Source organism: Rathayibacter sp. AY2B5 (assembly GCF_002931645.1).
Taxonomy (GTDB): Bacteria; Actinomycetota; Actinomycetes; order Actinomycetales; family Microbacteriaceae; genus Rathayibacter.
This window is the reverse complement of sequence record NZ_PSUE01000012.1, coordinates 55,339-96,143: the sequence shown is the minus strand read 5'-3', so window position 1 is coordinate 96,143 and position 40,805 is coordinate 55,339. Positions and strand designations below refer to the sequence as shown.

The window sequence follows — 40,805 nt, the reverse complement described above, 5'->3', positions numbered from 1 at the left end:
CGGCTGGCCAAGCAGCTCGAGCGCGCGCGCGGCAGCGCCTTCGGCCGGTCCGAGCTCGAGACGTGGGAGTTCGACGTGCTCTCGGCCCTGCGGCGCGCGGGAGCGCCCTACCGGATGAGCCCCAAGCAGCTCCTCCAGGCGACCATGGTCACCAGCGGCACCATGACCAACCGCATCGACCGGCTGGTCGAGCGCGACCTGGTCGAGCGCCTCGACGACCCGAACGACGGGCGCGGCGTGCTGGTGCAGATGACGCCGTCGGGACTCGCCCGGGTCGACGCGGCGATCACCCGCCTGGTCGACGCGGAGCAGGAGCTGCTCGGCGCGCTCACCCACGCCCAGCAGGAGCGGCTGGCGCAGCTCCTCCGCAAGCTCTCCCTCGACTTCGGCTGAGCCGGTCGCCCCGGGCCCGGGACCGCGTCCCGCACACGCGGTACGGGACAGCTGCCGGAGCGGCGGAGGAGACCGGCGTCAGCCCTCGAGCTGCTCCGAGAGCTCCAGCCAGCGCATCTCGAGCTCTGCCGCCTCGTCCTCGTAGGCGCGGAGCGAGGCGTTCAGCGCCAGGATCCCGTCGTAGTCGTCCTGGTCGTGCGTCGCCATCTTCTCGTGCACGGTCTTCGTCAGCTGCGTGAGCTTGTGCAGGCGCCGGTCGATCGCCGACACCTCCTTCTCCGCGGTGCGGCGCTCGGCCCCCGCGAGTCCGCTCGACGCCGGCGCGCCGGAGGAGGAGCCCGACGAGGCCGCCGCGGGCGCGCCCTTCTCGAGCGCGCGGCGCAGGTCGAGGTACTGCTCGACGCCGCCGGGCAGGTGGCGGAACGCGCCGTCCATCACGGCGTACTGCTGGTCGGTGACGCGCTCGAGCAGGTACCGGTCGTGCGAGACGACGAGCAGGGTGCCCGGCCAGGAGTCGAGCAGGTCCTCGATCGCGGCGAGCATGTCGGTGTCGAGGTCGTTGGTCGGCTCGTCGAGGATCAGCACGTTGGGCTCGCTGAGCAGGATGAGCAGGAGCTGGAGCCTCCGGCGCTGACCGCCCGAGAGGTCCTTCACCGGCGTCGAGAGCTGCGCGCTCGAGAAGCCGAGCCGCTCGAGCAGCTGGCCCGGGGTCATCTCCTTGCCGCCGATGGAGTAGCTGGTGCGCTGCTCCGCGATGATCTCGCGGACGGGCCGGTGCTGGACCCCGGTCAGCTCGCGCAGCTGCTGGTCGAGGATCGCGACGCGCACGGTGGTGCCGCGCTTCACCCGGCCACTCGTCGGCTCCACGCTGCCCGCGACCAGGCCGAGGAGGGTCGACTTGCCGGCGCCGTTCACGCCGAGGATGCCGGTGCGCTCGCCGGGTGCGATCCGCCACTCGATGCGGTTGAGGACGGTCCGCTCGCCGTAGCGGACCGTGACGTCCAGCAGGTCGACGACGTCCTTGCCCAGGCGGGAGACGGCGAGCTGCGAGAGCGAGACCGAGTCGCGCACCGGGGGCTCGTCCTCGATCAGCTGGTTCGCGGCGTCGATCCGGAACTTGGGCTTGGCCGTGCGGGCGGGGGCGCCGCGGCGGAGCCAGGCGAGCTCCTTCTTCATCAGGTTCTGGCGCTTGGCCTCCATGGTCGAGGCCATCCGGTCGCGCTCGACGCGCTGCAGGATGTACGCAGCGTACCCGCCCTCGAACGGCTCGACGAGGCGGTCGTGCACCTCCCAGGTGGCGGTGCAGATCTCGTCGAGGAACCACCGGTCGTGGGTGACGACCGCGAGCCCGCCCGACGACGCCGCCCAGCGGCGCTTGAGGTGCTCGGCGAGCCAGGCGATGCCCTCGACGTCGAGGTGGTTGGTGGGCTCGTCGAGGAAGACGACGTCCCAGTCGCCGACGAGCAGCTTCGCGAGGGCGACCCGGCGCCGCTGCCCGCCCGAGAGGGAGCCGACCACTCCGTCCCAGGGGACGTCGCGCAGCAGGCCCGCGATCACGTCTCGGGTGCGCGCGTCGCCCGCCCACTCGTGCTCCTGGAGCCCGCCGACGACGGCCTGGGCGACGGTGAGGTCCTCATCGACCGTGTCGGCCTGGTCGAGCATCCCGAGCGTGACGCCGCGGCGGTGCGTGACGCGGCCGCTGTCCGGCTCGATGCGCTGCGCGAGCAGGCGCAGGAGGGTCGACTTGCCGTCGCCGTTGCGTCCGACGATCCCGATGCGGTCGCCCTCCTCGATCCCCAGGGAGACGTCGTCGAAGATCACGCGTGTGGGGTACTCGAGTCGCAGCGCCTCGGCGCCCAGCAGATGTGCCATAGGGATCCAGCCTAGGCGGTGCCGCCTGAGCGGTCCGCCGCGGGTCGATCACAGTGCGGCCGGGTCGCGGCCCCCGGACCTCAGCCCGCGGCTGCCGGCTCCGAGACGGACACCGAGCGGCGGTGCAGTCCCGTGGCACCGTCGGGAGCGGGCGGGCGCTCGACCGTGGTCTGCACCGTGCCGTCCGCGTCGGTGGCGCGCACGGTCACGACGTGGTCGCCGACCGTCGCGTCCCACTCGAGGACCCACTGGATCCACGTGTCCGCGGTGACCTGCTCGGCGAGGCGCGCCTCCTGCCAGGCGCCGCCGTCGATCTGCACCTCCACCTTCGCGATGCCGGTGTGCGGCGCCCAGGCGACTCCCGCCACGGCGACCGTCCCCGCCTCGACGGGCTGGCCCTGGCGCGGCACATCGATCCGCGACTCGATCTTGATCGGACCGCGCTCGGTCCAGCCGCGCGTCGACCAGTACGCCAGGTCCTCCGCGAAGGTCGTGACCTTCAGCTCGACGACCCACTTCGTCGCCGAGACGTAGCCGTACAGGCCGGGGACGACCATCCGGACGGGGAAGCCGTGCTCGACCGGGAGCGGCTCGCCGTTCATCCCGACGGCGAGCAGGCTCGCGCGGTCCTCGTCCTGCAGCACGTCGAGCGGGCTGGAGGCGGTGAAGCCGTCGATGCTCCGCGAGAGCACCATGTCGGCGCCGGCGGTCGGCCGGGCCCGGGCCAGCAGCTCGCGGATCGGGTATCCCAGCCAGAGGGCGGTGCCGATCAGGTCGCCGCCGACCTCGTTGGACACGCAGGACAGGGTGACCAGGTGCTCCTCGAGCGGCAGCGCGAGCAGCTCGTCCCAGGTGATCTCGATCTCCTCCTCCACCATGCCGGTGATCTTCAGCGACCAGTCGGCGGGCTCGACCGACGGCACCGAGAGCGCGGTGTCGATCCGGTAGAACGAGGAGTTGGGAGTGACGTAGGAGCTGATGCCGTCGATGTCGTCGAGCACGGCGCCCGCCGGGACGGGCGCGGCGGCCGAGGCGGGAGCCGGCAGGGACACGGCCTCGCGCACGGCGGTGACGGCGGCGGAGGCGGACGTGAGGAAGCGGGCGCCGATGCCGGCGGCGACCGCGGCGACTCCGGCGATCCCGACCAGGCGGAGGAACGACCGGCGGTCCGGGGAGTCGCTCTCGCGCTCCTCCTGCCAGCCGCGGAGGCGGACGGAGGCCGAGCGCAGCACCGCGGCACCGGCCACCATGCCCACGACGCTCGGCGCCGCGTCGATCCCGGACGCGCCCTCGCGGCTGACGGCGGCGAGCGCACCGGCGCCCGCGACGACGGCCAGCAGCAGCACGCCGAACGGCGGGCGGCGGTACTCGAGGACCCCGGCGCCGACGGCCAGCAGCGCGATCGCGAGGCCGATCGAGACCAGCAGCACGAGCTTGTCGCCGGTGCCGAAGAGCGCGATGACCGTGTCCTTCACGCCCGGGGGCACGATGTCGATGACGAAGCCGCCGACCGCGACCAGCGGACTGCCGCCCGCTCCGGTGAAGACCGCGACGACCTCGGCGGCCGCGAGGGCGACGACGGCGGCCACGATCCCGGAGAGGATCGCGAAGAGGGTGGCTCGGCGGGACATGAGCGGCACTCTAAGCCACGAGGTCGGAACTTCTCTGCGGACCGTCTGTGGAGGGCGCCGGGCGCGAGGCTCGCGAGCCCCGCTCCGGAGGCACCGCCCCCGCGACTAGGTCGACAGCAGGCGCGCCCCGTGGACCGGGCCGGACACCCGCACGGCGCTCAGCCGCGCGGAGCTCAGCTCGCGCTGCAGGTCGGCCGCCGCATCGGCGTCCGGAGCGAGGAACGCGACGGTCGGGCCGGACCCCGAGACGAGGCCGCCGAGCGCTCCGCGGCCCTCGCCGAGCTCGAGGATGCGGGCGAGCCCGGGCTGCAGGTGCAGCGCCGGCGCCTGCAGGTCGTTGTGCATCGCGTCGGCGAGCATGGCGGCGTCGCCGGCGCGGAGGGCCTGCAGCACGTTGGGATCGATGGCGGGGGTCGCCGAGATCGGGCGGAAGTCGTGCAGGTGGCGCTCGCGGTGCCGGTCGAGCTCGCTGTAGACCTCGGGGGTCGACAGGCCCTCCTCCGAGAGGACCAGCACCCACTCGAAGCGGCCCTTGGCGAGCGCCGGGCTCAGCTCGTCGCCTCGGCCGACTCCGATCGCGGTGCCGCCGGTGAAGGAGAAGGGGACGTCGGCGCCGAGGCTCGCGGCGATGCCCAGCAGCTGCTCCCTCGTGCAGGCCGTGCCCCAGAGCGCGTCGCAGGCGAGCAGGGTCGCCGCCGCGTCGGCCGAGCCGCCGCCCATGCCGCCGGCGATGGGGACGTTCTTCTCGATCTCGAGGTGCACGCCGCCGCGGTAGCCGGTCGCCCGGGCGAGCGCCCGAGCCGCCTTGATCGCGAGGTTGGAGCCGTCGACGGCCAGGCGGGAGGTGTCGATCGAGCCCGAGAAGGAGACCGAGAAGTCGGCCGCCTCCTCCGCGAACACGTCCTCGTAGAGGGAGAGCGACTGGAACGCGGTGGCCAGCTCGTGGTACCCGTCGTCGCGCACGGCGCCGACCTTGAGGAACACGTTGATCTTGCCGGGCGCCCGCGCGTGGACCCGGTTCGACGTCGCGCGGTGGGCCATGCATCCACGCTACAGGGTGGCGGAGGCGCCCTCGTCCGCACCCGGGGCGGGCTCCCCGTCGCCGTCCGCGTCGTCCCCGTCGGTCTCCGCCAGCGACCCGTCGGGCACCGCCGCGCCGCGCACGGGGACCCGCGCCGGATCGAGCTCGCGGCCCAGGCGGACGAAGGCGGCGACGTCCAGCTCCTCGCCGCGCGCGGTCTGCGGGACGCCGGCGCGCTCGAGCGCGACGATCGCCGCGGCGCTGTCGCCGAAGAGGGTCGCGAGCGACTGGCGGAGCATCTTCCTCCGCTGCGCGAACGCCGCGTCGACGACCGCGAAGACGGCGCGGCGCAGGGTCTCGTCGCCCGGCTCCTCGCCGCGGTCGAACGCGACGAGCACGCTGTCGACGTTCGGCACCGGCCAGAAGATCTGACGCGAGACCGCGCCGCCCGTCGTCCAGGAGCCGAACCACGCCGCCTTGACGCTCGGGCCGCCGTAGACCTTGGAGCCGGGACCGGCGGCGAGCCGGTGCCCGACCTCGGACTGCACCATCACCACTCCGGACCGGATGCTGGCGAAGTGCTCGAGGAAGTGCAGGAGCACCGGCACCGAGATGTTGTACGGGAGGTTGGCGACGAGCCGGACCGGCTCCCCCGGCAGGTCGAGCACCTTCATCGCGTCGGCGTGCACGACCGCGAGATCGGCGCCCGGCGCCATCAGCTCGACGGTGCGCGGCAGCTGCTCGGCGAGGCGCCCGTCGATCTCGACGGCCACGACCTGCGCGCCCGCCTCGAGCAGGCCGAGGGTCAGCGATCCGAGGCCGGGGCCGATCTCGACGACGGTCTCCCCCGGGCGCACCCGAGCGAGCTTGACGATGCGGCGGACCGTGTTGGCGTCGTGCACGAAGTTCTGGCCGAGCTTCTTGGTCGGCGTGACGTCGAGGAGGCCCGCGAGGTCGCGGATCTCGGCCGGGCCCAGCAGGCGCGGGATCGCGGCGCCCGTCGGCTCGGCGGCGTGGCGGCCGCTCATGCGAGGGGTCCGACCGGCTCCGTCGGCTCGGAGCCGACCTCGCCGCCCCACTCGCCGTACACGGCCTCCGTGTTCGAGGCGATCGTCGCGGCCAGGTGGCCGACGTCGGTCTCGAGGGTCGCGGCCATCGAGCGCAGGGTGTGCGGGAGGAGGTAGGGCGCGTTCGGGCGGCCGCGGAAGGGCGACGGAGTGAGGTACGGCGCGTCGGTCTCGACCAGGATGAGGTGCCGAGGAGTCGCGACGAGCGCCTCCCGCAGCGGCTCGGCGTTCTTGAACGTCACGGTGCCGGCGAAGGAGAGGTACCAGCCCTCGTCCGTGCACATCCGCGCCATCTCCGCGTCCCCGGAGAAGCAGTGGAAGACGGTGCGCTCGGGGGCGCCGACGCGGCGCAGGGTCTCGATGACCTCGCGGTGCGCGTCGCGGTCGTGGATCTGCAGCGCGAGGTCGTGCTCCTTCGCGATGCGGATGTGCTCCTCGAAGGAGCGGAACTGCGCGGCGCGGCCGCTCTCGCCGGTGCGGAAGAAGTCGAGCCCGGTCTCGCCGATGGCGCGCACCCGCGGCTGCTCCGCCAGCTCGGCGATCACGGCGAGGGCGGCGTCGAGCTCGCCGCGCTGCTCCAGCTCGGGCGCCTCGTTGGGGTGGATCGCGACGGCGGCCAGCATGCGCGGCTCGCTCGCCGCCTGCTCGGCCGACCAGCGGCTCGTCTCGACGTCCGTGCCGACCTGGACGACGCCGCGGACCCCGACGGTGGAGGCCCGGTCGAGCTGCTCGCGGTGGTCGAGCGGCTCGAGGCCGTCGGCGATCTCGAGGTGCGTGTGGTTGTCGTAGACGGGGACGACGAGCGCCTCGGGCAGCGGCGGGTACGTCAGGTCGCGGCCGGACGAGGCCTCGCGGGAGCGGACGTGCTGGCTGTCGGTCATGCGCTCCAGGCTACCGGGAGGGCTCGCGGGGGTCGGAGTCCTGGGCGGACGAGGGCCGAGAGCGGCCGCCGAGGCGCCCTGAGCGGATCGGGTCAGCACCCGATCGGATCGGGACAGCCCGCCTCCCGCGCCGCCGGGAGGCTGGAGCCATGACAGACACCGAGCTCCTCGCCCCTTCCGCATCCGGCTCCCTCGCCGGACGCCACGCCCTCGTCACCGGATCCTCGAGCGGGATCGGCGCGGCCATCGCCCGCCGCCTCGCCGGGGCCGGCGCTCACGTCCTCGTGCACGGACGCGACCCCGAGCGGGTCGGGTCCGTCGTCCGCGGCATCCGCGCCGACGGGGGCACCGCCTCCGCGCTCGTCGCCGACCTCGCGGGCACGCCGGAGGAGACCCGCGCCGTCGCCGAGCGGGCGCTGACCCTCCTCGACGGGCGGATCGACTTCATCGTCAACAACGCCGGAGTGTTCCCGGTGGGGCCGACCGCCGACCTCAGCGACGCCGACGTCGAGTCCCTCCTCACCACGAACATCCGCGTGCCGCACCAGCTCGTCGCGGCGATCGCCCCGGCCATGGCCGAGCGCGGGAGCGGAGTAGTCGTCAACATCACCTCGTGGATGGGACGGGTGGGAACGCCCGGGACCGCGCTCTACCCCGCGACCAAGGCGGCGCTGGAGCACCTCACGCGGGCGTGGGCGGCCGAGTACGGCCCGAGCGGCGTGCGCGTGGTCGCCGTCGCGCCCGGCGCGACTCTCACGCCCGGCAACGAGCACGCCGCGGCGATCCTGGAGCAGATGACCGCGTCCGCCCCCGCCGGCCGGCCCGGACGTCCGGACGAGATCGCCCTGGCCGTGCGCTGGCTCGTCTCGGACGAGGCCTCGTACGTCCACGGCACGACGCTCGACGTCGACGGAGGCATCGTCGGCGCCCGCGTCTGACGCCGCGGCACGCGCCGCTCGAAGTCCCCGCGACAGCGCCCGCCGCTCAGTGGATCTGGACGAGCGGCCCGGGGTGGAGCGCGGCGTCGGCCGCGGGGGTCGTCTCGTAGGCGCGGCGGTAGTCGCGCCCGAAGTGCGACGCGCTCGCGTAGCCGACCGCGGCCGCGGCCTGCGCGGCGGTGTCGCCCCGGACCAGGAGCAGCCTCCTGGCCTCCCCGAGGCGGAGCCGCCGCAGGTAGCCCAGCGGCGACATCCCGGTCAGCTCGCGGAAGCGGCGGGTGAGTGTGGGCACGCTGGTGCCCGCCTCCGCGGCGAGCGCGCCGAGGGTCCATCCGCGCGACAGCGACGCGCTCATCGCCTCGACCGCGCGGGAGACGGCCTCCGAGCGGACGGTGCTGGACGCGGCCAGCAGCCGGGGCGCCTGGTCCGTCTGCAGCAGCCGCAGCACGAGCTCGCGCGTGATCGCGTGGGCGAGCACCGGGATGTCGGCGGGGGCGTCGAGCAGACGGAAGAGTCGGCGCAGCGAGTCGGCCATCTCCTCCGTGACCGTGCCGATCCGCGGGGCGGGAGCCCGCGGGGCCGTCCGGGGGGCGAGCGCCGCGATCTCGGCCACCACGAGCGGGTCGAGACGCCAGTTGGCCGACAGGAAGTCGCCGCGGTCGCCGGTCTCCACGACGGCCGCGACCACCGGCAGATCGACGGGGGTGATCAGGAAGCGGCCGGCGCCCCACCGCTCGTCGGAGTCGCCGACCACCGAGCGCTTCCGGCCGGCCAGCACCAGGCTGAGGGTCGGCGGGAACCGGGTGTAGACGAGCTCGGTCGGAGCGGTCACCCGGTGCAGGCGCAGGGCGAGCGCGGCGGCGCGCTCGGGGTGCCCGACGTGGCGCCGGGTGAGCTCGGCCGCCTGCTCGAGAGCGTCGAGCACCTCGCGCGTCATCAGCGCCCCGCCGTCCACGGAGCGGAGGGCCGCTCGCACCCGGCCCCCCGCGTTCGGATCACGGCCGTCGGGCACTCCCCTGCGGATCCTCCGCCGGCGAGTCCGCACCGCTCGGCTGCTCGGTCCACGGGTCGAGGCGCGGCCGTCAGGACGCGGGAGCCTCGATGCGCGGGAAGAGCGCGGCGAGCGTGCCGACGGTGGTGCCGACGGGGAGGACTCCCCACCGGCCCGCCTCGCGGATCGGCTGCGCGGTGAGGGCGCCCAGCGACTCCGTCACGCCGAGCGCCTCCCAGAGGGACGCCGTCGCGCGCGGCACGACCGGCGAGAGCAGCACGGCCAGGGCGCGGAGCCCCTCCGTCGCGGTGTAGAGCACCGTGCCGAGGCGCTCGCGCTCCTCGCGCTTGGCGAGTGCCCACGGCTCCTGCTCGGTGATGTAGCCGTTGAGCTCCTCGACGATGCTCCACACGGCGGTGATCGCGTCGTGGATCGCGAGCGCGTCGATCGACCGGTCGGCCGACGCGGCGGCCTCGGCGACGATGCGCTGCACGCGCTCCTCCGCCTCAGTCGGCTCCCCCGGCGCGGGCACGACGCCGTCGTAGTAGCGGTGCAGCATCGCGACGACCCGCGAGGCGAGGTTGCCGAAGCCGTTCGCGAGCTCGGACTGGTAGCGCGCAGACAGGTCCTCCCACGAGAACGAGCCGTCCTGGCCGAAGGTGATGGCCCGGAGGAAGTAGTAGCGGAAGGCGTCGGAGCCGAAGGTGTCGGTGATCTGCTCGGGCGCGATGCCGGTGAGCTTCGACTTCGACATCTTCTCGCCGCCGACCAGCAGCCAGCCGTGGCCGAACACCTGCCGGGGGACCTCGAGGCCCGCGGCCATGAGCATGGCGGGCCAGATCACCGCGTGGAAGCGCAGGATGTCCTTGCCGACGATGTGGGTCGCGGGCCAGCGGCGCTCGAACTCCGCCTCGTCCTGACCGTAGCCGACCGCGGTGATGTAGTTGAGCAGCGCGTCGAACCAGACGTAGACCACGTGCGAGTCGTCCCACGGGACCTTCACGCCCCAGTCGAAGCTGGAGCGGGAGATCGACAGGTCGGCCAGGCCCTGGCGGACGAAGCTCACGACCTCGTTGCGCGCCGACTCGGGCTGGACGAAGTCGGGACGCTCCTCGTAGAGCGCGAGCAGCCGCTCGGTGTACTCGCTCATCTTGAAGAAGTAGTTCTTCTCCTTCAGCAGCTCGACCGGCTTCGAGTGGATCTTGCAGACGTACTGGCCGGCGTAGTCGCCGGTGCCCTCCTCGAGGTCGGACAGCTGCTTGTACTCCTCGCAGCCCACGCAGTAGTAGCCCTCGTACTCGCCGGTGTAGATCGCGTCCTCGTCGTACAGCTTCTGCAGGAACTTCTGGACGTTGACCTCGTGCCGCGCGTCCGTGGTGCGGATGAAGTCGTCGTTGGCGATGTCGATGGTCTCGAGCAGCGGCTGCCAGGCGGTCCTCACGAGGCGGTCGGCCCACTCCTGGGGGGTCGTGCCGTTGGCGGTGGCGGTGCGGAGGATCTTCTGGCCGTGCTCGTCGGTGCCGGTCAGCAGCCAGGTGTCGTCGCCCGCCTGGCGGTGCCAGCGGGTGAGCACGTCGGCGGCGACCTCGGTGTACGCGTGCCCGATGTGCGGGACGTCGTTCACGTAGAAGATCGGGGTCGTGAGGTAGAAGGAGGCGCCGTCGGACATGGCGACCATCCTATTCACCGCGCGGCACCGCTCCCGGCGTGTGACGGAGGCCGTGGACGACCGGCCGCGGGCGCCGTCTGGGAGGGAGCTCTCAGCCGCGGCGGGAGGCGAGCGCCGCCTCGTAGAGAGCGCGGCGCGAGAGCCCCGTGATCTCGGCGACCTCGGCCGACGCCTCCTTGAGCCGCGATCCGGCCTCGACGCGGGCCAGCACGTCGGCCAGCGCGTCCTCGAGCGACGCCTCCCTCGCGGGGGCTCCCTCGACGACCAGGCAGATCTCGCCGCGCAGGCCGTCGGCCGCCCACTCGGCCAGCTCGGCCGCCGTGCCGCGCCGGACCTCCTCGAACATCTTGGTGAGCTCGCGGCAGACGACGACGCGCCGCTCCGGGCCCATCGCCTCGACCAGGTCGGCGAGCGCGTCGCCGATCCGGTGCGGGGACTCGAAGAAGACCATGGTGCGCCGCTCGTCGACGAGCGCCCGGAAGGTCGAGACCCGCTCGCCGTGCCGGCGGGGCAGGAACCCCTCGAAGCTGAAGCGGTCCGTCGGGAGCCCGGACACGGCGAGCGCCATGAGCACCGCCGAGGGACCGGGCAGCGCGGTGACCGCGACTCCCGCCGCCACCGCCGCCTCGACCAGGTGGTAGCCCGGGTCCGAGACCGTGGGCATGCCCGCGTCGCTCAGCACGAGCAGGTCCTCCTCGCGGGCCAGCTCCACCAGCTCGGCGGCGCGCTCGCGCTCGTTGTGGTCGTGCAGGGCGTAGAGGGCGGGCCGGTTCTCGACGCCCAGGGCGCGCATCAGCTGGATGGTCACGCGCGTGTCCTCGGCGGCGACGTGGCGGGCGGAGCCCAGCGCCTCCACGAGCCGGCGGGAGGCGTCGCCGAGGTTTCCGATGGGAGTGCCGGCGAGGATGATCATGCCGCCAGTCTCCCAGGCCGGGTCCGGGGCCTCCCGCCGCGGATCGCCGCCGTCCCGGGAGGAGGCGCCCCGTTAGCATGGCCGGGTGACGGACCGACCGCAGCGCGACTTCGACGACCTGCTCCTGGACGCGGCGGGATCGGCGCGCTCGGTCCCGGTGGAGCCCGCCGAGGCGTCCGCACCGCGGGAGCGCACCCCGCTCCCGGACGTGCCGCGCGGCTCCTGGTTCGACGACCTGCGCGCCCGGCTCGTCGCCTCCCCCGCGCGCCGCCGGCTGTACGAGCTCGGACTGCCGCTGCTGGTGGTCGCCCTGGCCGCGGTGCTGCGGCTGTGGAACCTCGGCCACCCGCGCTCGCTCGTGTTCGACGAGACCTTCTACGTGAAGGACGCCTGGACCCTCTGGAACCTCGGGTTCGAGGGCGCCTGGCCCGAGAACCCGGACCCCGGCTTCGCGGCCGGCGACGTGGACACCTTCACGGGGGCGCCGTCCTTCGTGGTGCATCCGCCGCTGGGCAAGTGGATCATCGGGCTCGGGATGGGCGTGTTCGGCGCGGACGACAGCGTCGGCTGGCGCGTCGCGACCGCCGTCGTGGGGATCCTCGCCGTCGCGCTGGTGATCGTGATCGGCCGCCTCCTGTTCCGCTCCACCCTCCTCTCCTCCTTCGCGGGGCTGATGCTCGCGCTCGACGGCCACGCGATCGTGATGTCGCGGGTGTCGCTCCTGGACGGGATCCTGATGTTCGTCGCGCTCTGCGGGGTCGCGGCGGTGCTGCTGGACCGGCGCTGGGCCGACCTGCAGCTGGCGCGGAAGGTGGCGGCGGGAGCGCTGCCGAGCTGGGGGCCGGTCCTGTGGTGGCGGCCCTGGCTGCTCGCGGCCGGCGTGCTCTTCGGCCTGGCCGCGGGCGTGAAGTGGACGGGCGTCTACTTCCTCGCGGCGTACGGCGTGTACGCGGTGGTCGTCGACGCGCTGATGCGGCGCCGCGCGGGCGTGCCGTTCTGGGGCAGCGGCGCGATCCTCAAGCAGGGTCCGGTCACCTTCCTCCTGGTCGTGCCGATCGCCCTGATCGCCTACCTCGTGACCTGGACGGGCTGGCTGCGCACCTCCGGCGGATGGGCCCGGCAGTGGGCGTCGGAGGCCCCCGGCAACGCCTGGACCGGGGCTCTGGCGTGGGTGCCGGACTGGGCGCAGAGCCTCTGGCACTACCACGTGCAGATGTACGACTACTCGATCAACCTGCGGGCCTCGCACCCCTACGAGGCGAACCCGCTCACCTGGCTGCTCATGCTCCGGCCGACCAGCATGTACTTCGTCGACCAGGCGACGGGCGTCGACGGCTGCACCGCCGCACGCTGCGACGAGGCGATCACCTCGGTCGCCAATCCGCTCATCTGGTACGCCGGGGTCCTGGCGCTGGTGTACCTCCTCTACCGGCTCGCGCGGTACCGGGAGTGGCGCGCCGGCTTCGTGCTGATGGGGATCGTCGCGGGCTACCTGCCGTGGCTCCTCTACCTCGACCGCACGGTGTTCCAGTTCTACTGCGTCGTCTTCGAGCCCTACATGATGCTGGCGCTGGCGCTGACGGCCGGGATCGTGATCGGGAGTCCGGGCGACGAGCGGAGGCAACGCACCCGGGGCGTCCTCGTGGTGCTCGTCTTCGCAGTGGCGGCGGCCGCGCTGACGGCCTACTTCCTGCCGCTCTGGATCGGCGCGCAGACGTCCTTCACCTTCTGGCAGGCCCACATGTGGCTGCCCTCGTGGGTATGATCCGGCGGCTGGGCCCGGGAGTCGCGGCCTGCGCCGTCGCGGCGGTGATCGCGGCCCTGCTGCACGCGACGGTGCCGGCAGTGCCGATGCTGACCGCGGCGGTCGCGCTCGGGATCCTCGTGGCGCAGCTGCCCGCGGCGCGCCCCCTGCTGAGCGGGGCGCTGGCGCCGGGCCTGAAGTTCTCGTCCCGCTCGCTGATGCGCGCCGGCATCGTCCTGCTCGGGCTGAAGCTCTCTCTGATCGACATCGCTGCGCTGGGCTGGGGCGCGATCCTGGTCGTCGTCGGGATCGTCCTGGCCACCTTCGGCCTGACCTGGGCGCTGGGCCGGGCGCTCCGGCTGCCCGGGCAGGAGCCGCTGCTGCTCGCGGCGGGCTTCTCGATCTGCGGGGCCTCGGCGATCGGCGCGATGGCCGGAGCGACCCGGGCGAAGGAGCAGGAGCAGGCGACGCCGGTCGCGCTGGTGACGCTCTGCGGCACGCTCGCGATCGCAGTGCTCCCCGCCCTGCAGCAGCCGCTCGGGCTCTCCGACGTGCAGTTCGGGCACTGGGTCGGCGCCTCGGTCCACGACGTGGGCCAGGTCGTGGCGACGGCCCAGGTGGCCGGAGCGTCGGCGCTGGCCGTGGCGGTCGTGGTGAAGCTCACCCGAGTGGTCATGCTGGCGCCGATGGTCGCGGTGGCGGCGGCGGTCACGAGGCGCCGAGGCGGGACCGGCGGGACGCGCCCGGCGATCGTGCCGCTGTTCGTGGTCGGGTTCCTCGCCGCGGTGCTGCTGCGCACGCTCCTCCCCCTGCCGGAGGGACTGCTCGCCGCCGCCGACACCGCGCAGACCTGGCTCCTCGCCGCGGCCCTCTTCGCGCTCGGCAGCGCCGTCCGGGTGCGCGCGCTCGTGACGACGGGGTGGCGTGCTCTCCTCGTCGCCCTGGTGTCGTGGGCGGCGATCGCGGCGATGGGACTGGCCGCGGTGCAGCTGGCGCTCTGATCGGCGCTCCGATCCGCTCGGCCGCTCTGTCGCGCACGGTCGCTCTGCACTGCGGGACCGCTCTGTTACGCGATGCGTCGCTCCGGCGCGGCGGTGTCGGCGGCTCCCGCTAGCGTCGATCGCATGGCAGATCGTGAGTACGGCTTCAAGACGCGTGCGATCCACGCGGGCAACATCCCCGACGCGGTGACGGGCGCCCGCGCTCTGCCGATCTACCAGACCAGCGCCTTCGTCTTCGACGACACCTCCGACGCCGCGGCCCGCTTCGCGCTGCAGAAGTACGGCAACGTCTACTCGCGCCTGTCGAACCCCACGGTCGCCTCCTTCGAGGAGCGCGTCGCGAGCCTCGAGGGCGGCCTCGGCGCCGTCGCCACGGCCTCCGGGCTCTCGGCGCAGTTCATCACCTTCGCGGCGCTCGTCGGCGCGGGCGACCACGTGGTGTCCTCCGCCAACCTCTACGGCGGATCGATCACCCAGCTCGACGTCACGCTCCGCCGTTTCGGAGTGGACACCACCTTCGTCCGCTCGAGCGACCCGGCCGACTACGCGGCGGCGATCACCGAGAAGACCAAGGTGCTCTACGCCGAGACGATCGCGAACCCCTCCGGCGAGATCGCCGACATCGAGGGCCTCGCCGCGGTCGCGCACGCCGCCGGCATCCCGCTGATCATCGACTCCACGGTCGCCACGCCCTACCTCGTCCGCCCGATCGAGTGGGGCGCCGACATCGTCATCCACTCGGCCACCAAGTTCCTCGGCGGACACGGCACCACGCTCGGCGGCGTCGTCGTCGAGTCGGGGCGCTTCCACTACTCCCCCGAGAAGTTCCCGCTGCTGCACGACCCGGTGGCCTCCTACGGGGACCTGTCGTGGGACGGCAACTTCGGGGAGTACGGCTTCCTCACGCGCCTGCGCGCGGAGCAGCTGCGCGACATCGGGCCGGTCCTCGCTCCGCACTCCGCGTTCCTGCTCGCCCAGGGCGTCGAGACGCTGCCGTACCGGATCCAGGCGCACGTCGACAACGCGCGCCGCGTCGCCGAGTGGCTCGACGCCGACCCCCGGATCGAGGCCGTCTACTGGGCCGGGCTGCCCGCGCACCCGCACCACGACCGCGCGCAGAAGTACCTGCCGAAGGGACCGGGCTCGGTCTTCAGCTTCGTGGTCAAGGGCGGCCGCGCCGTCGGCCAGACCTTCATCGAATCGGTCGACCTCGCCAGCCACCTCGCCAACATCGGCGACGCGAAGACGCTGGTGATCCACCCCGCCTCGACCACCCACGCCCAGCTCACCGAGGACCAGCTCCTCCACGCGGGCGTCCTCCCCGGACTCGTCCGCCTCTCCGTCGGCATCGAGGACGCGGACGACATCATCTACGATCTCGACCAGGCGCTCGCCCGCGCGGTCGAGGAGCACGGCACCCCCGACGCTCCGACCGCGCTCCCCGAGGACACGACCGCCACCCTGCACACCCCGGCCGTGGAGGTCTGAGCATGAGCACCACCGACACCGCCGACACGGTCGTCCAGCTGTCCAACGGGCTGAGCTGCTCGGTCCCGGCGAACTCGCCGCTGGCGAAGATGCTGCGCTCGCAGCGCACCTGGGTGGGCCCCGACGCCCGCAGGCGACTCGACATCCTCCGCCGCGCGAAGACCGTGGCGATCGTCGGCGTCTCGCCGAACCCGGCCCGCTCCTCCTACTTCGTCGCCACCTACCTGCAGCAGTCGAGCGACTACGAGCTCTACTTCGTGAACCCGAACGCCACCGAGATCCTGGGGCAGCCGGTCTACCGCAGTCTCGCCGAGCTCCCGGTCGTGCCCGACATCGTCGACGTGTTCCGCAAGGCGAGCGACATCCCCGCCGTGATCGACGACGTCCTCGCCGTCGGCGCGCCCACGGTCTGGGTGCAGCTGGGGATCTGGAACCAGGAGGCGGCCGAGTACGGCGAGTCGAAGGGCCTGACCGTCGTGATGGACCGCTGCATCAAGGTCGAGCACGCCCGCTTCCACGGCGGCCTGCACCTGCTCGGCTTCGACACCGGCCAGATCTCGGCGCGCAAGACGCTGCGCTGACCCGCCGCAGACCCTCGTCGACGCCGGATCTCCGTGGCTCCTCGACGCGGGCGCGGCTCGGGCGGCGCACTCCGCCGGCCCCGGCGTAGTCTCGGTGGATGAGCGCCTACGTCTCCGTCCTCGACCTGTTCAGCGTGGGGATCGGCCCGTCCAGCTCGCACACCGTCGGGCCGATGCGCGCCGCCCTCGCCCTCGCCGAGCGGATCCGCGACGCCGGGCTCCTCGGCCGTGTGAGCCGGGTGGGCTGCACCCTCTACGGCTCGCTCGGCTCCACCGGGATCGGCCACGGCACCCCCGACGCGGTGGTCGCCGGTCTCGCCGGCCTCGACCCCGAGACGTGCGACCCGGCGCTGGTGCGCGGGGCCTGGCAGCGCCTCGACGCGGAGGGGACGATCCTCCTGGCCGGCGAGCAGCGCCTCGCGATGACGCGCGACGACGTCGTCTTCGAGCCGCGCACGAGGCTGCCGGAGCACCCGAACGCCCTCACCTTCAGCGTCTGGGTCGGAGACGACCCGCTGCCGGTGTGGGAGGAGACCTACTACTCGATCGGCGGCGGCTTCATCCGGCGCGCGGGCGAGCGCGCCGAGCTGGCTGCGCTGGCCCCGCACCCCTACCCCTTCGTCTCCGGGCTCGACCTGCTGGCGACCTGCGATCGGACCCGCTCCGGCATCGCCGAGATCGCCGCCGCGAACGAGCGCGCTCTGCACCCCGGGGTCGACATCGACGCCCGCCTCGACGCGATCTGGGACGCCATGGCCGCCTGCGTCGAGCACGGCCTGGCGACCGACGGCGTGCTGCCGGGCGGCCTGGGCGTCCGCCGCCGGGCCTCGGTGCTCCGCGAGCGGCTCGAGGCCTTCGAGGAGGATCCGCTCGACCGCGCCCGCGCGACCTCGGTGGAGTGGCTCCACGCCTTCGCCCTCGCGGTGAACGAGGAGAACGCCGCAGGCGGGCGCGTCGTGACGGCTCCGACGAACGGAGCGGCGGGCATCATCCCCGCCGTCGGGCACTACTACCTCCGCTTCGTCCCGGGCGCCGACCGCGCGGGGCTGCGCCGCTTCCTCCTCACCGCCACCGCGATCGGCTCGCTCTGCAAGACGAACGCCTCGATCTCCGGTGCGGAGGCGGGCTGCCAGGGCGAGGTCGGCTCGGCCTGCGCGATGGCCGCCGGAGCGCTCTGCGCGGTGCTCGGCGGCAGTCCGCGCCAGGTCGAGAACGCGGCCGAGATCGCGATGGAGCACCACCTCGGACTGACCTGCGACCCGGTCGGCGGGCTCGTGCAGATCCCCTGCATCGAGCGGAACGCGATCGCCTCCTCCACCGCCGTGAGCGCGGCCCGCCTCGCGCTGCACGGCGACGGCGACCACCGCGTCTCGCTCGACGCGGTCATCGAGACGATGCGCCAGACCGGCATCGACATGTCGTCGAAGTACAAGGAGACGAGCGAGGGCGGCCTCGCGGTCAACGTCATCGAGTGCTGAGCGCCCGGCGGCGTCCGTGACCGTGCGTGACGCACGGGGGCGCGCCTGTCGGCGGTCGCGCCTACCGTGGGGCGGGTGAGCACCTCCTCCGCCCCGTACCTCGCCCGGCCGATCGTCTCGACCCAGTGGCTCGCCGACCAGCTCGGCCGCGAGCACCTCGTCGTCGTCGACGCCAGCGTGCTGCTCGTGCCCGGCTTCGACGGGCGGCCCGGCTACCTCAGCGGCGACGAGCAGTACCTCCTCGAGGGGCATGTCCCCGGCGCCGTGTTCGGCGACCTGCTCGAGCAGCTGTCGGATCCGGCGGCTCCCCTGCCCTTCACCCGGCTCGACCCGGAGCGCTTCGCCGCCGCGACCGCCGCGCTCGGCATCGACGACGACTCGGTGGTCGTCGTGTACGACTCCGCGGTCGGCCAGTGGGCCTCGCGCCTGTGGTGGCTGCTGCGCTCGGCCGGGCACGACGCCGTCGCGGTGCTCGACGGCGGGCTCCCGGCCTGGCGGCGGGAGGAGCGCCCGATCGAGACGGGGCATGTCGAGCCCGCCGTGAGCGGTGGCATCAGCGTGCGCGAGGAGCGGCCGCTCTGGATCGACAAGGCCGGCGTCGAGAGCGTCGTGCGCGGCGAGGCTCCCGGGGCGCTGGTCTGCGCGGTCCCGCCGAAGGAGTTCACCGGGGAGGAGGGGCGCCGACCCCGCCTCGGACACCTGCCGGGCTCGCGGAGCGTCCCCGCCGGGAGGCTCGTCGACCGCGCCGACAACACGCTCCTGCCGCCGGAGCGGCTGCGGTCGCTGTTCGGAGACGCTCTCCAGGCCGAGCGGATCGTCCTCTACTGCGGGGGCGGGATCGCCGCGACGGCCGATGCACTCGCACTGGCGGTGCTCGGAGTCCACACGGCGGTCGTCTACGACGGCTCGCTCAACGAGTGGGCCGCCGACCCCGCGGCGCCACTGGTGGTCACGGCCGCGTGAGCAGCTCCTCCGGGAGGCGGGTCGTCGGAAGGGCGCAGACGAAGGCCTCGCAGGAGTAGGCGGTCGGCAGCCCCTCCCGCGAGATCCGCCCCTCGAACAGCTCGAAGCCCGCGTCCGCCCAGTCCCGGGCGCCCTCGTCGGACACGCCGACCAGCACGCCGATCCCGGCGGACCGCGCGCCCTGCACCGCCTCCGCCGCGCCGGGGCCCACGACGACCAGCTGCCGCACCGGGCGAGCCAGCCGCGAAGCGAGCCCGAGCACGGCGCCGAAGCCCATCGGCCGGCGGACCGCGCCCGGAGCGATCGAGGCGACGACCGCCTCGGCCGCCTCCCGGTAGCGCTGCGATCCGGTGAGCAGGTACAGCTCGTGCGCCGCGTCCGCCGTCGCCGACAGGCCGGAGGGGTAGGCGCCCTCGGAGGCATCGGCCGCGAGCAGGAGTCCCCGCGCGGTCAGCGCCGGGTCCCCTCCCCCGGGCAGCGCGAACGGCAGCGGGCCATCGGCCGCGTCGAGCGCGCCGTCGATCAGGGTGCGCGCCGCGACCGCGTAGCGCGGGCGGCCCTCCGCCAGGGCGAGCTCGAGGAGCCCGCCGGCCAGCATCCCGAGGTCCTCCAGCGCCGGGCGGGCCGCGGAGACGGCACCGTCGAGGGAGGCGCGCACCGCGACGCGGCCGTCGACGAGGTGCCGCTGCAGCACCGCGTCCGCCGCGCGCCGGGCGGCGTCGATCCACTCCTCCCGTCCGAGCACGCGTCCGGCGCGGGCGAGCGCGCGGATCGCCAGGCCGTTCCAGCCGGTGACGACCTTCTCGTCGAGAGCGGGTGGCGCGAGGCGGGACCGGTCCTCGGCGAGGTAGTAGCCGCCCTCCGAGCGCTGACCGTCGACGATGCTCTCCGAGTCCTGCGCCGACGCGAAGCCGCCGCCCGGCCGCTCGAGAGTGATCAGGAGGAACGCGGCGACGCCCTCCGCGATCCCGGTCAGCTCCTCCACCCGGGCGCCGTCGTGCCCGAGCAGGACGGCCGCGACGTCCAGCAGCTGCGCGTTGTCGTACAGCATCCGCTCGTAGTGCGGATCGCTCCAGTCGGCCTGCGTCGCGTAGCGGAAGAAGCCCCCGTCGCGGTCGCGGAGAGGGGACGCGGCCAGCGCGAGCAGCGTGCGCTCGGCGAGCGCCGCTCCCGAGGGCCGCGAGGCCAGGAACCCGAGCACGGGGGCCACCGGGAACTTCGGGGCGCCGCCGAAGCCGCCGTGCACCCGGTCCTCCTCGTCCGCGAGTGCGCGGACGGCGCCGTCGAGCTCGGCGTCGCCGGGCAGTGCGGCATCGGCGGGCAGCGCCGCGGTCGCCTCGCGCAGGGCCGCGGCGAGGCCGCCCGCCGTCGCCTGCACCTCGTCGCGCCGCAGCCGCCACGCCTCCGAGACCGCGTCGAGGACGTCGGAGAAGGCGGGCACGCCGCCGACGGCGCGCGGCGGGAAGTAGGTGCCGGCGAAGAAGGTCTCGCCGGCGGGGGTGGCGAAGGCCGTCAGCGGCCAGCCGAGCTGCCGGGTGAACGCGCTCGCGGCCGTCAGGTAGGCCGTGTCGACGTCCGGGTGCTCCTCGCGGTCGACCTTCACCGCGACGAAGTCCGCGTTCAGCCGCGCGGCGAGCACCGGATCCGAGAACGACTCCCGCGCCATCACGTGGCACCAGTGGCAGGTGGAGTAGCCGATGGACACCATCACCGGGACGTCGCGGCGCACCGCCTCGGCGAACGCCTCCTCGCCCCAGGGGAACCAGTCGACCGGATTGTCCGCGTGCGAGCGGAGGTAGGGGCTGACACTGGAGCGCAGACGATCGGCCATGCGCTCCACGCTAGACGCGGGCGGAGCCTGCGGTGAGGGGGTTGCCGCGGGTCGGAGGGTCAGGAGGTCCGCGGAGCGCCGACGTCCGCGGGTCTCCCCCGCCGTAGGGCCACCCGACCGCTCAGCGCTCGAAGAACCAGCCCGACGGCCGCTCCGTGCCGCGCACGACCGTGCCGCTTCCGCCGCTCCCGCCGCGACGGCCCACCGCCAGGTAGGCGAGGCTGCCGATGAACGGCGCGATCACGATGAACGCCACCCAGGAGACCTTCGCGACCTTCGAGAGCCTCGGGTTCGACAGCACGCCCCGGATCGCGAAGAGCAGCAGCACGATGTTCAGCACGACCAGCAGGGACTGCGGATTCATCGGGGTGCTCCACGGGATCGTGCGCCGCGGTCGACCGGCGCCGGAGCGCCCGACCGGGCAGGGTGGCCCGCGATGATTCACGAGACAGGGCATTGTCGCACGCGGCGTAGGATGGAGGGCTCATGTCAGACGTGCTCAGCATCCGCTACCCGCCCGAACTCCCCGTGTCGGCGCGGCGCGAGGACATCGCCGCCGCGATCCGCGACCACCAGGTGGTCATCGTCGCCGGCGCGACCGGATCGGGCAAGACGACCCAGCTGCCGAAGATCTGCCTGGAGCTCGGCCGCGAGAGCATCGCGCACACGCAGCCCCGGCGCATCGCCGCGCGCACCATCGCCGAGCGCATCGCGGAGGAGCTCGACGACGAGGTCGGCGGGCTGGTCGGCTACCAGGTCCGGTTCACCGACAAGGCGTCCGCCTCGACGCGGATCAAGCTGATGACCGACGGCATCCTGCTCAACGAGATGAACCACGACCGGATGCTCAGCCGGTACGACACGATCATCATCGACGAGGCGCACGAGCGCAGCCTCAACATCGACTTCCTCCTGGGCTACCTGCACCGCCTGCTGCCGCAGCGCCCCGACCTGAAGGTGATCATCACCTCGGCGACGATCGACCCGCAGAGCTTCGCGGCCCACTTCGCCGACGCCGCCGGCGAGCCCGCGCCGATCATCGAGGTCTCCGGCCGCACCTACCCGGTCGAGATCCGCTACCGCCCGCTGGTCGCCGAGGAGCCGGAGGAGGACGACGACACCGACGTCCCCGACGCGACGAGCGGCAGCCGCGACCTGATGACCGGCATCGCCGACGCCCTGGGCGAGCTGGCGCGCGAGGATCCGGGCGACGTCCTGGTGTTCCTCTCGGGCGAGAACGAGATCCGCGACGCCGAGGACGCCATCCGGGGCCGGAATCTGCCGGGCACCGAGGTGCTCCCCCTCTACGGGCGCCTGTCGGCGGCCGATCAGCACCGCGTCTTCGAGAAGGGGCGCACCCCCGGCGTCCGCCGCCGCGTCGTGCTCGCGACCAACGTGGCGGAGACGAGCCTCACCGTCCCCGGGATCCGCTACGTGATCGACGGCGGCACGGCCCGCATCTCGCGCTACAGCGCGCGCTCGAAGGTGCAGCGGCTGCCGATCGAGGCGGTGTCGCAGGCCTCCGCGAACCAGCGCTCCGGCCGCTCGGGACGCACCAGCGCGGGCATCGCGATCCGCCTCTACTCCGAGGAGGACTACCTCCGCCGCCCCGAGTACACCGATCCCGAGATCCTGCGCACGGGCCTGGCCGCGGTCATCCTGCAGATGATCTCGCTCGGACTGGGCGACATCGCCTCGTTCCCGTTCCTCACTCCGCCCGACTCCCGCGGCATCAAGGACGGCCTCGACCTGCTCACGGAGCTCGGCGCCCTCCGCGTCCCCGGCTCCCCCTCCGCCGCCTCCGCCGCGCCGCGAGACGCCGCTCCGGTGCGCGGCACGCCGCCGAGCGCGCACTCGAGCGGCGTCCCGCGCAAGGGGGCGGAGGCCGCGCCGCAGCTCACGCGCATCGGGCGCGACCTCGCGCGGCTCCCCATCGATCCGCGCTTCGGCCGGATGGTGATCGAGTCGCGCCGCCACGGCGTCAGCCGCGAGGTGATGGCGATCGTCGCGGGCCTCACGATCCAGGACGTCCGCGAGCGCCCTCTCGAGCGCCGCGCCCAGGCCGACCAGCAGCACGCGCGCTTCGTCGATCCCACCAGCGACTTCCTCACCCTGCTGAACCTCTGGAACTACGTCGAGGAGAAGCAGGAGGAGCTCTCCTCGAGCGCCTTCCGGCGCCTGTGCAAGGCCGAGTACCTCAACTACCTGCGCGTGCGCGAGTGGCAGGACGTGTTCCGCCAGCTGCGCCAGCTCGCTCGCCCCCTCAAGCTCGAGCTGGGCGAGCCGAAGGTCGACCCCGACGGGATCCACCGGAGCCTCCTGGCCGGCCTGCTCTCGCACCTGGGCATCAAGGACACCACCTCGCAGCAGGCGCAGCGCGCGGCGAAGAGCCGCGAGCGCCAGAACGTGCAGTACATCGGCGCCCGCAACGCGAAGTTCTCGATCTTCCCCGGCAGCGCCCTGGCCAAGAAGCTCCCCGACGCGGTGATGAGCGCCGAGCTGGTCGAGACCAGCCGCCTCTTCGCCCGCTCGAACGCCGCGATCGATCCGGCCTGGGCCGAGGCGATCGCGGGCGACCTCGTGAAGCGGCAGTTCAGCGAGCCGCACTGGGAGAAGTCGCAGGGCGCGGCCGTCGCCTACGAGAAGGTCACGCTCTACGGCGTGCCGATCATCGCCCGCCGCCGCGTCCAGTTCTCGCGGATCGACGCCTCGTACGCCCGCGAGCTGTTCATCCGGCACGCCCTCGTCGAGGGCGAGTGGGAGTCGCGCCACGCCTTCGACCGCAAGAACCGGGCCCTGCGGGCCGAGCTCGAGCGGCTGGAGGAGCGCACGCGCCGCCGCGACCTGCTCGTCGACGACGAGGCCGTGTTCGACTTCTACGACCGCCGGCTCCCCCGCGACATCACCTCGGTGCGCTCGTTCGACTCCTGGTGGCGGACGACCCAGCACGACGAGCCCGATCTGCTGACGATGACGCAGGAGACGCTCCTCCCCGAGGACGCGGAGCAGATCGACGAGACCGCGTTCCCCACGCAGTGGCGCCAGGCCGACCAGCGCTTCCGCCTCTCGTACCGGTTCGAGCCGGGGACGGAGGAGGACGGAGTGACGGTGCACGTGCCGCTCGCGCTCCTGCCCCGCGTGACGCCCCTCGGCTTCGACTGGCTGGTGCCGGGACTCCGGGCCGAGCTGGTCACCGCGATGATCAAGGCGCTGCCCAAGCACCTGCGCCGGAACGTGGTGCCCGCGAACGACTGGGCGCGCAAGCTCACCGCGTTCCTGCCGCACGACGTGCCGAACCCGCCGACGGAGTCGTTCGCGGCGACCCTGGCCGGAGCGATCCGCCGCGAGGCCGGCGTGGTGGTGCAGCCCGAGGACTTCGACCTCGAGCGCATCCCCTCGCACCTGCGGGTCACCTTCGCCGTCGCCGACGAGCGGGGGCGCACGGTCGCCGCCGGCAAGGAGCTCGCCCCGCTGGCCGAGCGCCTGCGCGGCCGGGTCCGCGACGAGGTCGCCCGCGTGGTCGAGGCCCGGGTCCCCGACGCGCTCGAGCGCCGGGGCCTGAAGACCTGGGACATGCCGGAGCTGCCCCGCGTCACCGACACCCGGCAGGGCGGGAACACCATCCGCGCCTACCCCGCCCTGATCGACGACGGCGACTCGGTCTCGATCCGCCTGCTCGCCACGGCCGAGGACCAGGCGCGCGAGCACCCGAGAGGCGTCCGCCGCCTCCTCCTGCTCGCGACGCCGAGCCCCGTCGCCTACGTGCAGCAGCACCTCACCTCGAACGAGAAGCTCGTGCTCGCGCAGAGCCCGTACCAGAACACGACCGCGCTCTTCACCGACTGCCTGCTCGCCTGCGTCGACGCGGTCCTCTGGCGGATGAAGCCCGACGGGATGCTCTTCCTCCGCGCCGAGTTCGACGCCGTGCGCGACCGGGTCTCGGCGAGCGTCATGGACGCGATGTTCGAGACCGTGAAGACGGTCACGACGATCCTCACCACCGCCCGGGGCGTCGAGAAGGCGCTCAAGGCCTCGACGAGCATGGCGCTCCTGCCCGCCCTCACGGATGCGCGGGAGCAGCTCTCGGGCCTGGTCTACCCGGGCTTCGTCTCGGCGACCGGAGTGGAGCGGCTGCGGCACCTCCCGCGCTACCTCGGCGGGATCACCGAGCGCTTCGGCAAGATCGCCGAGAACGTCGGGCGCGACCGCGTCTGGCTGAACGAGGTGCAGGCGGCCCAGGAGCTCTACCGGTCGGCAGGCGGCGTCGTGCCGCTGCCCGCGCACGCCCCGGAGCGGATCGCGCGCGCCCGCTGGATGATCGAGGAGCTGCGGGTGAGCTTCTTCGCGCAGTCGCTCGGCACCGCCGAGAGCGTGTCTCTGCAGCGGATCCGCAAGGTGCTGGCCGGCTGACGCGCCCCTCCGCCGAGGGAACCGCGACCCGTCGAGGGACCCTCGGGCAGCGGTCTCCCTCGACGAACCGCAGTCCCCTCCGGAGCGCTAGTGTCGTCCGGTGGGCAGCTACACCGATCTCCTGAAGACCCCCGGGGTGGGGCGCATCATCCTCGCGCAGCTGACCGCGCGCTTCCCGTTCGGGATGCTCTCGCTGGCGTTCCTCCTGCACGTGGAGCGGGTGCACCACTCCTACGCCGCCGCCGGCCTGGTGCTCGGCTCGATGTCGATCGGGCAGGCCATCGCCGGGCCGCTGACCAGCCGCCTGATGGGGCGGCTCGGGATGCGCCGCGTGCTGACGATCACCCTCGTGGTCTGCGCGGGCGCGATCATCGCGATGGCCGTGCTCCCGCTCGAGGTGTGGCAGTTCGTCGTGATCGGGTTCATCGCCGGCCTGAGCATGCCGCCGGTGCAGCCGGCTGTGCGGACCATTTACCCCAAGATGGTCACCAGCTCGCAGCTGACCCCGCTCTTCTCGCTCGACGCCTCCGCTCAGGAGATCATCTGGGTGCTCGGCCCGGTGCTGGCGACGCTCGTGTCGATCCAGGTGTCGACGGTCGCGGGCATCCTGACGGCCGCCGCGTTCCTGATCGGCGGCGGGATCTGGTTCATCGCCTCGCCCGAGGTGGGCCGCGTCCGCATCCCGCGCTCGAAGCGCCGCCTCGGCGTGGTGCTCACGAAGCCCCCGGTGCTGCTGGCCACGGTCGTCGGCTTCCTCCTGATCGGCGCCTGCTCGGCGGTCGAGGCGGGCGTCGTCGCGGTGTTCGGCGAGGGCGGAGTCGAGTCGGGCGTCGTGCTCGCCGTGTTCGCGGCGGGCTCCCTGGTCGGCGGCCTCGCCCTCGGCCACATCCCGATCAGCCGGTGGGCGACCGCGCGGCGGATGCTGATCGTCACGGTCGGCATGGGTCTGGCGGCGGTCTCGACCGACTTCTGGTGGCTGTGCGTCACGCTGTTCCTCGCCGGCATCGGCATCGCCCCCGCTCTCGCGGCTCTGTTCGCGATCACCGCCTCGAGCGTGCGCTTCTCGGACACGGCGGAGGCCTACGGCTGGGTCGGCACCGGTCAGCTGATCGGCGCGGCGCTGGGCTCCGCGATCGCCGGCGTGCAGATCGACCAGGCCGGGCCGACCGCCGCCATCGTCGTCGCCGCTGCCTTCGCCCTGGTCGGCTTCCTGGTGCCCCTGCTCGGCCGCCGGTACCACCCGGATCTCCGCGGGCGCGACGCCAGCCCGCTGCCCGACACCGAGCCGGTCACGCTGCCCTCCTAGGCCGCCACCCCGGTTGTCCGGCGCCTGTCGGACACCCTAGGGTGAAGGCCCACGACGACGAGGGGACGGCATGGGACTGCGGGAGGACGCGGAGGAGCTGGTGCGCGAGCACCGGCGCGCCGCCGCCCGGACCGACCTCCTCGACCCCTGGTCCGATCCGGAGACCCCGGAGTGGTGCACGGAGCTCGCCGCCGCGCTCTGGCAGGGGTCCTTCCGCCCGAGTCCCGTCTACTTCCGCCGCGAGGAGTCCTCGCACGCCTGGCGCGGCCCGCACTCGACCCGCCTGCACCACCTCGGCTACGGGTGGCAGCTCACCGCGCACCGCGAGCAGCACGGGGTCGTCGCCTCCGAGACGGCGGTGGTCCTCGAGACGGGCTCCCTCTGGCGCGGACTCGGCATCGGCCGGCGCCCCGTGCGCGCGCTCCGCGGCCGGCTCGGCGTCGAGGGCCTGCAGGCGGGCCACGACGTGCACTTCGCCGCGCGCGGCATCGACGAGCGCAGCGACGCGGAGCGCGCCGAGCGGCGCCTCCTCTTCGGGGTGGCAGGTCTCGCGGCGCTGATCGAGGACGACGTGCACGTGGGACCGCACGGCGAGCTCGACTGGAGCGTCTGAGGCGCGTGCCAGCATGGGAGGCATGAGCGTCCCCCTGATCCCCCTCAACGACGGCCGCGCGATCCCCCAGCTCGGGCTCGGCGTCTACAAGATCGGCGACGAGGAGGCGGCCCGCACGGTCGCCGTCGCCCTGGAGGCCGGCTACCGGCACGTCGACACCGCCACCCTCTACGGCAACGAGCGCGGAGTCGGCGAGGGGATCCGCGCGAGCGGCCTCCCCCGCGAGCAGGTCTTCGTGACGACCAAGGTCTGGAACGACGACCACGGCTTCGACGAGACGCTCGCCGCCTTCGACCGGAGCCTCGAGCTGCTCGGCACCGACTACGTCGACCTCTACCTCGTGCACTGGCCGATCCCCTCGCGCGACCGCTACGTCGACACCTACCGCGCCCTCGAGCGCCTGCAGAGCGAGGGGCGGGCCCGCTCGATCGGCGTCTCGAACTTCGCCGAGGAGCACGTGCAGCGCCTGCTCGACGAGACGGGAGTGGTGCCGGCGATCAACCAGGTCGAGCTGCACCCGCGGCTGCCCCAGGAGGAGCTGCGCACCTTCGACGCCGCCCACGAGATCGTCACCGAAGCGTGGTCGCCGCTGGCCCGCGGGCGCCTCCTCGACGAGCCGGCCCTGGCCCGCGTCGCCGCGAAGCACGGCGTCTCGCCGGCGCAGGCGGTGCTGCGCTGGCACGTGCAGCTCGGCGTCGTCGTGATCCCGAAGTCGGTGACGCCGGAGCGGATCCGCGAGAACCTGGACGTCTTCGGCTTCGCCCTCGACGACGAGGACCTCGCCGCGATCGCCGGGCTCGCGACCGGTGAGCGCACCGGGCGCGACCCGCGCTTCGACTGAGGCTCCGGCGATGACGGCGGGCAGGGTCCTGCTCCTGCACGGCCTGGGCGGTTCGGGCCGCACCTGGTGGCGGCTGAGCCGCGAGCTGACCGCGGCGGGCTGGAGCGTCTCCGCTCCCGACCTGCGCGGACACGGCGACGGGCCGCGCGGCGGCTCCTCCCGCCACGACGCCTACGCCGACGACGCCCTCGCGCGGGGACCGTTCGACCTCGTCGTCGGGCACTCGCTCGGCGGAGCGGTCGCGGTGCGCGCCGCCGCCCGCGACTCCGGCTGGGCGGGGCGCCTGGCGCTGCTGGACCCGGTGCTCCGGCTCGCCCCGGAGCAGCGGGCCGCCGTCCGCGCGGGCGAGCTCGCCGGTCTCGCGGTCTCGGCCGAGGAGCTCGCTGACGCGCAGCCGCTCTGGGACGAGCGGGACCGGGCCGAGAAGCTCGCCGCGGTGCGGGCCGCCGATCCGGCCGCGGTCGCCGCGACGATCGACGACAACGACCCGTGGGACCTGCTGGCGGACCTGCCGGGCCTCCGCCCGCCGGTCCTCGTGCTGGCCGGCGACCCGCAGGTCGAGACGCTGCTCCCTCCCTCCCTCGCCGCCCTGGTGCTGCGCGCGAATCCGCGCATCCGGTACGCGGTCGTGGCGGGCGCAGGTCACAGCCCCCACCGCGACCGTCCGGAGGAGACGCTCGCGATGCTCCGCGAGTGGGCCGAGAGCCCGGCGACGGCCTGACCGACCCGCCGGCCCGGTCCGTGTTTCGTCCGGATGAAATCTGGCAGGGGGGACTGGGCCGCACCGTTTCCTGTGAATACCCTCGCAGAGGACGCGATCCCCTCCCAGTCTTCGGGAGGTGCGCGTCGGGGCCGCCGACGCGGCGGCCCGTTCTCGAGGAGAGGGAGCCCCAGTGGCGCGAACCACCACGAACACCCCGAGCGGCCGCCGACGCCGCTCGCTGATCGGCTCGAGCGCGATGATCGGAGCGGGCGCCCTCGTCGCCGGCTTCGCCTTCGCGCCGACGGCGAGCGCCGTCGAGCCGGTCGACTTCGCCGACACCGTCACGGTCGACGGCATCATGACCCACCTGGAGGCGCTTCAGGCGATCGCGGACGCCAACGGCGGCACCCGCGCGATCGGCACTCCGGGCTACGAGCTGAGCGGCGCGTACGTCGAGAAGGTCCTCGCGGACGCCGGCTACACGACGGAGCGCCAGGACTTCACCACCGCGACGCAGACGATCGACGCGTTCACGCTGACCACCGGCACCGGCGCCGTCGGCACGCCGATGGAGTTCACTCCGTCGACGCCCGAGGGCGGCGTGACCGGCGAGCTCATCGCCCCCGTCGATCCGCTCGGCTGCACCACGGACGCCTGGACCGGCCTCGACGCCACCGGGAAGGTCGCGCTCGTCAGCCGCGGCTCCTGCAGCTTCCTCGAGAAGTCGGTCGCCGCCGGTGCCGCCGGCGCCGCCGCGATCATCATCTACGACAACGCGCCGAGCGACGCCCTCAACGGGACGTTCGGCGGACAGGACGCGGCCGCCGTCCCCGGCGTCGGCGTCACGCAGGCCGAGGGGCAGGCGCTGCTGGCGTCGCTCCCCGCGAGCGTCTCGGTCCTCATCGACCAGACGACGACCGAGGTGGAGACCTTCAACATCGTCACGGAGACGCCGGGCGGCGACCACGACAACGTGGTCATGCTCGGCGCGCACCTCGACAGCGTGCCCGCCGGCCCCGGCATCAACGACAACGGCTCCGGATCCGCGACGCTGCTCGAGACGGCCGTGCAGCTGGCCGCCGCGGGCGACACGACCAACGCGGTCCGCTTCGCCTGGTGGGGTGCCGAGGAGGTGGGCCTGGTCGGCTCCTACACCTACGTCGACTCCCTGACGGAGGACGACGCCTCGAAGATCGCGACCTACATGAACTTCGACATGGTCGCCTCGCCGAACTACTTGATCTCCGTCTACGACGCGGACCAGTCCACCTACGAGGCCCCCGTGGACGTGCCCGCCGGCTCGATCGCGACCGAGAAGGCGTTCACCGACTACTTCGACTCGATCGACCAGCCCTGGATCGACACCGCGTTCGACGGCCGCAGCGACTACGACGGCTTCATCTCGGTCGGCATCCCGTCCTCGGGCGTCTTCACCGGCGCCGACGACGTCAAGACGGAGGAGGAGGTCGCGCTGTTCGGCGGCACCGCCGGCATCACGCACGACCCGAACTACCACTCCGCCGCCGACGACATCGACAACATCAACCAGGAGGCGCTCGGCATCACGTCGAAGGCCATCGCCTTCGTGACCGCCTCGTTCGCCGCGGACACCTCCGCGATCGACGCCGAGAAGGACCCGACCACGCCGACCCCGACGCCGGAGCCCACCGTGGCCCCGACCGCCGAGCCGACCGTCGCTCCGACCGCGCAGCCGACCGTCGCCCCGACGACCGCGCCCACCACCGCGCCGACGGCCGCTCCCACCCCGAGCAGCACGCCGACCGCCGTGGCGCCGCACCCCGGCGGCCGCCCGCCCCTGGCCTCGACGGGAGCCGACGTCGGCCTGCCGCTGGGCCTCGGCGGACTGCTGATCGCCGGCGGCGTCGGCGGGCTCCTGCTCGCCGCGCTGCGCCGCCGGAGCGCCGAGCGCGGCTAGCCGCCACCGCCCCGGAGCCGTCCGGCCGTCGCTCCGCGACGACCGGGCGGCTCCGTCGTTCCGCCCTGAGGGGACCCCGGACCGTCGAGCTGCGGCGGGTCCCTTCGACGGTCGGGGGCTCCCTCACGTCCGACAGGGCTTCCGGCGGCCGGGGGACACGGTGTTCACTGGGCGCATGCGAGCCATCTGGAAGGGCGCGATCACCTTCGGCCTGGTCAACGTGCCGGTGAAGATCTACAGCGCGACCGAGGACCACGACATCCCGCTGCACCAGGTCCACGACAAGGACGGCGGACGGATCCGGTATCAGCGCAAGTGCGAGATCTGCGGCGAGGTCGTCACCTTCGACCACATCGACAAGGCCTACGACGACGGCGAGCGCACCGTGGTCCTGTCCAAGGACGAGCTCAAGGCGCTGCCGGAGGAGCGCGACCGCGAGATCGACGTCGTGCAGTTCGTGCCCAGCGAGCAGGTCGACCCGATCATGTTCGACCGCGCCTACATCCTGGAGCCCGACTCCTCCTCCCCCAAGGCCTACGTCCTGCTGCGCCGCACCCTCGAGCAGACGGACCGCACCGCGATCGTCGAGTTCGCGCTGCGGCAGAAGACCCGCCTCGCCGCGCTGCGCGTGCGCGGCAAGCTCCTGATGCTGCAGACCCTGCTCTGGGCGGACGAGGTGCGGGAGGTCGAGTTCCCGTCGCTGGAGGGCAGCACCCGGATCGCGGCGCGCGAGCTCGAGATGTCGGCGCACCTGGTCGACTCCTACTCCGAGGACTTCGACGCCGCGAAGTTCCACGACGCGTACCAGGAGGAGCTGCGCACGCTGATCGACGCCAAGATCGAGCAGGGCGACGCCCTTGACACCGCCGCGACCTTCGGCGAGGCGCCGGAGGAGGAGGGCGGCGGCGAGGTGCTCGACCTGATGGAGGCGCTCAAGCGCTCGGTCGAGCGCAGCCGCGGGGCGAAGGGGACGCCGGCGGAGGAGGCCCCCGCCGAGAAGAAGGCCGCGAAGAAGGCGGCGAAGAAGGCGGCGAAGGCTCCGGCGACGACCGCCGCGAAGAAGAAGCCCGCGGCGAAGAGAGCCGACACGGAGAAGGGCGCCGACGCGCCTGCGAAGAAGCGGACCCCGAACAAGACCGCTGCGGCGGAGAAGGCGGCGTCCTAGTCCCGCCGGATGCGGCGGGTCGGGGTCAGACGGAGCCTCCGGCCCGCTCGGCCGCCCGGTCGGGCTCGTCGGCCGCGTCCAGCTCGTGCACGTCGTCGAGGTCGACCGCGACCGAGCTGACCAGCGCGAGCAGCGCCTCCGCGTAGGCGTTCTCGGCCGCCGCGTCCTCGAAGGTCCGCGCCCGGCCGCCGAGCTCGACCTCGACGGCGAACCGCGTCTCCGGCTCGGCGAGGCGACGGAGGGAGCGGAAGGTCCCGCGGAGGAGCTCGCGCAGCTGGTCCTCCCGCGGCAGCCAGAGCGAGTCCTCCAGGGAGACGGAGTCGAGCGCCCATTCCGTGGTGCCGTTGAAGCCGAGGACGGTCCCGCTCGGGTACTCGTGCGCCTCGATGGTCATGTCGCTGACGGTGAAGACGTCGCCGTCGAAGCCCTCCCGCTCGATGCGGAAGCGGTCACCGGTGCGGGGCGTCCAGCGCACGCCCGCCGTGCGCAGGGCACGGGCCAGCTCGAAGGAGATCATCCGACGAGTGTGGCCCGCGAAGCCGCGAACGCGCCGCGAGCGGCACCCGCGCGCCCCGATGTCGGTGGATGAGTTTACGTTCATGAAACGTCCGGTTCACAGGCCGGGCACCCGCACTGCATAGCGTGACCATGCGTGCCCCTTTCGGGGGTGCGCCGGCCGCGCCGCGCGGCGACGACGCTGCGACCGCTCTTCCGAGCGGCGATCGAGAGGACCACCATGCCCGACTCTCCCACTCCGCCCGACCGCCGCCGGAGGCGCGGGCTCGGCCTGGCGGCCCTGACCGGACTGGCCCTGGCGGCCGCTCCGCTGGTCGCGACCTCCGCCGCGGCCGCGCCCTCGGGCGACGAGCTCGTCATCAGCGAGGTCTTCGCCCGCGGAGGCTCCGCCGGCGCCGCGTTCAGCAACCGCTACGTGGAGCTCTACAACCCCACCGCCGCCGAGATCGCCCTCGGCGGCCTCTCGATTCAGTACCGCTCGGCGACCGGCACCGCGAACCCCACCACGACCGTGCCGCTCACCGGCTCGGTGCCCGCCGGCGGCCACTTCGTGCTCGCCGGCGCCAGCAACGGCACCAACGGCGCGGCCCTGCCGACGCCCGACCAGAGCGCGAACGGCCTCAACATGGCCGCCGCGGGCGGCACCCTCTTCCTCGTCGACGGGACCTCGGCGCTCGTGGCGCCGCCCACCGGCGCCGCCGCCCAGCCGGACGCGGTGATCGACCTCGTCGGCTACGGCACCTCGAACACCTTCGAGTCGTCCGTCGCCACGGTCCCCTCGCTCACCCAGACGATCGCCCGCGCAGACACCGCCACCGGCGACACCGACGTCAACTCGGCCGACTTCGCGCTCGGCGCACCGACCCCGCAGGCCGCGGGCGGAGGATCCGAGCCCGAGCCCACGACGCCGCCGACGACCACCCCGCCGACCACTCCCCCGACCACCCCGCCGGCCGAGATCCCGGCCGTCTCCATCGCGGAGATCCAGGGCACCGGCGACGCGTCGCCGCTCGTCGGCAGCACCGTCACCACCTCCGGCGTCGTCACCGCGCGCTACCCGTCCGGCGGCTACAACGGCTACGTCATCCAGACCCCCGGCACCGGCGGCGAGAGCTCGCGCACGGCCTCCGACGCCGTCTTCGTCTTCTCCTCCGCCTCCGTCGGGTCGGTCGCGATCGGCGACCACCTGCGCATCACCGGCGAGGTGAGCGAGTACAACGGCCTGACCGAGCTCACCCCGACCTCGGCCGCGACCGTCGTGAAGCTCGACGACGCCGCCGCAGCGCCGGTCCCGGCCGCTGTCGCGCTCCCCCGCACCGCCGCCGAGCGCGAGGTGCTCGAGAGCATGCTGATCGCTCCGCAGGGCGCCTACACGGTCACCGACACCTTCGACCTGAACAGCTTCGGCTCGGTCGGCCTCGCCGCCGGCACGTCCCCGCTGCTCACGCCGACCGAGGTCGCCCGCCCCGGCTCGCCGGAGCTCGCGGCCGTCGTCGCCGACAACGCCGCCCGCGCGATCACCCTCGACGACGGCGCCTCGATCAACTTCCTCGGCGCCGCCGCGAACAAGGCGATCCCGCTGCCCTACCTCACCACCACCGCGCCGATCCGCGTGGGTGCTCCGGCGACCTTCACCCGCCCCGTCGTCCTCGACTACCGCAACGGCGGCTGGGCCTTCCAGCCCACCACGCAGCTGACCGTCGAGAACGCCGGCGACGTGCAGCCCGCGACCTTCGCGAACACCCGGACCGCGAAGCCCGAGGCCGTCGGCGGCGACCTCTCGATCGCGTCCTTCAACGTGCTCAACTACTTCTCCACCACCGGCGACTCGATCACCGGCTGCACCTTCTACACCGACCGCGACGGCGACCCCGTCACGGTCAACAGCGGCTGCGACGCCCGCGGAGCGGCGAACGCCGACGACCTCGAGCGCCAGCAGGCCAAGATCGTGACCGCGATCAACACCCTCGGCGCGGGCGTCGTCTCGCTCGAGGAGATCGAGAACTCGGCCAAGTTCGGCAAGCCGCGCGACGAGGCCCTCGCCACCCTGACCGCCGCGCTGAACACGGCGGCCGGCTCCGAGGTCTGGGCCTACGTCCCCTCCCCCGCAGCGCTCCCCGCGCTCGCGGACGAGGACGTCATCCGCACCGCCTTCATCTACAAGAAGGCCGTCATCGAGCCGGTCGGCGAGTCCGTCGTGCTCAACGACACGGTGAACTTCTCGAACGCCCGCAAGCCCCTCGCCCAGGAGTTCCGCCTCCTCGGCGACAGCGCCAGCGAGTTCGTCGCGATCGTGAACCACTTCAAGTCGAAGGGCTCCGGATCCGGCGCCGACGCCGACCAGGGCGACGGCCAGGGCGCCTCGAACGCCTCGCGCGTGAAGCAGGCGACCGCCCTCGTCGCCTTCGCCGACCGCCTCCGCACCGAGAAGGCCACCGAGCTCGTCTACCTGCTGGGCGACTTCAACGCCTACTCGAAGGAGGACCCGGTGAAGGTGATCACCGACGCCGGCTACATCGACCAGGGTGCGAAGGACGGCAAGTACTCGTACTCGTTCGACGGCGCGGTCGGCTCGCTGGACCACGTCTTCGCCTCGCCCGCGGCCGACAGGACGGTCACCGGGGTCGACACCTGGAACATCAACAGCGGCGAGTCCGTGGCACTGGAGTACAGCCGCTACGACTACAACGCGACGATCTTCTACGACACCTCGGCGTACCGCTCCAGCGACCACGACCCGGTCGTCGTCGGCCTCGACCTGCCCGAGACCCAGACGGACCCGGAGCCCGAGCCCGTCACGGTCATCGACGTCGCGACCACCGCCTCCACCAAGCGCCTCGCCGTCGTGCGGACGCTGACGGTGTCGGCGGTGAACAACGGCGACGAGACGGTCTCGATCGAGATCACGACGGCGTACGGCAGCAAGACGAAGAAGACGGTCAAGCCCGGCCAGTCGTTCACGGTCAAGACCGTGACCGTCTTCAAGCCCATCAAGGCCGGCACGGCGACCATCGAGGTCACCGCGCCCGACGGCACCGAGCGCGTACACAAGCAGGCGTACCGCGGCGCCTGATCCCGCGCGACCCCTGACCTCGACGAGCTCCGGCTCCTAGAGTTCGGGGATGCCCGAGGGAGACAGTGTGCACCGTCTCGCCGCCCGCCTCAGGCGGGCGGCGGACGGTCGCACCGTCCTCGAGGGCGAGCTGCGCTCCGGGGACGCGGCCGGCACCTCCCTCGCCGGGCTGAGGATCCTCGAGCACGACACCCACGGCAAGCACCTCCTCACCCGCTTCTCCGGCGGAACGACCCTTCACACCCACCTGCGTATGCAGGGCTCCTGGACCGTGACCGCTCCCGGCCGAGCGGTCCCCCGCTCGGTGCAGAAGGACGTCCGCGTCCGCCTCCGCCTCGACGACGACTCGACCGTGTGGGGCATCGACCTCCCGGTCGTCGAGCTCCTCGCCACCCGCGACGAGCCGCGCGCCGTCGGGCACCTCGGGCCCGACCCGCTCCGCGCGGACTGGGACGCCGACGAGGCCGTCCGGCGCCTCTCCCGCCTCCCGGACCGGCCCGTCGTCGCCGCACTCCTCGACCAGCGCTGCCTCGCGGGTCTCGGCAACCTCTGGGCCAACGAGGTCTGCTTCCTCCGCGGGGTCTGGCCCTGGCGGCCGATCGGCTCCCTCGACGTCCGCGCCCTCGTGGCGACCGCGGCGAGAGGCCTCCGCGCCTCCGTCACGATCCCGGGGATGTTCCAGACCACCACCGGTGACACCCGCCGCGGCGAGCGGCACTGGGTCGCGGGGCGCGCCGGGCGCCCGTGCCTGCGCTGCGGCACGACGGTGCTCGTCCGCGACGAGGTCCGCGACGACCCCGAGCAGCGCCGCACCTGGTGGTGCCCGCACTGCCAGCCGGAGCAGGCGGCCGCCCCCTGAGCCCGCGTACCGCCGCCTGAAGCCCGCGTACCGCTGCCGACGGCCCGTGCGTAGGCTGGCCGCATGACGAACGAGTGGGGAACTCCGGATCCGTCCGCCCGGCGAGACCGGTCCGCGGAGGTCGTCCCGGCGGCCGCCTCCGGCGAGGAGGTGGAGACCGCCCGCGTCGAGGACGCCGATCGCGCGCTCGCCGTGCGCGAGGTCAAGCGGCGCCGCGACTTCCTGGGATCGCTCGGCGGATGGGCGAGCGTCTCGGCGATCACGACCGCCGTCTGGGTCGGCACAGGGGCCGACGGCTACTTCTGGCCGATCTGGCCGATGATCGGGATCGGGATCGGCGTCGTCGGCCAGGCCGCGTCGATCTGGGGTCCCGCCCGCAAGGAGATCACCGAGGCGGATATCGCCGCCGAGATGCAGCGCCGGGAGAAGCGCGGCCGCTGATCAGTCCAGCCGGCCGACCGAGGTGACGCGGACGACGGCCGCACCCTGCTCGTCCGACTCGGCGAGGTCGACGGTCGCCGAGATCCCCCAGTCGTGGTCGCCGGCCGGATCGTCGAGGATCTGCCGCACGAGCCACTGCGTCGGCTCCTCCGTGACGAGCAGCATCTTCGGCCCCCGGGCGTCGGGCCCGATGCCGATGCTGTCGTGCTCGTCGTAGTAGTCGTCCAGCGCGGCGCCCCACGCGTCGGCGTCGAAGCCGGCGGCGGCGTCGAGCTCGCCGAGCGCCTCGTGGTCGTCGAGGGCGGCGAGGGTCACCCGGCGGAACATCTCGTTGCGCACCAGCACGCGGAAGGCGCGGTGGTTCGCGGTGAGGCGGCGCGGAGCGGGCGGCACGATCGCCTGGTCCGCCGCGTGGAGCGCCGGATTGACCAGCTCCTCCCACTCGTCGACCAGCGAGGAGTCGACCTGGCGCACGAGCTCGCCCAGCCACTCAATCAGGTCGTGCAGCTCCTCGTTCTTCAGCTCGTCGGGGATGGTCTGCCGGGCCGCGCGGAACGCGTCGGACAGGTAGCGCAGCACCAGTCCCTCCGAGCGGGAGAGCTTGTAGAACGCGGTGTACTCGCCGAAGGACATCGCCCGCTCGTACATGTCGCGCACGACCGACTTCGGCGAGAGCTCGAAGTCCTTCACCCACGGCTGCGCCGCGGTGTAGGTCTCGAAGGTCGCCTCGAGGAGTTCCTCGAGCGGCTTGGGGTGCGTGACGGACTCGAGCAGCTCCATCCGCTCCTCGTACTCGATCCCCTCGGCCTTCATCGCGGCGACGGCCTCGCCGCGGGCCTGGAACTGCTGGGCCCCCAGGATCGGGCGCGGGTCGTCGAGGGTCGCCTCGAGCACCGAGATCACGTCGAGCGCGAAGCTCGGCGACTCCGGGTCGAGAACGTCGAACACGGCCAGCGCGAACGGCGAGAGCGGCTGGTTGAGCGCGAAGTTCGGCTGCAGGTCGACGGTCAGGCGGATGCGGGTCACGCCGTCGGCGCCGACGCTCTGCTCAACCACTCCCGCCTCCCGCAGCGTCCGGTAGATGCCGAGCGCCCGGCGGGCCAGCTGCAGCTGCCGCTTCCACGGCTCATGGTTGTCGAAGATCAGGGCGTGCACGTTCGCGTAGGCGTCGCCGCCGCGGGCGATCACGTTCAGCAGCATCGCCGAGGTGATCGTCATGTGCGAGGTCAGCGTCTCGGGCTCGGCGTCGACGAGCTTGCGGAAGCTCGGCTCCCCCCAGCTGACGAAGCCCTGCGGTGCGCGCTTGGCGACCCACTTCCTCCGCTTCTTCGGGTCGTCGCCCATCTTGTCGAGAGCCTTCCGGTTCTCGGACTCGTGCTCGGGGGCCTGCACGACCACGGTCCCGGCGGTGTCGTACCCGGCGCGGCCGGCGCGGCCGGCGATCTGGTGGAACTCGCGGGCCGAGAGCTGGCGGGTCCGGGTGCCGTCGTACTTGGTCAGCGCGGTGAGCAGCACGGTGCGGATCGGGACGTTGATGCCGACGCCGAGGGTGTCCGTGCCGCAGATCACGCGCAGCATGCCCTGCTGGGCGAGCTGCTCGACCAGGCGGCGGTACTTCGGCAGCATGCCCGCGTGGTGCACGCCGATCCCCAGCCGGAGCAGCCGGGAGAGGGTCTTGCCGAACGCGGTGGTGAAGCGGAAGCCGCCGATCACCTCGGCGATGCGGTCGCGGTGCTCGCGGGTGGCGATGTTCGCGCTGGTGAGCGCCTGCGCACGCTCGAGAGCGGCCGCCTGCGAGAAGTGCACGACGTAGACCGGCGACTGGTTCGTCGAGAGCAGCTCCTCGATGGAGTCGTGGATCGGAGCGATCTCGTAGAAGTAGTGCAGCGGCACCGGGCGCTCCACGCCGGTGACCCGGGCGGTCTCCCGGCCCGTGCGGCGGCTGAGGTCGGCGGCGAGCACCGTCACGTCGCCGAGGGTGGCCGACATCAGCACGAACTGCACGTGCGGGAGGGTGAGCAGCGGCACCTGCCAGGCCCAGCCGCGCGCCGGGTCCGCGTAGAAGTGGAACTCGTCCATCACGACCTGGTCGACCGGTGTGTCCTCGCCGTGCCGGAGCGCGAGGTTCGCGAGGATCTCGGCCGTGCAGCAGATGATCGGCGCGTCGGCGTTCACCGAGGAGTCGCCGGTGACCATCCCGACGTTGGAGGCGCCGAAGACGTCGACCAGCGCGAAGAACTTCTCGGAGACGAGCGCCTTGATCGGCGCCGTGTAGAAGCTGCGGCGCCCGGAGGCGAGCGCCGCGGCGTGCGCGCCGATCGCGACGAGCGACTTGCCGGTGCCGGTGGGCGTCGAAAGGATCAGGTTGGAGCCGGAGGCGATCTCGAGCATGGACTCGTCCTGCGCCGGGTAGAGCGGGAGGCCGCGCGACTCCGCCCACTCGGTGAAGGCCAGGTAGACCGCGTCGTCGTCGACGCGCCCGTCCGCGTCGGGCGTCGGCATCCGGTCGAGCAGCGTCGAGGTCATCCCCCCATCCTCCCAGCCCGCGGGCCGTCGCTCGGGTGCGATCCGTCACGGACGGCCCGTGCGCCCTCGCCTCACGGGCCGCGGGTGACGGATCGGTCCGCTGGAGCGAGGGCCCCGTCGACGAGTCCGACGACGCGGTCCGCGTCGGCCAGCACGGCGGGGTCGTGCGAGACGCAGACCACGGTCGCGCCGCGGTCCGCCTCCGCGCGCAGGACCGACCGGATCCGCTCCGCACTCGCCGAGTCGAGGCCGGTGGTGGGCTCGTCCAGGAGCAGCAGGCCGGCCCCGCGGGCGAGCCCCTGGGCGAGGAGCGCCCGCTGCCGCTGACCGCCGGAGAGCACCGCGAAGGGCTCCCGGGCGAGCGCGACGATCTCCATCCGCTCGAGCGCGGTGGCGATCGCGTCCGCCGCGCGCGCGTCGCTGCGGCGGAGGCGGCCGAGCCGACCCCAGGTGCCCACCGCGACCACGTCGCGCACCGTCACCGGGAGGCGGTCCGGGATCGACGCCCGCTGCGGCACGAAGGCGATCGCTCCGGTGACGTCCCGCGTGCCGGACGTCAGTGGACGCGCTCCCGCGATCACCTCCAGGAGCGTCGACTTGCCGGCGCCGTTCGGCCCGGCGATCACGGTCAGCGAGCGCGCGGCGACGTCGAGATCGACCCCCGCGAGAGCGCGGCGGGAGCCGAAGTCGACGTGAGCGCCTCGGAGGCGGACCGGGGGCTCGGGCAGGGGTGAGACGTCCATCCCGACGAGCGTACAGGAGTGATAACTGTTCTCATTATCGTGTACGGTCGGGCACCATGCCCAGCCTCCTCGCCGGAATCCTCGAGCCGTTCGCTCTCGACTTCCTCCAGCGCGCCCTCCTCGGCGGCGTCCTCGTCGCGGTCCTCTGCGGCGTCGTCGGCACCTGGGTGGTCCTCCGCGGGATGGCCTTCCTCGGCGAGGCGCTCGCCCACGGGATGCTCCCCGGCGTCGCCCTCGCGACGGTGCTCGGCGCGCCCGTCCTCGTGGGCGGCGCAGCCAGCGCGGTGCTGATGAGCCTCGGCATCGCGGCCCTGCAGCGGCGCGGACGACTGTCCTACGACACCAGCATCGGCCTGCTCTTCGTCGCCATGCTGGCGCTGGGGGTCATCGTGATCTCGCACTCGGGCAGCTTCGCCACGGACGCGACCTCGATCCTCTTCGGCGACATCCTCGCGATCACCCCCGTCGACATCGGGCTGCTCGCCGCCGCCGCCGGAGCCGGCCTCCTCGTCGCAGCGGCCTTCCACCGCCCGCTCGTCGCCCTGGCGCTGGATCCGCGCATCGCCGCGGTGCTCGGCCTCGGGCCGCGCTCGGCTCAGGCCGCGCTGGTCGGCCTGGTGACCCTCGCCGTCGTCGCCTCCTACCAGGCGGTCGGCTCGCTCCTCGTCGTCGGGCTCCTGCTGGCTCCCGCGGTGGCCGCCGGTCACTGGACCACGCGCATCCCGACCCGGATGCTGCTCGCGTCGATCCTCGGCGCGGCCTCCGTGCTCGTCGGCCTGCTCGTCTCCTGGCACGCGGCCACGGCCGCGGGCGCCTCGGTCGCCGGCACGGCCATCGCGGTCGCCGCGGTGTCCTGGGCGGTCCGCTCGGCCGCTTCGGCCCTCGCGTCCCGGTCGGGCCCTCAGCCGGTCGCCGCATGAGGCCCTGCCGGCACCGCTCCTCCCCCGCTCACCCTCGAAAGGACTCCGTGCACTCCCGAACCACCGCCTCCACCGTCCTCCTGGGCGCTCTCGCGCTGGGCCTGGCCGCCTGCTCGACCGATGCCTCCGCGCCGGCCGCGGACGACACGGGTTCCGGCCACGGCGCCGTCGCGAACGCCGCCGAGCTCGCCGAGCCGCGCCTGGGGCTGACGTCGATCGACCCGTCGGGCGCCGTGTCGCACCTCGACCTCCTCGACGAGACGGTCACCGGCCTCGGCACCATCGGCGCAC

At 73.4% G+C, this 40,805-nt stretch carries 33 protein-coding genes (1 of these 33 running past the window's edge); 20 read left to right on the top strand and 13 right to left on the bottom strand.

Annotated features, from left to right (window positions below; genetic code table 11):
• Window positions 1–393, top strand: a 393-nt coding sequence (locus C5C30_RS09795) for a MarR family winged helix-turn-helix transcriptional regulator (protein WP_104333630.1), incomplete at its 5' end; no start/stop codon positions are given.
• A 78-nt stretch (window positions 394–471) separates the two neighbouring features.
• Here the strand turns inward: C5C30_RS09795 and C5C30_RS09790 are convergent.
• The 5 genes from C5C30_RS09790 to C5C30_RS09770 all read right to left on the bottom strand — a co-directional run bounded on the left by C5C30_RS09790 (window position 472) and on the right by C5C30_RS09770 (window position 6,865).
• On the bottom strand, window positions 472–2,265 hold the full coding sequence (locus C5C30_RS09790; protein ID WP_104272842.1) for an ABC-F family ATP-binding cassette domain-containing protein: 1,794 nt from the start codon (window positions 2,263–2,265) through the stop codon (window positions 472–474).
• Between the two features lie 80 nt (window positions 2,266–2,345).
• Window positions 2,346–3,896 (bottom strand): molybdopterin-dependent oxidoreductase, encoded by a 1,551-nt coding sequence (locus C5C30_RS09785; protein ID WP_104222336.1) that lies wholly within the window; start codon window positions 3,894–3,896, stop codon window positions 2,346–2,348.
• Between the two features lie 105 nt (window positions 3,897–4,001).
• The gene (locus tag C5C30_RS09780; protein WP_104222334.1) at window positions 4,002–4,937 is read right to left on the bottom strand and encodes a 4-(cytidine 5'-diphospho)-2-C-methyl-D-erythritol kinase; all 936 of its coding nucleotides are present in this window, start codon (window positions 4,935–4,937) and stop codon (window positions 4,002–4,004) included.
• A 9-nt stretch (window positions 4,938–4,946) separates the two neighbouring features.
• A complete protein-coding gene (gene rsmA, locus C5C30_RS09775; protein ID WP_181131529.1) occupies window positions 4,947–5,945 on the bottom strand; it encodes a 16S rRNA (adenine(1518)-N(6)/adenine(1519)-N(6))-dimethyltransferase RsmA in 999 nt (332 codons plus the stop codon).
• Window positions 5,942–6,865, bottom strand: coding sequence for a TatD family hydrolase (locus C5C30_RS09770; protein WP_104222332.1), 924 nt, complete (start codon window positions 6,863–6,865; stop codon window positions 5,942–5,944). Before C5C30_RS09770 ends, rsmA begins: the two co-directional genes overlap by 4 nt.
• A gap of 149 nt (window positions 6,866–7,014) precedes the next feature.
• Between C5C30_RS09770 and C5C30_RS09765 the strand changes: the two genes are divergently transcribed.
• On the top strand, window positions 7,015–7,803 hold the full coding sequence (locus C5C30_RS09765; RefSeq protein ID WP_104333629.1) for an SDR family NAD(P)-dependent oxidoreductase: 789 nt from the start codon (window positions 7,015–7,017) through the stop codon (window positions 7,801–7,803).
• A 46-nt stretch (window positions 7,804–7,849) separates the two neighbouring features.
• Here the strand turns inward: C5C30_RS09765 and C5C30_RS09760 are convergent, their stop codons facing one another.
• The 3 genes from C5C30_RS09760 to rsmI all read right to left on the bottom strand — a co-directional run bounded on the left by C5C30_RS09760 (window position 7,850) and on the right by rsmI (window position 11,376).
• Window positions 7,850–8,815, bottom strand: a complete 966-nt coding sequence (locus C5C30_RS09760) for an AraC family transcriptional regulator (protein ID WP_258063283.1) — start codon at window positions 8,813–8,815, stop codon at window positions 7,850–7,852.
• 70 nt (window positions 8,816–8,885) lie between these two features.
• On the bottom strand, window positions 8,886–10,463 hold the full coding sequence (metG, locus tag C5C30_RS09755) for a methionine--tRNA ligase (RefSeq protein ID WP_104226924.1): 1,578 nt from the start codon (window positions 10,461–10,463) through the stop codon (window positions 8,886–8,888).
• A gap of 91 nt (window positions 10,464–10,554) precedes the next feature.
• Window positions 10,555–11,376, bottom strand: coding sequence for a 16S rRNA (cytidine(1402)-2'-O)-methyltransferase (gene rsmI / locus C5C30_RS09750; protein WP_104226923.1), 822 nt, complete (start codon window positions 11,374–11,376; stop codon window positions 10,555–10,557).
• An 85-nt stretch (window positions 11,377–11,461) separates the two neighbouring features.
• Here rsmI and C5C30_RS09745 point away from each other — a divergent pair, with 85 nt between their 5' ends.
• The 6 genes from C5C30_RS09745 (at window position 11,462) to C5C30_RS09720 (ending at window position 18,631) form a co-directional block, all read left to right on the top strand.
• Window positions 11,462–13,141, top strand: a complete 1,680-nt coding sequence (locus C5C30_RS09745) for a dolichyl-phosphate-mannose--protein mannosyltransferase (protein WP_258065887.1) — start codon at window positions 11,462–11,464, stop codon at window positions 13,139–13,141.
• The gene (locus C5C30_RS09740; RefSeq protein ID WP_104226922.1) at window positions 13,138–14,121 is read left to right on the top strand and encodes a YeiH family protein; all 984 of its coding nucleotides are present in this window, start codon (window positions 13,138–13,140) and stop codon (window positions 14,119–14,121) included. The genes C5C30_RS09745 and C5C30_RS09740 overlap by 4 nt, the downstream gene beginning before the upstream one ends.
• Before the next feature lie 123 nt (window positions 14,122–14,244).
• Window positions 14,245–15,609, top strand: a complete 1,365-nt coding sequence (locus C5C30_RS09735; RefSeq protein WP_104333628.1) for an O-acetylhomoserine aminocarboxypropyltransferase/cysteine synthase family protein — start codon at window positions 14,245–14,247, stop codon at window positions 15,607–15,609.
• Window positions 15,610–15,611: 2 nt separating this feature from the next.
• Complete coding sequence (locus C5C30_RS09730; protein WP_104333627.1) at window positions 15,612–16,190, top strand: CoA-binding protein; 579 nt, start codon at window positions 15,612–15,614, stop codon at window positions 16,188–16,190.
• Window positions 16,191–16,288: 98 nt separating this feature from the next.
• Window positions 16,289–17,668 (top strand): L-serine ammonia-lyase, encoded by a 1,380-nt coding sequence (locus tag C5C30_RS09725; RefSeq protein WP_104329440.1) that lies wholly within the window; start codon window positions 16,289–16,291, stop codon window positions 17,666–17,668.
• 75 nt (window positions 17,669–17,743) lie between these two features.
• Entirely contained in the window at window positions 17,744–18,631 is an 888-nt protein-coding gene (locus C5C30_RS09720) for a sulfurtransferase (protein WP_146081508.1), read from the top strand.
• Here C5C30_RS09720 and C5C30_RS09715 read toward each other — a convergent pair.
• Together C5C30_RS09715 and C5C30_RS09710 are read right to left on the bottom strand one after the other, a co-directional pair.
• Entirely contained in the window at window positions 18,618–20,462 is a 1,845-nt protein-coding gene (locus C5C30_RS09715) for a thioredoxin domain-containing protein (protein ID WP_104324209.1), read from the bottom strand. The genes C5C30_RS09720 and C5C30_RS09715 overlap by 14 nt on opposite strands.
• Before the next feature lie 121 nt (window positions 20,463–20,583).
• Window positions 20,584–20,826 (bottom strand): PLDc N-terminal domain-containing protein, encoded by a 243-nt coding sequence (locus C5C30_RS09710; protein ID WP_159939582.1) that lies wholly within the window; start codon window positions 20,824–20,826, stop codon window positions 20,584–20,586.
• A gap of 122 nt (window positions 20,827–20,948) precedes the next feature.
• Between C5C30_RS09710 and hrpA the strand changes: the two genes are divergently transcribed.
• The 7 genes from hrpA (at window position 20,949) to C5C30_RS09675 (ending at window position 31,436) form a co-directional block, all read left to right on the top strand.
• The gene (hrpA, locus tag C5C30_RS09705; RefSeq protein WP_104333626.1) at window positions 20,949–24,872 is read left to right on the top strand and encodes an ATP-dependent RNA helicase HrpA; all 3,924 of its coding nucleotides are present in this window, start codon (window positions 20,949–20,951) and stop codon (window positions 24,870–24,872) included.
• Window positions 24,873–24,972: 100 nt separating this feature from the next.
• Window positions 24,973–26,178, top strand: a complete 1,206-nt coding sequence (locus C5C30_RS09700; protein ID WP_104226915.1) for an MFS transporter — start codon at window positions 24,973–24,975, stop codon at window positions 26,176–26,178.
• A gap of 70 nt (window positions 26,179–26,248) precedes the next feature.
• Window positions 26,249–26,791, top strand: a complete 543-nt coding sequence (locus tag C5C30_RS09695; RefSeq protein WP_104233702.1) for a hypothetical protein — start codon at window positions 26,249–26,251, stop codon at window positions 26,789–26,791.
• Window positions 26,792–26,813: 22 nt separating this feature from the next.
• The gene (locus tag C5C30_RS09690) at window positions 26,814–27,632 is read left to right on the top strand and encodes an aldo/keto reductase (protein ID WP_104268910.1); all 819 of its coding nucleotides are present in this window, start codon (window positions 26,814–26,816) and stop codon (window positions 27,630–27,632) included.
• Between the two features lie 10 nt (window positions 27,633–27,642).
• Window positions 27,643–28,353 (top strand): alpha/beta fold hydrolase, encoded by a 711-nt coding sequence (locus C5C30_RS09685; protein ID WP_104333625.1) that lies wholly within the window; start codon window positions 27,643–27,645, stop codon window positions 28,351–28,353.
• Window positions 28,354–28,525: 172 nt separating this feature from the next.
• Window positions 28,526–30,271, top strand: a complete 1,746-nt coding sequence (locus C5C30_RS09680; protein WP_104333624.1) for a M28 family peptidase — start codon at window positions 28,526–28,528, stop codon at window positions 30,269–30,271.
• Between the two features lie 175 nt (window positions 30,272–30,446).
• Window positions 30,447–31,436 carry a Ku protein gene (locus tag C5C30_RS09675; RefSeq protein WP_104333623.1) on the top strand — a complete coding sequence of 330 codons (990 nt, stop codon included), beginning with the start codon at window positions 30,447–30,449 and terminating at the stop codon, window positions 31,434–31,436.
• Between the two features lie 25 nt (window positions 31,437–31,461).
• On the opposite strand, the gene C5C30_RS09670 is transcribed toward C5C30_RS09675, so the two are convergent.
• Complete coding sequence (locus tag C5C30_RS09670; RefSeq protein ID WP_308471023.1) at window positions 31,462–31,953, bottom strand: pilus assembly protein CpaE; 492 nt, start codon at window positions 31,951–31,953, stop codon at window positions 31,462–31,464.
• A 219-nt stretch (window positions 31,954–32,172) separates the two neighbouring features.
• On the opposite strand from C5C30_RS09670, the gene C5C30_RS09665 reads away from it, so the two are divergent.
• The 3 genes from C5C30_RS09665 (at window position 32,173) to C5C30_RS09655 (ending at window position 36,325) form a co-directional block, all read left to right on the top strand.
• Window positions 32,173–35,025: an ExeM/NucH family extracellular endonuclease gene (locus C5C30_RS09665; protein WP_104333622.1), complete on the top strand. Its 2,853-nt coding sequence runs from the start codon at window positions 32,173–32,175 to the stop codon at window positions 35,023–35,025.
• Between the two features lie 49 nt (window positions 35,026–35,074).
• Entirely contained in the window at window positions 35,075–35,884 is an 810-nt protein-coding gene (locus tag C5C30_RS09660) for a DNA-formamidopyrimidine glycosylase family protein (RefSeq protein ID WP_104222261.1), read from the top strand.
• A gap of 63 nt (window positions 35,885–35,947) precedes the next feature.
• Complete coding sequence (locus C5C30_RS09655; protein ID WP_104333621.1) at window positions 35,948–36,325, top strand: 2TM domain-containing protein; 378 nt, start codon at window positions 35,948–35,950, stop codon at window positions 36,323–36,325.
• Here C5C30_RS09655 and C5C30_RS09650 read toward each other — a convergent pair whose 3' ends face one another.
• Window positions 36,326–38,851, bottom strand: coding sequence for an RNA helicase (locus C5C30_RS09650; protein WP_104333620.1), 2,526 nt, complete (start codon window positions 38,849–38,851; stop codon window positions 36,326–36,328). It lies immediately after the preceding gene.
• A 71-nt stretch (window positions 38,852–38,922) separates the two neighbouring features.
• The gene (aztA, locus tag C5C30_RS09645; protein ID WP_104333619.1) at window positions 38,923–39,594 is read right to left on the bottom strand and encodes a zinc ABC transporter ATP-binding protein AztA; all 672 of its coding nucleotides are present in this window, start codon (window positions 39,592–39,594) and stop codon (window positions 38,923–38,925) included.
• 56 nt (window positions 39,595–39,650) lie between these two features.
• Here aztA and aztB point away from each other — a divergent pair, with 56 nt between their 5' ends.
• On the top strand, window positions 39,651–40,514 hold the full coding sequence (gene aztB / locus C5C30_RS09640; protein WP_104288198.1) for a zinc ABC transporter permease AztB: 864 nt from the start codon (window positions 39,651–39,653) through the stop codon (window positions 40,512–40,514).
• Between the two features lie 47 nt (window positions 40,515–40,561).
• On the top strand, window positions 40,562–40,805 hold the beginning of the coding sequence (locus tag C5C30_RS09635; RefSeq protein ID WP_104250618.1) for an ABC transporter. Its footprint extends 977 nt past the window's final position; the window shows 244 of its 1,221 coding nt (coding positions 1–244); the start codon lies at window positions 40,562–40,564; its stop codon lies beyond the right edge, outside the window.

Coding starts and splice junctions, on each gene's coding strand:
- C5C30_RS09790 (WP_104272842.1), bottom strand. CDS start 2,265: ATGGCACATCTGCTGGGCGCCGAGGCGCTGCGACTCGAGTACCCCACA.
- C5C30_RS09785 (WP_104222336.1), bottom strand. CDS start 3,896: ATGTCCCGCCGAGCCACCCTCTTCGCGATCCTCTCCGGGATCGTGGCC.
- C5C30_RS09780 (WP_104222334.1), bottom strand. CDS start 4,937: ATGGCCCACCGCGCGACGTCGAACCGGGTCCACGCGCGGGCGCCCGGC.
- rsmA (WP_181131529.1), bottom strand. CDS start 5,945: ATGAGCGGCCGCCACGCCGCCGAGCCGACGGGCGCCGCGATCCCGCGC.
- C5C30_RS09770 (WP_104222332.1), bottom strand. CDS start 6,865: ATGACCGACAGCCAGCACGTCCGCTCCCGCGAGGCCTCGTCCGGCCGC.
- C5C30_RS09765 (WP_104333629.1), top strand. CDS start 7,015: ATGACAGACACCGAGCTCCTCGCCCCTTCCGCATCCGGCTCCCTCGCC.
- metG (WP_104226924.1), bottom strand. CDS start 10,463: ATGTCCGACGGCGCCTCCTTCTACCTCACGACCCCGATCTTCTACGTG.
- rsmI (WP_104226923.1), bottom strand. CDS start 11,376: ATGATCATCCTCGCCGGCACTCCCATCGGAAACCTCGGCGACGCCTCC.
- C5C30_RS09740 (WP_104226922.1), top strand. CDS start 13,138: ATGATCCGGCGGCTGGGCCCGGGAGTCGCGGCCTGCGCCGTCGCGGCG.
- C5C30_RS09735 (WP_104333628.1), top strand. CDS start 14,245: ATGGCAGATCGTGAGTACGGCTTCAAGACGCGTGCGATCCACGCGGGC.
- C5C30_RS09730 (WP_104333627.1), top strand. CDS start 15,612: ATGAGCACCACCGACACCGCCGACACGGTCGTCCAGCTGTCCAACGGG.
- C5C30_RS09725 (WP_104329440.1), top strand. CDS start 16,289: ATGAGCGCCTACGTCTCCGTCCTCGACCTGTTCAGCGTGGGGATCGGC.
- C5C30_RS09715 (WP_104324209.1), bottom strand. CDS start 20,462: ATGGCCGATCGTCTGCGCTCCAGTGTCAGCCCCTACCTCCGCTCGCAC.
- C5C30_RS09710 (WP_159939582.1), bottom strand. CDS start 20,826: ATGAATCCGCAGTCCCTGCTGGTCGTGCTGAACATCGTGCTGCTGCTC.
- hrpA (WP_104333626.1), top strand. CDS start 20,949: ATGTCAGACGTGCTCAGCATCCGCTACCCGCCCGAACTCCCCGTGTCG.
- C5C30_RS09695 (WP_104233702.1), top strand. CDS start 26,249: ATGGGACTGCGGGAGGACGCGGAGGAGCTGGTGCGCGAGCACCGGCGC.
- C5C30_RS09690 (WP_104268910.1), top strand. CDS start 26,814: ATGAGCGTCCCCCTGATCCCCCTCAACGACGGCCGCGCGATCCCCCAG.
- C5C30_RS09685 (WP_104333625.1), top strand. CDS start 27,643: ATGACGGCGGGCAGGGTCCTGCTCCTGCACGGCCTGGGCGGTTCGGGC.
- C5C30_RS09675 (WP_104333623.1), top strand. CDS start 30,447: ATGCGAGCCATCTGGAAGGGCGCGATCACCTTCGGCCTGGTCAACGTG.
- C5C30_RS09670 (WP_308471023.1), bottom strand. CDS start 31,953: ATGATCTCCTTCGAGCTGGCCCGTGCCCTGCGCACGGCGGGCGTGCGC.
- C5C30_RS09665 (WP_104333622.1), top strand. CDS start 32,173: ATGCCCGACTCTCCCACTCCGCCCGACCGCCGCCGGAGGCGCGGGCTC.
- C5C30_RS09660 (WP_104222261.1), top strand. CDS start 35,075: ATGCCCGAGGGAGACAGTGTGCACCGTCTCGCCGCCCGCCTCAGGCGG.
- C5C30_RS09655 (WP_104333621.1), top strand. CDS start 35,948: ATGACGAACGAGTGGGGAACTCCGGATCCGTCCGCCCGGCGAGACCGG.
- C5C30_RS09650 (WP_104333620.1), bottom strand. CDS start 38,851: ATGACCTCGACGCTGCTCGACCGGATGCCGACGCCCGACGCGGACGGG.
- aztA (WP_104333619.1), bottom strand. CDS start 39,594: ATGGACGTCTCACCCCTGCCCGAGCCCCCGGTCCGCCTCCGAGGCGCT.
- aztB (WP_104288198.1), top strand. CDS start 39,651: ATGCCCAGCCTCCTCGCCGGAATCCTCGAGCCGTTCGCTCTCGACTTC.